General features: G+C 61.1%; 46 protein-coding genes and 1 tRNA gene (2 of these 47 only partly in view). 26 read left to right on the top strand and 21 right to left on the bottom strand.

Annotated features, from left to right (window positions below):
* A protein-coding gene (locus AB1E34_RS08510; protein ID WP_372571907.1) for a GNAT family N-acetyltransferase crosses the window boundary here: on the bottom strand, window positions 1-431 show its 5' portion. The gene continues 214 nt to the left of window position 1, outside the view; 431 of the gene's 645 nt are visible here — the first part of the coding sequence; it begins with the start codon at window positions 429-431; the stop codon falls past the left edge of the window.
* Window positions 432-629: 198 nt separating this feature from the next.
* Between AB1E34_RS08510 and AB1E34_RS08505 the strand changes: the two genes are divergently transcribed.
* Window positions 630-2,159 (top strand): alkaline phosphatase family protein, encoded by a 1,530-nt coding sequence (locus AB1E34_RS08505; RefSeq protein WP_372571906.1) that lies wholly within the window; start codon window positions 630-632, stop codon window positions 2,157-2,159.
* A 15-nt stretch (window positions 2,160-2,174) separates the two neighbouring features.
* Here AB1E34_RS08505 and AB1E34_RS08500 read toward each other — a convergent pair whose 3' ends face one another.
* On the bottom strand, window positions 2,175-2,945 hold the full coding sequence (locus AB1E34_RS08500; RefSeq protein WP_372571905.1) for a DeoR/GlpR family DNA-binding transcription regulator: 771 nt from the start codon (window positions 2,943-2,945) through the stop codon (window positions 2,175-2,177).
* A gap of 221 nt (window positions 2,946-3,166) precedes the next feature.
* On the opposite strand from AB1E34_RS08500, the gene AB1E34_RS08495 reads away from it, so the two are divergent.
* On the top strand, window positions 3,167-3,955 hold the full coding sequence (locus AB1E34_RS08495; RefSeq protein WP_372571904.1) for a glycoside hydrolase family 25 protein: 789 nt from the start codon (window positions 3,167-3,169) through the stop codon (window positions 3,953-3,955).
* On the opposite strand, the gene glpK is transcribed toward AB1E34_RS08495, so the two are convergent.
* Complete coding sequence (gene glpK / locus AB1E34_RS08490) at window positions 3,952-5,451, bottom strand: glycerol kinase GlpK (RefSeq protein ID WP_372571903.1); 1,500 nt, start codon at window positions 5,449-5,451, stop codon at window positions 3,952-3,954. The genes AB1E34_RS08495 and glpK overlap by 4 nt on opposite strands.
* Before the next feature lie 68 nt (window positions 5,452-5,519).
* Here glpK and AB1E34_RS08485 point away from each other — a divergent pair, with 68 nt between their 5' ends.
* Complete coding sequence (locus tag AB1E34_RS08485; protein ID WP_372571902.1) at window positions 5,520-5,750, top strand: hypothetical protein; 231 nt, start codon at window positions 5,520-5,522, stop codon at window positions 5,748-5,750.
* A gap of 636 nt (window positions 5,751-6,386) precedes the next feature.
* Here AB1E34_RS08485 and AB1E34_RS08480 read toward each other — a convergent pair.
* A complete protein-coding gene (locus AB1E34_RS08480; RefSeq protein WP_372571901.1) occupies window positions 6,387-8,681 on the bottom strand; it encodes a Tex family protein in 2,295 nt (764 codons plus the stop codon).
* A 333-nt stretch (window positions 8,682-9,014) separates the two neighbouring features.
* Here AB1E34_RS08480 and AB1E34_RS08475 point away from each other — a divergent pair, with 333 nt between their 5' ends.
* On the top strand, window positions 9,015-10,133 hold the full coding sequence (locus tag AB1E34_RS08475) for a tetratricopeptide repeat protein (protein WP_372571900.1): 1,119 nt from the start codon (window positions 9,015-9,017) through the stop codon (window positions 10,131-10,133).
* A gap of 245 nt (window positions 10,134-10,378) precedes the next feature.
* Window positions 10,379-12,601 carry an NADP-dependent isocitrate dehydrogenase gene (locus AB1E34_RS08470; protein ID WP_372571899.1) on the top strand — a complete coding sequence of 741 codons (2,223 nt, stop codon included), beginning with the start codon at window positions 10,379-10,381 and terminating at the stop codon, window positions 12,599-12,601.
* Between the two features lie 172 nt (window positions 12,602-12,773).
* On the opposite strand, the gene AB1E34_RS08465 is transcribed toward AB1E34_RS08470, so the two are convergent.
* The 3 genes from AB1E34_RS08465 to AB1E34_RS08455 form a co-directional block, all read right to left on the bottom strand.
* The gene (locus AB1E34_RS08465; RefSeq protein WP_372571898.1) at window positions 12,774-13,355 is read right to left on the bottom strand and encodes a TetR/AcrR family transcriptional regulator; all 582 of its coding nucleotides are present in this window, start codon (window positions 13,353-13,355) and stop codon (window positions 12,774-12,776) included.
* A gap of 133 nt (window positions 13,356-13,488) precedes the next feature.
* Window positions 13,489-14,157, bottom strand: coding sequence for a cupin domain-containing protein (locus tag AB1E34_RS08460; protein WP_372571897.1), 669 nt, complete (start codon window positions 14,155-14,157; stop codon window positions 13,489-13,491).
* A 30-nt stretch (window positions 14,158-14,187) separates the two neighbouring features.
* Entirely contained in the window at window positions 14,188-14,808 is a 621-nt protein-coding gene (locus AB1E34_RS08455) for a glutathione S-transferase (RefSeq protein WP_372571896.1), read from the bottom strand.
* Between the two features lie 199 nt (window positions 14,809-15,007).
* Between AB1E34_RS08455 and AB1E34_RS08450 the strand changes: the two genes are divergently transcribed.
* Window positions 15,008-15,511 carry a hypothetical protein gene (locus tag AB1E34_RS08450; protein WP_372571895.1) on the top strand — a complete coding sequence of 168 codons (504 nt, stop codon included), beginning with the start codon at window positions 15,008-15,010 and terminating at the stop codon, window positions 15,509-15,511.
* Window positions 15,512-15,519: 8 nt separating this feature from the next.
* On the opposite strand, the gene AB1E34_RS08445 is transcribed toward AB1E34_RS08450, so the two are convergent.
* The 3 genes from AB1E34_RS08445 to AB1E34_RS08435 all read right to left on the bottom strand — a co-directional run bounded on the left by AB1E34_RS08445 (window position 15,520) and on the right by AB1E34_RS08435 (window position 17,862).
* The gene (locus AB1E34_RS08445; protein ID WP_372571894.1) at window positions 15,520-16,287 is read right to left on the bottom strand and encodes a class II glutamine amidotransferase; all 768 of its coding nucleotides are present in this window, start codon (window positions 16,285-16,287) and stop codon (window positions 15,520-15,522) included.
* A 73-nt stretch (window positions 16,288-16,360) separates the two neighbouring features.
* Window positions 16,361-16,864 (bottom strand): GNAT family N-acetyltransferase, encoded by a 504-nt coding sequence (locus AB1E34_RS08440; RefSeq protein WP_372571893.1) that lies wholly within the window; start codon window positions 16,862-16,864, stop codon window positions 16,361-16,363.
* Between the two features lie 77 nt (window positions 16,865-16,941).
* Complete coding sequence (locus tag AB1E34_RS08435) at window positions 16,942-17,862, bottom strand: hydrogen peroxide-inducible genes activator (RefSeq protein WP_372571892.1); 921 nt, start codon at window positions 17,860-17,862, stop codon at window positions 16,942-16,944.
* An 81-nt stretch (window positions 17,863-17,943) separates the two neighbouring features.
* Here AB1E34_RS08435 and AB1E34_RS08430 point away from each other — a divergent pair, with 81 nt between their 5' ends.
* The 10 genes from AB1E34_RS08430 (at window position 17,944) to AB1E34_RS08385 (ending at window position 29,539) form a co-directional block, all read left to right on the top strand.
* The gene (locus AB1E34_RS08430) at window positions 17,944-18,906 is read left to right on the top strand and encodes a sodium-dependent bicarbonate transport family permease (RefSeq protein WP_372571891.1); all 963 of its coding nucleotides are present in this window, start codon (window positions 17,944-17,946) and stop codon (window positions 18,904-18,906) included.
* A gap of 236 nt (window positions 18,907-19,142) precedes the next feature.
* Window positions 19,143-20,504, top strand: coding sequence for a V-type ATP synthase subunit B (locus tag AB1E34_RS08425; RefSeq protein WP_372571890.1), 1,362 nt, complete (start codon window positions 19,143-19,145; stop codon window positions 20,502-20,504).
* A complete protein-coding gene (locus AB1E34_RS08420; RefSeq protein WP_372571889.1) occupies window positions 20,482-21,078 on the top strand; it encodes a V-type ATP synthase subunit D in 597 nt (198 codons plus the stop codon). The genes AB1E34_RS08425 and AB1E34_RS08420 overlap by 23 nt, the downstream gene beginning before the upstream one ends.
* Complete coding sequence (locus tag AB1E34_RS08415) at window positions 21,075-22,868, top strand: V-type ATP synthase subunit I (protein WP_372571888.1); 1,794 nt, start codon at window positions 21,075-21,077, stop codon at window positions 22,866-22,868. The genes AB1E34_RS08420 and AB1E34_RS08415 overlap by 4 nt, the downstream gene beginning before the upstream one ends.
* Window positions 22,865-23,308 carry an ATP synthase subunit C gene (locus AB1E34_RS08410; RefSeq protein WP_306196068.1) on the top strand — a complete coding sequence of 148 codons (444 nt, stop codon included), beginning with the start codon at window positions 22,865-22,867 and terminating at the stop codon, window positions 23,306-23,308. Before AB1E34_RS08415 ends, AB1E34_RS08410 begins: the two co-directional genes overlap by 4 nt.
* A complete protein-coding gene (locus AB1E34_RS08405) occupies window positions 23,308-23,985 on the top strand; it encodes a hypothetical protein (RefSeq protein ID WP_372571887.1) in 678 nt (225 codons plus the stop codon). Before AB1E34_RS08410 ends, AB1E34_RS08405 begins: the two co-directional genes overlap by 1 nt.
* A gap of 2 nt (window positions 23,986-23,987) precedes the next feature.
* Complete coding sequence (locus AB1E34_RS08400) at window positions 23,988-24,680, top strand: hypothetical protein (protein ID WP_372571886.1); 693 nt, start codon at window positions 23,988-23,990, stop codon at window positions 24,678-24,680.
* Complete coding sequence (locus tag AB1E34_RS08395) at window positions 24,677-26,530, top strand: V-type ATP synthase subunit A (RefSeq protein WP_372571885.1); 1,854 nt, start codon at window positions 24,677-24,679, stop codon at window positions 26,528-26,530. Before AB1E34_RS08400 ends, AB1E34_RS08395 begins: the two co-directional genes overlap by 4 nt.
* A gap of 108 nt (window positions 26,531-26,638) precedes the next feature.
* Complete coding sequence (locus tag AB1E34_RS08390) at window positions 26,639-27,844, top strand: acetate/propionate family kinase (protein WP_372571884.1); 1,206 nt, start codon at window positions 26,639-26,641, stop codon at window positions 27,842-27,844.
* Window positions 27,845-28,054: 210 nt separating this feature from the next.
* On the top strand, window positions 28,055-29,539 hold the full coding sequence (locus tag AB1E34_RS08385) for an inorganic phosphate transporter (RefSeq protein WP_372571883.1): 1,485 nt from the start codon (window positions 28,055-28,057) through the stop codon (window positions 29,537-29,539).
* A 272-nt stretch (window positions 29,540-29,811) separates the two neighbouring features.
* Here AB1E34_RS08385 and AB1E34_RS08380 read toward each other — a convergent pair.
* The 8 genes from AB1E34_RS08380 to AB1E34_RS08345 form a co-directional block, all read right to left on the bottom strand.
* Window positions 29,812-29,887: transfer RNA gene (locus tag AB1E34_RS08380), tRNA-Thr, on the bottom strand.
* A gap of 158 nt (window positions 29,888-30,045) precedes the next feature.
* Window positions 30,046-31,266 (bottom strand): NADH:ubiquinone reductase (Na(+)-transporting) subunit F, encoded by a 1,221-nt coding sequence (gene nqrF, locus AB1E34_RS08375; RefSeq protein ID WP_372571882.1) that lies wholly within the window; start codon window positions 31,264-31,266, stop codon window positions 30,046-30,048.
* Window positions 31,267-31,278: 12 nt separating this feature from the next.
* Window positions 31,279-31,887 (bottom strand): NADH:ubiquinone reductase (Na(+)-transporting) subunit E, encoded by a 609-nt coding sequence (gene nqrE / locus AB1E34_RS08370; protein WP_249707107.1) that lies wholly within the window; start codon window positions 31,885-31,887, stop codon window positions 31,279-31,281.
* On the bottom strand, window positions 31,887-32,540 hold the full coding sequence (locus AB1E34_RS08365; RefSeq protein ID WP_372571881.1) for an NADH:ubiquinone reductase (Na(+)-transporting) subunit D: 654 nt from the start codon (window positions 32,538-32,540) through the stop codon (window positions 31,887-31,889). The genes nqrE and AB1E34_RS08365 overlap by 1 nt, the downstream gene beginning before the upstream one ends.
* The gene (locus AB1E34_RS08360) at window positions 32,540-33,352 is read right to left on the bottom strand and encodes a Na(+)-translocating NADH-quinone reductase subunit C (RefSeq protein WP_372571880.1); all 813 of its coding nucleotides are present in this window, start codon (window positions 33,350-33,352) and stop codon (window positions 32,540-32,542) included. The genes AB1E34_RS08365 and AB1E34_RS08360 overlap by 1 nt, the downstream gene beginning before the upstream one ends.
* A complete protein-coding gene (locus tag AB1E34_RS08355) occupies window positions 33,345-34,553 on the bottom strand; it encodes an NADH:ubiquinone reductase (Na(+)-transporting) subunit B (RefSeq protein WP_372571879.1) in 1,209 nt (402 codons plus the stop codon). The genes AB1E34_RS08360 and AB1E34_RS08355 overlap by 8 nt, the downstream gene beginning before the upstream one ends.
* Window positions 34,554-34,558: 5 nt before the next feature.
* On the bottom strand, window positions 34,559-35,902 hold the full coding sequence (locus tag AB1E34_RS08350) for a Na(+)-translocating NADH-quinone reductase subunit A (protein WP_372571878.1): 1,344 nt from the start codon (window positions 35,900-35,902) through the stop codon (window positions 34,559-34,561).
* A 206-nt stretch (window positions 35,903-36,108) separates the two neighbouring features.
* A complete protein-coding gene (locus tag AB1E34_RS08345; protein ID WP_372571877.1) occupies window positions 36,109-37,488 on the bottom strand; it encodes a hypothetical protein in 1,380 nt (459 codons plus the stop codon).
* A gap of 247 nt (window positions 37,489-37,735) precedes the next feature.
* Between AB1E34_RS08345 and AB1E34_RS08340 the strand changes: the two genes are divergently transcribed.
* The 3 genes from AB1E34_RS08340 (at window position 37,736) to AB1E34_RS08330 (ending at window position 46,016) form a co-directional block, all read left to right on the top strand.
* The gene (locus AB1E34_RS08340) at window positions 37,736-39,403 is read left to right on the top strand and encodes a ShlB/FhaC/HecB family hemolysin secretion/activation protein (protein WP_372571876.1); all 1,668 of its coding nucleotides are present in this window, start codon (window positions 37,736-37,738) and stop codon (window positions 39,401-39,403) included.
* The gene (locus AB1E34_RS08335) at window positions 39,348-44,090 is read left to right on the top strand and encodes a two-partner secretion domain-containing protein (RefSeq protein WP_372571875.1); all 4,743 of its coding nucleotides are present in this window, start codon (window positions 39,348-39,350) and stop codon (window positions 44,088-44,090) included. The genes AB1E34_RS08340 and AB1E34_RS08335 overlap by 56 nt, the downstream gene beginning before the upstream one ends.
* Before the next feature lie 93 nt (window positions 44,091-44,183).
* Window positions 44,184-46,016 (top strand): caspase family protein, encoded by a 1,833-nt coding sequence (locus AB1E34_RS08330; RefSeq protein WP_372571874.1) that lies wholly within the window; start codon window positions 44,184-44,186, stop codon window positions 46,014-46,016.
* Window positions 46,017-46,040: 24 nt separating this feature from the next.
* On the opposite strand, the gene AB1E34_RS08325 is transcribed toward AB1E34_RS08330, so the two are convergent.
* The 3 genes from AB1E34_RS08325 to AB1E34_RS08315 are packed head-to-tail and all read right to left on the bottom strand — an operon-like array spanning window position 46,041 to window position 49,226.
* Entirely contained in the window at window positions 46,041-47,198 is a 1,158-nt protein-coding gene (locus AB1E34_RS08325) for a Gfo/Idh/MocA family protein (protein WP_372571873.1), read from the bottom strand.
* Between the two features lie 11 nt (window positions 47,199-47,209).
* Window positions 47,210-48,103, bottom strand: coding sequence for a sugar phosphate isomerase/epimerase family protein (locus tag AB1E34_RS08320; protein ID WP_372571872.1), 894 nt, complete (start codon window positions 48,101-48,103; stop codon window positions 47,210-47,212).
* A gap of 19 nt (window positions 48,104-48,122) precedes the next feature.
* On the bottom strand, window positions 48,123-49,226 hold the full coding sequence (locus AB1E34_RS08315) for a Gfo/Idh/MocA family protein (protein ID WP_372571871.1): 1,104 nt from the start codon (window positions 49,224-49,226) through the stop codon (window positions 48,123-48,125).
* A 126-nt stretch (window positions 49,227-49,352) separates the two neighbouring features.
* On the opposite strand from AB1E34_RS08315, the gene iolD reads away from it, so the two are divergent.
* From iolD to tssM, 7 genes are all read left to right on the top strand, one after another.
* Window positions 49,353-51,218 carry a 3D-(3,5/4)-trihydroxycyclohexane-1,2-dione acylhydrolase (decyclizing) gene (gene iolD / locus AB1E34_RS08310; RefSeq protein ID WP_372571870.1) on the top strand — a complete coding sequence of 622 codons (1,866 nt, stop codon included), beginning with the start codon at window positions 49,353-49,355 and terminating at the stop codon, window positions 51,216-51,218.
* The gene (iolC, locus tag AB1E34_RS08305) at window positions 51,218-52,204 is read left to right on the top strand and encodes a 5-dehydro-2-deoxygluconokinase (protein ID WP_372571869.1); all 987 of its coding nucleotides are present in this window, start codon (window positions 51,218-51,220) and stop codon (window positions 52,202-52,204) included. Before iolD ends, iolC begins: the two co-directional genes overlap by 1 nt.
* 12 nt (window positions 52,205-52,216) lie before the next feature.
* The gene (locus tag AB1E34_RS08300; RefSeq protein WP_372571868.1) at window positions 52,217-53,053 is read left to right on the top strand and encodes a 5-deoxy-glucuronate isomerase; all 837 of its coding nucleotides are present in this window, start codon (window positions 52,217-52,219) and stop codon (window positions 53,051-53,053) included.
* Window positions 53,050-53,886, top strand: coding sequence for a class II fructose-bisphosphate aldolase (locus AB1E34_RS08295; RefSeq protein ID WP_372571867.1), 837 nt, complete (start codon window positions 53,050-53,052; stop codon window positions 53,884-53,886). The genes AB1E34_RS08300 and AB1E34_RS08295 overlap by 4 nt, the downstream gene beginning before the upstream one ends.
* Before the next feature lie 77 nt (window positions 53,887-53,963).
* The gene (locus AB1E34_RS08290; protein ID WP_372571866.1) at window positions 53,964-54,971 is read left to right on the top strand and encodes a GSU2403 family nucleotidyltransferase fold protein; all 1,008 of its coding nucleotides are present in this window, start codon (window positions 53,964-53,966) and stop codon (window positions 54,969-54,971) included.
* Window positions 54,972-55,076: 105 nt separating this feature from the next.
* On the top strand, window positions 55,077-56,612 hold the full coding sequence (gene icmH, locus AB1E34_RS08285; RefSeq protein WP_372571865.1) for a type IVB secretion system protein IcmH/DotU: 1,536 nt from the start codon (window positions 55,077-55,079) through the stop codon (window positions 56,610-56,612).
* Window positions 56,612-57,671, top strand: partial view of a type VI secretion system membrane subunit TssM gene (gene tssM, locus AB1E34_RS08280; RefSeq protein WP_372571864.1) — the beginning only. It continues 2,510 nt past the right edge of the window; the window shows 1,060 of its 3,570 coding nt (coding positions 1-1,060); it begins with the start codon at window positions 56,612-56,614; the stop codon falls past the right edge of the window. The genes icmH and tssM overlap by 1 nt, the downstream gene beginning before the upstream one ends.

The raw sequence follows: 57,671 nt of genomic DNA, 5'->3' as shown, positions 1-57,671 counted from the left end.
CCCAGCACCTGATGACTGGTATGGTTGTCCTCACGATAGTAGGAGGTGATCCGGTTCAAGCCAAGCTGTCGAAAGGCCAAATCCAGCATTAACGCAGCGGCGCGGGTGCCCACACCCTGCCCACGCAGGGAAGGGTCGAGGAATGTTGCGATGACGCCGTCCCGATTCGTAGGCGATATCCCCTCAAGCCCGACGATGCCCACCCCCACATTGGCTTCCGATTCGATGACAAACCAGCAGCGCTCGCACTCTGTCGTTTGCTCGACCGCGCGTTCCCAAGCGTGTTCTGTACCCGTCAGGTTGAGCGGCATGCGGCAGGTTCGATCGAAGGCGGCCAGATCATCGACATTGCGAAACCACCGGGAGATCAATGTCAAATCTGCTTTCTCCAACGGTCTGAGCGCATAATGGCCCTGGGGTCGATCCGACATAATTGGCATCCTTTTAAGCAATAACTCATACAAATACAGCTCAGTCAATCTTAGCACGAGTTTGCGAATACCGAGAGTATCATATTGAGGCCATCCAAAAAGGTGCCGTTTTGCACGCCTTTGGAGGTGCCGGGGCTTGGCATATCGGGTTCCGCCGGGCAAAGCTGCGATCGGTGCGGTGCAAACCCGGAGGCGCGGATGGCAGGCGCAAAAAACGTCCTCTTCATCATCATCGATCAGCTACGGGCGGATTGCCTGAGCGGCGCGCTGGCGGCGCATGTCGAACTGCCCAACCTGCGCGCCTTCATGGAGGACGCAGTCTCGTTCGAGCGGCATTTCTCGGTCACCAATCCCTGCGGCCCCTCGCGCGCCTCGATCCTGACCGGGCAATATGCGATGAACCATCGCTCGATCCGCAATGGCACGCCGCTGCGCCATGACACCCCCAATATCGCGACCGAGATGCGCAAGCTGGGCTATTTGCCGATGCTGTTCGGATATACCGACACCTCGCAGGACCCGCGCGCCTTTGCCCCGGGCGACCCCGCGCTCAGCACTTATGAATTCCCGATGACCGGGTTTCACGAAATGACCGAGATGCGGATGGATATGTCTTATCCCTGGCGGTCCCACCTGATCGCGCAGGGCTATGCGTTCGACCGGTATTATGACGTCTACAAGCCGGTTTCGCCCAGCGGGGCCGAGCCGCGACCCACAGATCCGGCGCTCTACCGGGCCGAAGATAGCGACACCGCGTTCCTGACTGACAGTTTCCTGGGCAAGATGCGCGGCTATTGCGGCGAAAGTTGGTTTGCACATCTGACCTATATCCGCCCGCACCCGCCTCTTGTCGCCCCGGCCCCATATAATAGCATGTATGACCCTACGCGCCTGCCGCTGCCGCAGCGTTTGGATCACCGTACCGATGAAGAGGCCATTCATCCTTTCATCGCCCCCACGCTTGAGACGGGGAGCATTGCCGGCATGGTTGAGGGGTTTGGAGATCTTGAGCCAAGCGATGAGGCGGTGCAGAGCCTGCGCGCGATCTATCTGGGGCTGGCCAGTGAGGTGGATACCCATATTGGCCGGGTTATCGAATTCCTCAAGAGCTCGGGCCAGTATGAGAACACGCTGGTGGTGGTCACCGCAGATCATGGCGAGATGCTGGGCGACCGCCATTGCTGGGGCAAATCGACGATCTATGACGCCGCCTATCACACGCCGCTGATCCTGCGCTGCCCCGGCAACGCGGAAAATGCCGGACGAAAAGTGACCCTGCCGACCGAGTCGATCGATGTGACGCCCACCATCCTAGACTGGATGGGAGCGACGGTACCCAATTCCATGGATGGCCGGTCGCTGCTGCCGCTGGTGCTTGGCGAAACCCCGGAGAGCTGGCGCCGCCATACCTATTCCGAGCTTGATTTCTCCAACCCGCTTGAGCCGAGCGTGGCGGAACGGGCACTTGGCACCGGGCCCGGTGATTCCAGCCTGTGTATCCTGCGCGAGGACCGCTTTACACTGGTCGAGTTTGCCGCCGACCTGCCGCCCGTCCTGTTCGATCATCAGGGTGACGGGGAGATGCGGAACGTGGCCGCAAGACCTGAATACCAAAGCGATCTGGCCCGCCTGACCCGCGCCATGCTGCGCCACCGGATGCGCAATGCGGACCAGACGCTGGCGCTCTATTCGATCACCGAGGATGGCCCGAAACTGCGCCCTCGATAAGACCTGCTCGGGAGGCTACTGGGCGGTGGTCACATCGATGTTCCAACTGCGCAGCGCCGCAGAGAGGCGGCCGCGCGGAGCCTGATCCGAAACAACCTGATGCACCGCCTCAGGCTCGGGGCCGCAATGAGGCGCGGTCGCCCCGAATTTGTGGCGGTCGATCCCCATCAGGACCTGCTGCGCGCTTGCCGCGATCTCGGTGGCCAGATGCGCCTCGGCAGCGCTGAGATAAAGGAACCCGCGCTCTGCCGACAGCGCGTCGGAACTGAGCACTGCCACATCATAGGCAAAGCGCCGGGCCTGGCGTTCGGCCACATGACCAAATGTGCCGCGCTCATTGCTCTGCAACTCTCCGCCCAGCATATGCACCCGGTTGCCGTTGATGTTGACCAGCGTCTGCGCCACCCCAATCGAGTTGGTCACCACGGTCAGGTCGGCGTGATGATGCCGCAGTTCTTCGGCGACAAATGCGGTGGTGGAGCCGACATCGAGAAACAGCGTCATGCCATCGGTCACGATTCCGGCGATCGTTGTGGCGATCAGGCGCTTTTCCTCGGCGTGTTTGTTGATGCGCCGAAAGAAGCTGGGGTCGCTGCGGGTGCCAATCAGATAGGCCCCGCCATGCACCCGCACCAGCGCGCCCGAGGTGGCAAGGGATTTGATCGTACGACGTACTGTCTCTTCCGAGACGTTCATAACCTTGGCCAGTTCAGTGCCCCGTGCCGACCCGCCCGCGCGCCGCAAGGCGGATAAAAGCTCCATCTCGCGATGTGAAAAACTGCTCATGTCACTGGCCATGGCACGCTCCGTCTCTGGCCGGGCGCGTCATCGGACGCGCCTGGGGGCTGTAGATCCGGGGACAGTGATACACATATCGAGCCCGATTATAACCCGCACCGTTTCGGCTTGTTCCAGCCGAGAGCATGCGCGCAAGACGCCTCGGCAGAATTAGCAATTGCCTCAGTGCGATTTGCCCGCTTTGCTGCGGTCGTGGCAACGAGGCGGAGGTGGTCGTGAAACGGGTTCTGGGTCTTTTGGCACTATCGCTGCTCTGCGCCTGCGGGCAACCGAAACCGGTTGAGCGCGCAGATTCGGTACGGGTATCGACGCGGGCAGGCGGCCCGCTGCGCTTTGCCGACCATGACCCGCATGATTGGTCGGGCCGCGCACCCTGGCGCTACGGCGTGCATGGCATCGATGTCTCGCGTTGGCAGGGTGGGATCGACTGGACGGCAGCGAAAGCGTCGGGCATTTCCTTTGTCTTTATCAAGGCCACCGAGGGCGGCGATCTGGTTGATCCGTCCTTCGAGGATCACCGGCGCGGCGTGCGCAGGGCAGGGGTTCCTTATGGCGCCTACCACTATTTCTATTTCTGCCGTCCCGCTGTCGAACAGGCCCGCTGGTTCATCAAGAACGTTCCCCGTGACAGGCGCGCTCTGCCGCATGTGCTGGATATGGAGTGGAACCCGCATTCGCCCACCTGCCGTAAACGGCCCGAGGGGCGGGAAGTGCGGGCCGAGGCCAAGCGCTTCCTCGACATTCTCGAACGCCACTATGGTCGCCGGCCGATCGTTTATACCACGGTGGATTTTTATCGCGATACCGGGATCGGCGCGCTGAGCGGCACCGAGTTCTGGCTGCGTTCAGTGGCGGGCCACCCGAGCGAGACTTATCCCGGCGCAGATTGGACGATCTGGCAATATACCGGGACCGGCAAGGTGCCGGGCGTGCCCGGCCCGGTGGATATCAACGCGTTCCGGGGTTCGCCCGAAGACTGGGCACGCTGGGCAAATTAGACCTGCATCGTGGCCGTGACTGCGCGTTTCCAGCGGGCGTAGCGGGCCTCGCGGACGCCGTCATCCATGGACGGGCTGAACCGGCGCTCAATGGACCAGTTGCTGGCAAACTCCGCCTGTCCGGGCAGGACGCCCGCGCGACTGCCGGCCAGCCAGGCGGCTCCCAGAGCAGTGGTTTCTAGGACCTGCGGGCGGTCCACTTCGGCGTTGATGATATCGGACAGGAACTGCATGGCGGGGTCGGATGCGGACATGCCGCCATCTACCCGCAGCACGTTCTGGCCCGCCGATCCAGACCAGTCGGCCATCATGGCCTCAAGCAGGTCGCGGGTCTGGAAGCCGACGCTTTCCAACGCGGCGCGCGACAACTCCGCCGGGCCGCTATTGCGGGTCAACCCGTAAACCGCGCCGCGGCATTCGGCATTCCAGTAGGGCGCCCCCAATCCTGTAAAGGCGGGCACAATGATGACATCCTGATGCGGGTCGGCCTTGCGGGCGAGCACCTGCGTTTCCGGCGCTGATCCGATCACGCCCAGCCCATCGCGTAGCCATTGCACCACTGCGCCTGCAATGAAGATCGACCCCTCAAGCGCGTAGGTCGGCGTGCCGTCCAGCTGATAGGCGATAGTGGTCAGCAGCCGGTTGGTCGAAAAAACCGGCGCGGCCCCAGTATTGAGCAGGGCAAAGCATCCCGTACCATAGGTGGATTTCAACATGCCGGGTTCAAAACAGGCCTGCCCGATTGTTGCTGCCTGCTGATCACCCGCAACGCCCAGGATCGGGATCGCGCGCCCGCCCAGAAGATCGGGTTCGGTCTGCCCAAATTCGGCGGCGCAATCCAGCACCTCGGGCAGCATGCCGCGCGGGATATCCAGAAGCGCCAGCATGTCGTCATCCCAGTCGCCTTTGGTGATGTTGTAGAGCATCGTGCGGGCGGCGTTGGTTGCATCGGTCACGTGCCGCTTGCCGCCGGTCATGCGCCAGATCAGATAGGTGTCGATGGTGCCAAAGAGCAGATCCCCGGCCGCGGCCTGCGCCCGCGCGCCGTCTACGTTTTCCAGGATCCAGCGCAGCTTGGTGGCCGAGAAATAGGGATCGAGCAGCAACCCGGTCCGGGCTGTCACATCCGTTTCATGTCCCGCGGCGCGCAGGCTCTCACAATAGGCGGAAGTGCGGCGGTCCTGCCAGACGATGGCATTATAGATGGCGCGGCCGGTGGTTTTGTCCCAGACCACGGTGGTTTCGCGCTGATTGGTGATGCCGATGGCAGCGATCTGCGCAGGTGACGCCCCCGACTGGTCCAGCGCCTGGCGGCACATGTCGATGGTGGTGGTCCAGATTTCCTCGGGATCGTGCTCCACCCAGCCCGATTCCGGGAAATGCTGCTGAAACTCCTGCTGGGCCGAAGTTTGAACCCTGAGCGCCTGATCGAACAGGATCACCCGTGTCGATGTGGTGCCTTGGTCAATCGCCAGAACCAGAGCTTCGTCCGCCATATGAACCTACCTTCCGAGATGCGCTCCGCGTGGACCGACAATGGTGTCGGCGCACCGCAGAGCGGGGTATGTGTGGTTTCCCGCATCTAGCAAGTTTTGAACCGCGGGCGAAGAAAAAACGAGCAGAAACGAAGGGAAGCGACGGCGACCTTTATTCGATGCAGTTGCCGCAAAAGAGCGGCTTAAAATTTGGTGGAATGGGTACTCCTTTCAATTCAAGCGGAGAGGAAATTCGGGCAGATTCAATTCTTGCCTTTTTAAGTAATGCGCCACCGGGAGCATTGTTTTCAGGCAAATAAAATATCCGCGAATGGGAGCTGTTACTTCTGACCGTTTATTATAAGTTGTGCTGCACAACTTATAATGGCAGGATTGTCGAGATTTATTGCAAGATTGCTCACTGGGCGGGAGGAGCATCGAATCAATCGGTCAGAGAATCGGGTTCAACCGGTGTTTTAGCGGGGGAAAACTCTGAAACTTGGCGCTGAATGTCCGTGAAACGCGCCCGAAGCGACCAAAATGTGTCTTTTATGCATCACAGAATAGAAAAAAGAGAGGGTGGCGGAAAAATGCGCAATCGGCGTACTTTTGCCAGATCACGTCAGCCCAAAGTATTGAATTGACACAAAATTGCCGACAAAATGTCTTCACGGAAAATTCATTTGACGTAATGCGATATAAATCACTGCCGCGGGCCGCAAAAACTAGATGCTGACAGGGATGTATTAATATCCTAGTTTATATCTACCGGTTATGGCGCGTGTGAGTGGCGAGCTTATGATACACCGGTTTCGCAGGGGGGGGTCCCCAAGGTATTTTTTCGGGCGGATACGACGTATCCTTCCATAGCGGGTTATTTGTTTCGGACTCCCCTTTGCACCTCATCCAAAATTAGTGATGAAACATACCTTTTTCAGGTTCGGTTCGCTTTGCCATCAGGATTTGCGCATCGCGTTCAGAAGCGCGGCCCCAAGCGCGCCTTGTTGATCTGGCTGTGCCTTGCCTTTGTGCTGGCTCTGCTCCTTTGGCGCTTCTCCTCGCGGTTTGCGCGCGTCCGGGGTCGGGGGTTTGTCGCCGCCATCCTTGCGCATGCTCAGGCCGATCCGTTTGCGTGGCACATCGACCTCGACGACCCGAACGCGGACCACCTGACCGGCCTTGACAACCTCATGGGGGTCCTTGACGAACCGGTCGGCCAGTTGGCTGACATGCACCAGACCGTCCTGATGCACGCCCACATCGACGAAAGCACCAAAGGCGGCGACGTTGGTGACGGTGCCTTCCAGCATCATGCCGGGCTTCAGGTCGGTGATCTGGTCCACCCCGTCGGCGAAGCTGGCGGTGACAAAGCTGGGGCGGGGGTCGCGCCCGGGTTTTTCCAGTTCGCTCAGGATGTCGCGCACGGTCGGCAGGCCAAAGCTGTCATCGACGAAATCCTCGGCGCGCAGTCCGCGCAGAGCGGTGTCATCGCCCATGATCTGGCGCAGATCGCGCCCGCAGGCCTGCACGATGCGCCGCGCCACGCCGTAAGCCTCAGGGTGCACGGAGGACGCGTCCAGCGGCTCCTTGCCGTCGCGGATGCGCAGAAAGCCCGCGCACTGTTCAAAGGCGCGGGGGCCAAGCCGGGCGACCTTCAGCAGGTCCTTGCGGGAGCCAAAGGCCCCATTTGCGTCGCGATGGGCCACGACCGCCTCGGCCAGACCGGGGCCAAGCCCCGAAACATGGGTCAACAGGGGCGCGGAGGCCATGTTCAGATCGACGCCCACCGCGTTCACCACATCCTCAATCACAGCCTCCAGCGCGCGGGTCAGGCGAGCCTGGTCGACATCGTGCTGGTACTGGCCGACGCCGATGGATTTCGGTTCGATCTTGACCAGTTCCGCCAGCGGATCCTGCAGGCGGCGCGCGATCGAGACCGCGCCGCGCAGACTGACATCGAGATCGGGAAATTCGCGCGCCGCAAGTTCCGAAGCGGAATAGACCGAGGCTCCGGCCTCGGAGACCACCACTTTGGTGGGTTTCTTCACGCCCTGTGGCAGCAGCTTGAGTGTATCTCCGACCAGCCGCTCAGTCTCGCGGCTGGCGGTGCCATTGCCGATGGCGATCAACTCGATTCCGTGGGTGGTGATCAGCTTCAACAGCGCGGCTTGCGCACCGCGCAGGTCGTTTTTGGGCTGGAACGGATAAAGCGTGTCGGTCGCCACTAGCTTGCCGGTCGCATCCACCACCGCCGCCTTGACGCCGGTACGGATGCCAGGGTCGAGCCCCAGCGTCGCCTTGGCCCCTGCGGGCGCGGCAAAGAGCAGGTCCTTGAGGTTACGGGCAAAGACCGCAATGGCCTCGTCCTGCGCGCGGGCGCGCAGATCAGCCATCAATTCGACCATCATCGACAGGCTCAGTTTCACCCGCCAGGTCCAGCCGGCGATCTTGCGCAGCCAGACATCGCCCGGCCCGTCACCCCTGGTGTGCAGATGCGCGGCCACGATGGCCTCGGCCCGCGCCGCGTCGGTTTCCGGCTCGGGCCCGATATCCAGTGTCACCACGCCTTCCTTTGAGGCACGCAGCATCGCCAACGCGCGGTGCGACGGCACGGTGGCCCATTTCTCGGTATGGTCGAAATAGTCGCGGAACTTGGCGCCTGCTTGTTCCTGACCTTCGACCAGTTTCGAGGTGATCAGCGCCTCGCGATGCAGGAATCGGCGCAGATCGCCTAGCAGGTCGGCATTCTCGGCCAGTCCCTCGGCCAGAATGTCGCGCGCACCGTTCAGTGCGTCTTTGGTGGTGGGCACGGCGTCGCCCAGATAGTCTGCGGCCAGCCCCTCGGGGTTTGCGGAACGGTCAGCAAGGATAGCCTGCGCCAGCGGTTCCAACCCGTTTTCGCGCGCGATCATCGCCTTGGTGCGTCGCTTGGGCTTGTAGGGCAGATAGATGTCTTCCAACTGCGCCTTGGTCTCGGCCCCGGCGATGGATTTTGCCAGATCGTCGCTCAGCTTGTCCTGATCGCGAATCGAATTCAGGATCGTCTCGCGCCGCGCATCCAACTCGCGCAGATAAGCCAGCCTCTCGGCCAGAACCCGAAGCTGCGTATCGTCCAGCCCGCCCGTGGCTTCTTTGCGGTAGCGCGCCACGAAGGGCACGGTGGCACCCTCGTCCAGCAGTTTGACAGCGGCCTGCACCTGTTCGGGGCGGGCATTGATTTCCGAGGCGATGATGCGGCTGGACCGGTCCAAGACTGTCTCCTTCAGCGACGGGCGGGAGGCCTTCTTAGACGCGAGGGCGGGCGAGGCCAAGGGGCTGCCTTCGTCCAGCTAAACACAATCAGTGCAAACCTTTCGCCGGAAGCTCCGGCGTTTGAGGCGCAAGCCGCATGCAAGAGCACCCGAGTCGAAAGAAGAACGGGGCGGATTCGATCTTATTGCGCGATCCAGGCCGGACACGAATCTTGCGCTCTCGCTTGCAGTCGGCTGAACAGATTGTTTCCTTGCCGCCCGGACGCCGCTTCTCTACCTGAAGGAGAACGGATGACTGCCGAAAGGAGCAGAATGCGCATACGCTTCGTTACCATGATCGTTATTGCGGCGACGGTTTATCTGGCCAACTCGGATATGACCCGATTGGCGGCCGCATTCGCCAGCCCCAAGACGATATGCCAAAGCAATGCGGTTCCGTTGGAGGATGTAGTAGAGGCCTGCACGACGCTGATCGAAGTCGAGGATATCTCGCCCGAAGACGAGCACTTCTTTCTGTCGGAACGCGGCAAGGCGTATCAGCGGTGGGGGCAGAACACTCGCGCCATTGCGGATTTCAATCAGGCACTCGCGCTGCAGCCGGACAACATGCAGAACCTGATTTGGCGGGCTTATGCCAGATACGACACTGGCGACTGGAAGACCGCGCAGCAGGACTTCACTCGAGCGCTCAAGCTCAAGCCAGAGAGTACCGATGTCCTTGGGAGCAGGGCAAAGCTGCTTAAGAAGCGTGGGCAGAACGAAGCGGCATTGCAGGATTACAAGCAGATCATGCGTCTTGATCCCGACAGTGGGCAGGCAGCAACAGATTTGGCCGCTCTGCTGTTGATGATGCAGGACTATGATCAGCTCTCCGATTTGCTGAATCAGGCGCGCCACCGATGGCCAGATCAAAGCTGGATACACGCATATGATGTGATGCTTCACATCATGCATACCGGTGAGCTTGAGAGCGCACGAAAAGCGGTTATTGAACTGACCAGGCTTGCCCCCGAAACCTACTCGGAGCCCATGATACTGGCCATCATTCATCTTAAGATTGGGGATAAAAAGCTGGGGATCGACTATGCCCGCAAACACGTAGGGCAGGTCTACGAGACCGTTCTTGATCAGATGAGCTATTATGATCGCGCAAAGTGGAAGGTTATGAACCTCGTCGCCGAAGCCCCCGATTTGGAGGTCCGTCATCGTGGCTGGTTCTATGGAACTATTGCCGAGACCGATTTGGCGAGGGCAGCGTATCAACGCTATCTGGCGGATGGGGGAGAGTGGGATCGCCGCTTGCTGTTGAACGAGATGGCTGAAGCCGGGATTTCGGTTTCCCAGGGCGCAAGACAGGGGGCGAGCGAACAGATCAATCAGGCCGTTGGCGCGTATGTTGACTATCTGTCAAACAAGGGTCCGTTCAAATCCTACCAGCCAGGAACGCAATAGGCCGGAAAACTTCGTTTCCGCACGCTTCGTTGCCCCATGACGAGGGCGATGGCGGCACTTCCGTAAACTGAGACAAAATGTGGGCCTCGCGCCGATTGATCCGGCGCGCGCGGTGCTTTAAGGGGAACCTGTCACATCAGAGTCGCCTGGACCGATCTTGCAGGATCGCTTCTTATTTTGCTGCATTCGCACAGCGCACACTCTTGGATCGCACGCCCCTGAACGGCAAAAAAAGGTAAGGGAATATGGCTGAAAAAACGAACCCCGATATATTGTATACCATCGTAGACGAAGCGCCCGAGCTGGCTTCGGCCTCGTTTCTGCCCATCATTCGCAAATTCGCCGCGGCGGCGGGGGTGAGCGTCGGGACCAAAGATATCTCGCTTGCTGGCCGGATCATCGCCACCTTCCCGGAAAACCTGTCCGAGGCGCAGCGCCAGTCCGATGATCTGGCGGAATTGGGTGAGTTGGTGAAGACACCAGAAGCCAATGTCATCAAACTGCCCAACATCTCGGCTTCGGTGCCCCAGCTTGTCGCTGCCATCGAAGAGTTGCAGGCGCAGGGCTACAGTATTCCGAACTACCCGGAAGAGCCTGCCACAGATGAGGAAAAGGCGGTCCGCGCCCGTTACGACGCGATCAAGGGCTCGGCTGTGAACCCGGTCCTGCGTGAGGGTAACTCCGATCGTCGCGCGGCCCGCGCGGTCAAGAACTTCGCCCAGAAGAACCCGCATTCGATGGGGGCGTGGGTGTCAGACAGCAAGACACATGTGTCGTCGATGTCAGGCAATGATTTCTTTTCCAACGAGAAATCAGCCACCATCACCGGCGCGCAGGCCGGCAATGCCAAGATCGAATTTGTCGGCAAGGACGGCGCGGTCACCGTGCTGAAAGACGCCTGGCCGCTCGAAGAAGGGACCGTGGCGGACGCAACCTTCATGTCTGCGAAGGCGCTGTCGGCTTTCCTGGCCGATCAGATCGAGGCGACCAAGGCCGATGGCATCATGTTCTCATTGCATATGAAGGCCACGATGATGAAGGTCTCTGACCCGATCATCTTTGGCCACGCGGTCAAGGCCTGGCTGGCGCCAATTTTCGACAAATATGCCGCCGATCTGGAGGCAGCAGGGGTGAATCCGAATTCCGGCATGGGCGACGTGCTGGCCCGCATCGCCGAACTGCCGAATGCAGCGGCCATTCAGGCCGATATTGACGCGCTGACTGCGGACCGTCCCGCCATGTATATGGTCGACAGCGACAAGGGTATCACCAACCTGCATGTGCCTTCGGATGTGATCATCGATGCGTCGATGCCCGCCCTGATCCGTGCTGGTGGCAAGGGCTGGGATGCGACAGGTGCCAAGGGTGACGTGAACTGCGTGATCCCGGACAATTGCTATGCGCCGGTCTATGACGAGAGCGTCAAGTTCTTCAAAGCCAATGGCGCACTGGACCCCTCCACCGCAGGGGCAGTCGCCAATGTTGGCCTGATGGCGCAGAAAGCCGAGGAATACGGCTCGCACCCGACCACCTTCCAGGCCCCCGCCGATGGCACGATCCGTATCGTTCTGGCCAATGGCGAGACGCTGCATTCTCATGAGGTTGAAGCGGGCGACATATGGCGCTCCTGCACGGTTAAGAAGGCCCCGATCGAGAACTGGATTCAGCTGGCCATGGACCGCCAGCGTCTGACCGGGTCCGAGGCGATCTTCTGGCTTGATGCCAACCGCGCCCATGATGCACAGCTGATCGCTTACGTGAAGCCCGCGCTGGAAGCGGCTGGAGTAACGGATAAATTCCAGATCATGGCCCCGCGCGAGGCGACCCGGCAATCGCTGGAGACGATTACCGCAGGCAAGGACAGCATCGCCATCACCGGTAACGTGCTGCGCGACTATCTGACCGACCTGTTCCCGATCCTGGAATTGGGCACCTCGGCCAAGATGCTGTCCATCGTCAAGCTGATGCAGGGTGGCGGCTTGTTTGAAACCGGTGCCGGTGGCTCGGCCCCCAAACACGTGCAGCAACTGGTCGAGGAAAGCCATTTGCGCTGGGATTCGATGGGCGAGTTCTGTGCCTTGGGCGAATCGCTGAACTTCCTTGCCGATGCGCAGGGCAATGCCAAGGCGGGTGTGCTGGGGGCAGCAGCCGAGGTCGCGACGCAAGGGATTCTGGACGACAACCGCTCGCCAAGCCGCAAGGTTGGAGAACCCGACAACCGCGACAGCCACTACTGGTTCGCCCGCTACTGGGCCGAGGCGCTGGCCGCGCAATCGGACGATGCCGATCTGGCGGCTGAATTCGCTCCAGTCGCGGCGGAACTGGCCGGGAAAGAGGCCGCGATCCTGTCAGAGCTGGCTGCGGCGCAAGGACCGGCAGCCGATCTGGGCGGATACTACAAGACCGACCCGGCCAAGACCGCGGCCGTGATGCGCCCAAGCGCCGCGCTGAACGCAATTATCGGCTGAGGTCGATCACAAATGACTGCGCCCGCAGCTCGCGGGCGCAGAACCACGGTTCTCAGCGGCGTTTCGCCGCCCTTTTTTTGGCGTGTCTGCCAGCCAAATTCATCAGGTTTTCCGGGTTCTTCATTGCTGAAATCGAAACTATGAAACCAGCGAAAGACCAGTAATCGACGTTTTATGCTTTTGCCTCAATCAGCCTCTCACGAAGGGCTTGTGTTGCTGCATCGAAGCTGGCGGGGTCACCGCTGATGCGGGCGGCGATCTGGGCGCCTTCGACCAGCGCATAGGCAGCGGCCGCCTCGTGGGCAGGGGCGGTGATGCCTATGACGGAACCCTCGGTTTGCGCGCGCGTGAACGTTTCTTCAAGCCAGCCGCTAACCTGCTGCCGGAACTGCGTAATTTCGCGATGGGTGTCCTCGGATAAACTGTCCTGGCTCGCCGCGTAGGCAACGCAGAGGCACAGTGCCGTGCCGTCTTGCAGCGCATCGCGGTAAAAGGTGATGAAAGCAGCCAATTGCTGGTCCGCCCCCGGCAGATCCTGGGCATAGCCTTCCAGCGCGGCCATGACCCGTTTGGCATAGCGTGCCATGATCGCCGTCAGCAGATCGGCTTTCGCGGGGAAGTGATAGTGGATGCTGGCTTTGCGGATGCCCACCAGTCGGCTCAGATCGGAGTAGCTGAACCCGTCCGCTCCCTTGTGACGGACTTGCTGCTCGGCCGCATCCATCAGTTTTGTCTTGGTTTCGCTTGCCGTCATTCCGCGCGCCTCTTCAATCACCGCCCTGCGCAGTGATACGCTGTTGCACGGTGGTCTGCCAGATCGCGTTGCAGGGCAGACACCGAATGCGCAGGCGTGGCGCACTCACGGGCCGAAGCCCGTGAGCTAAGGGTCAAACCGCCGGGGGCTTGGCAAACGGCAGATGACCGGTCTTGATCCAAACCCTGGCCCCTTCGGGACCCGCGATTGCTGCCAACTTCTGACCTTCGGGAAGGCGCAGCCATGCGCCCTGAAGCAGCGCGTCGCCACCTTCGGTGAGGGAGCCGCTCAAGACCAACAGTTCGATGCCACCCGCATCCTCAATGGTTAGGGCCGCGCCCGCATCTACCACGTGATAGGTCACTTTTTCACGGGCATCGCGATGTAGTTCAGCCGTTGCGATGCCGTCTTTCGGGCTTCCCAGCTCTGCCGACATATCCTTGCGGAACTGGGTGCGGTCATCCATATCGAACTGCCAGAGCTTGACGAAGATGGTGCAGCCCTGATCCGAGCCGGGCGTGTGGCTGGTGGTGGGCGGGTTGCGCACATAGGTGCCTACCGGGAAATCGCCATGCTCGTCCTGAAACACCCCGTCGAGCACGATGAACTCTTCACCGCCAGTATGGGTATGGGCCGAGAATTTGCTGCCGGGCGCATAGCGGACGATAGTGGTGGCGCGGGCCACCTCATCGCCGATCCGGTCCAGCATGCGGCGGTCGACGCCGGGCATCGGCGAGGCCTGCCAGGGCTCTTCCGAGGAATGTACAACCACCCGCTGCGAGAAATCCGCGTTCAGTTCCATAGGCTTGGCTCCTTTGTTCAGACGGCCGGGTCAGGCGGCGATACTGGGACGCGAGGCGACCCTTGCGCGCCAGGCCTTGAGGTTGCCAAGCTCGGAGGGAATGTCGAGTTTGGCGAAGTCAGCAAAAGCCAGCCCGGCAAAAGCGGTGATATCGGCCATCGAGAACCTGTCCCCCGCAAGATAATCGTTTTCGCTCAGAACGCCATCGAGATAGCGCATCGTCGCCAGCGCGGTGTCCTTGCGGCGGCTGCCCCATTCGGCGTTCTGATAGGTTTCCAGAGCGGGCCCGAGACCGGGGGTGGCGTGATGGAAGTAATCACCCACCGCATCCAGCAGACCGCTTTCGGCGCGCCGGTTCATCATGTGGACCACCGCGCGATCCTTGGCCGTCTCACCACACAGCGCCGCGCCATCAAAGGCCGCGTCGATGTATTCGGTGATCGCGGTACAGTGCGATACGCAGGTGCCATCCTCAAGCTCCAGCAGCGGCACCGCAGCATCGGGGTTCTTTTGCCGGAACGCGTCCGAGCGATGCTCGCCATTCATGACATCAATCGGGATGAACTCGACCTTGTCGGTCGCGCTTTTTTCGGCCAGCGCGATGCGGACACGGGCTGGGTTGGGAAAGCCTTCGACATCGTAGATTTTCATGACAGCACTCCAGTTTCAAATACACTAACCTACTAGTAGGTAGATTAAATTGAAATGTAAATCCCATATCCAACACGGTTGTGTGAGTTTTCTGTCTTTACCCTTCAAATCAGGGTTTTGCACGCTTTGTTAGGATCAACCGCACCAGACTGAGCGGCGTCATCGGGCGGCAGGGATGCCTGGAAAAATGGAGAAACGCATGTCCACGACCGACATTGACACACCCGCCCTGGGGGCCTTCCCACGTCTGAATATCGCCACGCTGGGGCATATGTTTATCGCCGGCTTCTTTGCCACGATCGCATTCGACCTTTGGGGTCAGATGATCAGCCCCGCGCTTGGCTTCGCCAATCTATCACCGCACGGGCTGGCGCGCAGTTTGCTCAGCACAATTGGTCTGCCCAGCGGTGATTTTGCCGGGTATTTCGTGCATTTTTATCTCGTCGGCCTGATTGGCTATCCGATTGGCTGGCTGTTCATCTTTGCACCTGTCTGGTCTCGGATCATGGGACAAAGAGGCTGGTTCCTGCCATCGGCACTCTATGGGTTCGGCCTGTGGGTCTTTGCCATCGGCGGCGTTGCCGCGATTGCCGGTCTGCCGTTTTTTCTGGGTTTCACCGGTATCGCCTGGGTCGCGCTGGTGGGGCATGTGCTCTATGGGATCGTGCTTGTCGCGGTTCTGCGACTGATCGCGCGGTCCTGAACTCGGCGTCAGCCGGGCAGGGGGCGATCAGTCAGCACCCCCTCGCGCAGACTGTAGAGGCAGTTGGCCTCAAGCATGGTCCAGTTGCCGGTTTCCGGGTCGAGCGGCTCGGAGGCCAGCACCTGACCGCCATGATCCAGCCCGGTACCCAGATGCAGCGTCGGGATGTCATCACTGCCGGAGTAACGGAAGGCGTAGATGGTCTGGCCGTCGGACAATGCGGTGGTGATGCGGTTGCCCTCGGCGACATCGCCTTGCACCGTCTCGATCTGGGCAATTGTGCGGCTGATTGCGGAAAGGGGATCCACCTCCAACCCGTTCGTCAGCAACAGCAGGAAAAACAACTCGGAATCCGTCCGTCCGCGCCGGGCGGCGTAATAGGCGTCACCTAACATTGCCTCGAACTGACGGCGCAGGCGCGGGAAGTCAGCAATCTCGCCATTATGCATGAAGGACCATTTGCCATAGGTGAACGGATGGCAATTGTTGCGCGAGGTTTCGCCAAAAGTCGAGGCGCGGATATGAGCCAGAAACAGCCGCGACCGGATCATCCGGCACAGGTCCACCAGATTGCCATCCGACCATGCGGGCAGCACATCGCGATAAAGGCCCGGACGCTCCTGATCGCCATACCAGGCCATCCCGAACCCGTCGCCATTCACCGCCAGCTTGGCCTCGGTTGCGTGCTGGCTTTGGTCCAGTAGGGAATGCCGGGGCAGGATGATGATGTTTTCCAGCGGAATCTCCGGCCCGCCATAAGCCACAAATCTGCACATCAGCGCAGTCTCCCTTTCTGATGGTCGCGCCAATTGTATGACAGCCGGAGGACGGCGGGGCAAATATGGTGGTTCAAAACGCAGGCTTGGGGTGGCGATAGACAAGGTCGCGGGGGTCGGGCCGGGCGGCGCTGTCATCGCGCGTTGCACCCAGCCTCTCGGCCAACGCGCAGGAGCGGGTATTCTCGGCGTCGATATAGCTGACCAGCGTTTCAAGGCCCAATGTGCCGAAGGCCCAGTCGCGCATGGCCTGCGCGGCCTCGAAGGCAATGCCCCGCCCTTCGGCGGTGGTGTACAGCATCCAGCCCAGTTCAGGCTCGGGAAAGAGCGGGCCATGGTTGATTGCCACCTGTCCCAGGCATTGCCCGGTCGCGCGGTCCTCAATCATCAGCGCACCGTGCCCCATCAACGCCCATTGCGCCACGTCATGACAAAACAGCCCCCAGGCCCCCGGCGCGTCAAACGGCCCGCCCATATGGGTGGCACGATCCGAGCCCATGAAACGGGCATAGCCGGGCCAGTCCTCAAGCGTGGGAGGGCGCAGGTGCAGTCGTGGCGTGTTGAGCGAAGGGATCATGTCGTGACCTTTGCGCATGGCTTTGGGGTGGGCAAATCTATGGAAAAGCAGGCTGTCGGCAGATACAATAGCGCGCGCTAGCTCAACCCCAATGATTTAACCTCGCTTAACAGCGCGCCGCTGATCAGGTCGAGCCCGGTCGGGTCGCTGTCGCTGGCCCGCTGCAGCAGGGAGATATTTCGGTTCGCCGCCGCTATGGCCAACGGGCGGATCGCGACCTCGGTTTTGCGGTCCTTGTGTTGCATCGCATAAAGCTCCGGCATGATGGCGATGCCCGCGCCAGAGGCCGCCATGAGACGGATGGAATCGAGGCTGGTGCCCTCATATTCATCTGACACGATCCCACCGCAATCCGAGGCCAGCGCATAGACGATCCGCGACAGTCGGTGGTGCCTGTCAAGCGTCAGAAATATCCGCCCGCTGAGACTCTCGGCCCGTACCGGTCCGGTGGCCTGTGAAAGCGGATCGTCCCGCGCCACCGCAACCCAGAGCTTTTCGTTGAACAGCCGGGTCTGGCGGGTGTTGGGATGATCCTCGGGCGTCGAGATGATCAGGTCGAGCCGCCCCGCCGTCAACCCCTGTTCCAGGTGCTGGGTGCTCTCCTCGCGCACGATGACACGCAGATCCGGCTGCGCCCGGTGGATCGCTGTAACAACCCGGGGCAACAAATAAGGCCCGATCGAGGGCAGCACTCCCAGGCGCAAGCGCCCGCCAAACGGCACACCGCCGCTCACCGCGGCGCGCAGGTCTTCGACCTCGCGCAGAATGTTCTGGGCGCGGCGGATCACCTCGGTCCCGGTTGCCGTCGGCTGGACGCTGGCGCGGCTGCGTTCGAACAGGCGCGCGCCCAGCTCGCGTTCGGCCTCGGCGATCTGGGCAGACAGGCTGGGCTGGCTGACATTCAGGGTCTCGGCAGCCAGGCCAAACCGGCCCAGCCGCGCCACGGTGACGATATATTCGAGTTGTCGCAGGGTGGGGCGCATAAGATAGTTTTTCACTATGTAAATTATCAGAAACATATATTGGGATTATGAGAATTCGCAAGGCAGATGGCAGCGACTGACATTGCGGAGTGCGACATGCCATTTGTTTTAGAAACCCTGTCTGGCAACCTACTGGTGCCGACCATCCTGTTTTTTGTGCTGGGGTTGATTGCCGCCTTTGCCCGCAGCGATCTGTCGATTCCGGCTGGCGCGGCGAAATTCATGTCGCTCTATCTGCTGCTCTCGATCGGCTTCAAGGGCGGGGCGAGCCTGGCCGAGCACGGGATCGGCGCGGATGTGCTGGTTGCGATCCTCAGCGGTGTCTCACTGTCCTTTCTGTTGCCGTTTGTGGCCTATGCGCTGCTGCGTTCCATTACGCGCCTTGATGCGCTCAACGCGGCGGCGGTGGCGGGGCATTACGGCTCGATCTCGATCGTCACCTTTGTGACCGCCACCAGCCTGCTGGAGCTGACCGGAGTTGCGTATGACGGGTTCATGGTGGCTGTGGCGGCTGCGATGGAGGTTCCAGCGATCCTGTCGGCTCTGTGGCTTGCCCATCGCGCCGGGCAGGGGGGCGCAAAAACGACGGGGCTTTGGCGCGACCTGCTGGCCAATGGCTCAATCGTTCTGCTGACCGGGGCGTTTGTGATCGGGGCCGTCACCGGCGGCAAGGGCATGCAGATGATTGCGCCCTTCATCGTAACGCCCTTCACCGGCATTCTGTGCCTCTTCTTGCTGGATATGGGCCTGGCGGCGGGGCGCAGCCTGATCGCCAACCGCAATATGCTGTCACCCGGTCTGTTCCTGTTCGGAGTGGCGATGCCGGTGATCGGGGCGCTTTTTGCCTTTGCAATGGGCCAGATGGCGGGACTGGCGGATGGAAGCCTGTTTCTGCTGATGGTACTGTCGGCCTCGGCATCTTATATCGCCGTGCCCGCCGCCATGCAGATCGCCCTGCCCAAGGCGGAGGCCGGAATCTATCTAACTCTGTCACTGGGCGTGACCTTTCCCTTCAACATCACCATCGGGCTGCCGTTGTTTCTGTGGCTGGCGGTGTAAGACAAGGCAGTTGGACCGGATTTGGAGGCGCGGCGCGCAAGCATACCACTGACGCCGCGCCAGATATGCGTCCCGCACCTCGGCGCATCGTACGACCTTGCCCCGCAACACTTTGCGTCTCTTGAGGTGCTTGCGTTGCGGCGTAAAGCTTTCATTATGAGACAAAATTCAGGCGAAACGGGCGTCCGCGATTCGTGTTACGGTAGCGCCAAGCTGATCTATTCAGGAGGCCGCAGGTGGTTCGCGATCTGATCAAATATTCCCGTGTTCTGGAGATCGTCGGCGATACCCTCAAAGTGCATGTGCCAGAAAACGCAGCCTCGGGTGCGGTGGTGCGGTTCAACGATCTGGCGGTGGTCGAAGGGGTCGATGGCGCGCGTTCATTGGCGCAGGTGATCAATATCGACCGCGAAGAGGTCACGCTGCAGGTGTTCTCCGGCACCAAGGGCATCTCGACCGGGGCCAGCGCCACCTTCCTGGGGCACCCGATGCAGACACCCTATTCCGGCAATATCCTGGGCCGGGTCTTTGACGGGGCGGGCGAGCCGATCGATGGTGGCCCCGACCTGTCATCAGAGCCGCGTTATACGATTGGCGGCCCCTCGGTGAACCCGGCAGAGCGGATCGTGCCAAAAAACATGATCCGCACCGATGTGCCGATGATCGACGTGTTCAACTGTCTGGTAGAAAGTCAGAAAATCCCCATTTTCTCTGTTTCCGGAGAGCCTTACAACCCATTCCTCGCCCGGATCGGCATTCAGGCCGATGCTGATATCGTAGTCTTCGGTGGCATGGGGCTGATCTTTGACGACTACTACACCTTCCGTCAATCGTTCGAGGATGCGGGGGTCTTCTCGCGAACCGTGATGTTCGTCAACCAGGCCTCGGACCCTTTGGTCGAGCGCCTGCTGGTGCCCGATATGGCACTGGCCGTGGCTGAGAAATTCGCGGTCGAAGAAGGCAAGCGCGTGCTGGTCCTGCTGACCGACATGACGGCTTATGCGGATGCGATGAAAGAGGTCGGCATCAGCCAGGAGCGCGTGCCCTCGAACCGGGGTTATATGGGCGACCTCTATAGCGAACTGGCAAGGCGGTATGAGAAAGCCTGCGATTATGCCAAGGGCGGCTCTGTCACGATTCTGGCTGTGACAACGATGCCCGGCGATGACGTTACCCACCCGGTTCCGGACAATACCGGCTATATCACCGAAGGGCAGTTCTATCTGCATTCCGGGGTGATCGACCCGTTCGGCAGCCTGTCGCGGCTCAAGCAGAATGTGATCGGCAAGGTCACCCGCGAGGATCACAGCCAGATCATGAACACCATGATCCGCTTCTATTCCGAGGCCCGTGATGCCGCGCAGAAACAGGCTATGGCGTTCGAGTTATCGGATTACGACCAACAGGTGCTGAAATTCGGCGACCTCTTCCGCACCCGCTTCATGGATATCAATGTCTCGATCCCGCTGGAAGAGGCGCTGGATCTGTGCTGGCAGACGCTGGCCGAGTGCTTCCGCCCCGAACAGCTTTTGATGAAGCAGAACCTGATCGACACTTATTTCCCTAAGGGTGCAGATGGCGCGGTTGCAGCTGAATAAATCTTCGCTCGCGCATCAGACCGCGCAGCTGAAGACCTTTGAGAAGTTCCTGCCTTCGCTGGACCTGAAGCGGCAGCAATTGATGGGCGAGCGCGCCAAAGCGGTGGCGCTGGTAAGTGAAATGGAGCGCAAGGTCGAGGAGTTGGCCCAGCAGGTGGGCCGGGACGTGCCGATGCTGGGCAATTCCGGTATCGACTTGAAGGGTCTCGTGCGGCTGATCCGCTATGAGTTGGGCGAAGAAAACGTGGTCGGCACCAAGCTGCCGGTGCTCGACCGGATCGAGGTCGAAATCCGCCCCTATTCGCCGATGGTATTGCCCCATTGGGTCGATAACGTGACAAAGCTGCTGCATGACATGCTTGAGGCGCGGCTGCGGGTGCAGGTGGCGCGCCAGCGGGTCGAGCTTCTGTCGCGCGCGGTCGATGTCATCACCCAGCGCGTGAACCTGTTTGACAAAGTGCTGATCCCCAATGCCCGCGCCAATATCAAGAAAATCCGTATCTATCTGAATGACGAGGAGATGGCCTCGGTCGTACGCTCCAAGATTGCCAAGCGCAAAAGGGCCATGGCATGAGCATCGCGCGGCTGAAAAAGATCTCGGTCATCGGGCGCGCAGCGGATAAGGACGCGACGCTGACACGGCTGCAGGAGCTGGGCGCGATGCATATTCTGCCGCTCTCACCGCCCGAGACTCAGGTCGAGAAAAAGGTCAGCCGTGAGGCCGAGGATGCCTATAAGGCGCTGCGTTTTCTGGCGGTGGTGCCGAGTCAGCGGCGGCAGGTGCGCGCTGACCCCGATTTCGATGTTGAACGCTTCGTGGCCGAGGTGCTGGTGCTCAAGGACAAGCTGCGCGCTGCGCAAGACCGGCGCGACTTTCTGGCCGACCGGATCGACACGATGCAGCCTTGGGGCGATTTCACCTTCCCCCCGACCAAGGCGCTGGCGGGGCTGCGCCTATGGTTCTATGAACTCCCGCTGAAGAACCGCGACAGCCTAGCGGAGGTCGATCTGCCTTGGCAACTCGTGGGGCGCGATCATCGGGTGCTCTATGTCGCCGTGGTCAGTGCCGATGAGCCGCGCGCAGACCTGATGCCGGTGCCGCGCACCCATCTTGGGGCCAAGCCGATCACCGTTCTGGCGGACGAGTTGGAAGATGCCGAGATCGAGATCGAAACCCTGCTGGGCGAGCGCCTGGCGCTGACCCGCTTCCTGACCCTGCTGCGCTCGAGCCTGTCCAAGGCCGAAACCGCCGCCGAGCTTGCCTTTGCCGAGACTCAGACACTTGACGACCCCGACCTCTTCGCCATTCAGGGTTGGGTGCCAGAAGACCAGATCGCCGCGCTTGAGGATATCTGCGCCGAGGAAGGGCTGGCCGTCCTGATCGGCGCGCCGCAACCGGGCGAGGTGCCGCCGACCCTGATCGAACAGCCCGATGCCGAGGCGGCAGGTGTCGATCTGGCGCTGTTTTATCAAGTGCCCAACTACTACGCCTGGGACCCCAGTCGCGTGTTGATTGCATCTTTCTCGGTGTTCTTTGCGATGATCATTGCCGATGCGGGATACGGGTTTCTGATCCTGTTGGGCGTACTGGGTTTCTGGCGGCGTTTGGGAACCTCTGCCCATACCCGTGCCTGGCGTGCCATGTTGCTGATCCTCGCGTGCGCCACGATTGCCTATGGCGTGATCGTGGGCAGCTACTTCGGGGTCGGTCCGCCCGCATTCGGCATCCTCGCCCGGCTGAAACTCATGGATATCAACGACTTCACCACCATGATGCGGCTTTCGATCATCGTCGGCGTGGCCCATGTCGCTTTCGCCAACCTGATGGCATTCCTGCATAAGGCCACGCGCAGCCGTTACGCCAATCTGGGCTGGATCTGCGTTGTGATAGGCGGGCTTGCTGTCTGGCTCAGCGGTCAGACCGGGCAGGTCTATCAGGGCGGTTTGGGGGCCATGGCACTGGGTCTGCTTGCCATCCTGCTTTTCTCCAGCGACCGCCCGGTTACATCCGGCATTGACTGGCTTTGGCGGCTCTTTGGCGGGGTGCAGAGCCTCGCCGGGCTGATGGGCATGTTTGGCGATGTGTTGTCTTATATGCGGCTTTTCGCGCTGGGGTTGGCCTCGGCCTCGCTGGCGGTCACCTTCAATGGGCTGGCCAGCAAAGGGTTCGACTCCGCCTCAGGGCTGGGCCTGCTGGGCGGTCTGCTGATCCTGCTCATCGGGCACGGGTTGAATTTCGCCCTCGCAATCATGAGCGGCGTGGTCCACGGCCTGCGGCTCAACTTCATCGAGTTTTACAAATGGGGTCTGCCCGAGGAAGGCACAGTCTTCCGCGCGTTTTCCCGCAAGGAGGTACAGGAATGACCGATTTCGTCATCGCATTGGGCTGGGTTGGCATTTTTGCTCCCATGGCGCTTGGGACAATCGCCAGCGCGATCGGTTGTTCGATTGCAGGGCAGGCCAGCATCGGCGCGATGCTGGAAACCGAAAGCGGCTATGGTCGATTTGTGGGCATCTCGGCCTTTCCGTCGACATTCGCGATCTACGGGATCGTGATCATGTTCACCCTGAACCGCGCTGTCACCGCTGAAAACGCTGGCGGGCTTTTCGGGGTAGGGGTGTTGTCGGGTTTGGCGCTGCTCTATTGCGGCATGTGGCAGGGGCGGGCCTGTGCCGCGGCGATCAACGCCTCCAAGGAGAAGCCCGAGATCTTCGGCCTGTCGCTCGCACCTGCGGCGATCATTGAAGGTTTCGGTGTCTTTGCCTTTGTCTTTGCCTTGGTGATCAGCGCGGGGATCGCGTGATGGGAGCAGAACAAGAGACCGCGCAGGGCATCGACGCGCTGATCGACCGGCTGCGCAGCGAGGGCGTGCAGGCCGGCTCGGACGAGGCCGCCCGCTTGACGCAAGAAGCACAAGCCAAGGCGGCGCGGATTGTCGAGGCGGCGCAGGCGGAAGCTAGCAAGCTGCAGAGCAACGCACGCGACGCTGCCGACCGCTATACCAAGGCGGGCGAAGAGGCATTGAACACCGCCATGCGCGACGCAGTTCTGACGATGAAATCCACGCTGATGGCTCAGTTCCAGCAGGATGTGCAAAGGATGGTGTCGGAAACCATGACCGATCCCGAGATGCTGAGACAGATGGTGTTGGAACTGGTCGGTCGCGCCCGCAGCGAGACCGGCATTGGCGAGGACGCGCAGGTGATCCTGCCCGCGGAGGTGATCGGCCCCGACGCGATCCGCGCCAATGCCGATGATATCCAGTCCGGCCAGCTCACCAAATTTGTCCTTGGTCTGACGCAGGAGATGTTGGAGGACGGTGTAACGCTGTTTGCGTCAAATGATCTACATGCGGGGATTCGGGCGCAGGCGGGCAGGGATGGGATCAAGCTTGATCTGTCGGACGAGGCCATTGCCGATGTGCTGATGCGGCACCTGCAACCGCGCTTCCGCGCCGTTCTGGAAGGTGTGATCCGCTGATCATGCCCGGTCCCGACGCCTATATCGCGCTGGTCTCCAGCCTGCCCAGTTCCGAGCGGCTTTTTGTGGCCAAGCAGCCGCCGCTCTCGGAATTGCGCCTGCGCAAACGGTTGACGGCGTTGGACGAAGACGATGCCAAAACGCTGCGGCGGATCGAAAACGTTCTGAATTGGGCCAGCTATGACGCGCGGGCGGAAATCAGTGACGTGGTGAAACGGGCGCGCTCCCTGTTGCACGACCTACCGCACCCCACCCTGCGCGCCGTTGTCGCTGATCGGATGGACCTGCGCACCGCCATTGCCGCCCTGCGCATGAGACGCGATGGGATGTCTGCGCCCACCGGCCGATGGGGCTTTGGCAAATGGACCGGGCATATCGCAGCGAACTGGTCTGACCCCACCTTTCGACTGGACGCGCCGCTGCCCTGGCTGCGCGAGGCGGGCACGCTGCTGGAGGCCGGAGATGCGCTGGGGCTGGAACGCCACCTGCTTGAGGTCGCGTTCCGTCAGTTGCAACGCCATGGCGGTATGCACCATTTCGATTTCGAGGCGGTGGTGATCTATGTATTGAAATGGAACCTCTTCGACCGTTGGGCTGCTTCGGATGCGCAGGCCGCCGCGCGGCGCTTTGCGCAGCTTTCCGATGACGCGCTACAGGATTTCCCCGATTTGATGCTGGAAGGAGGGACCGGATGAGTGCCGACCCCAAAACTCAGGTCCCTACCGCCCGCGTTGCGGCGGTGCAGGAGGGCCTGGTCGAGATCGAAACGCTGGAACAGCCCGACGGATCGCCCGGCCGATTGGTCAAGAATGAGGTGGTTTATATCCTGCCCTCCAAACCCGCCGCTGGCGGGCGGCAGGAGAGGCTCAAGGCCGAGATCCTGCGGGTGCGCGGCAAGACCGCCGATGCGCAGGTTTATGAAAGCACAAGCGGCGTTGCGGTGGGTGACCCCGTGGAACAGAGCGGGCAGTTGTTGTCGGTGGAACTCGGCCCGGGCCTGCTGGGACAGGTCTATGACGGGCTGCAATCGCCACTGGCCAAGGTGGCCGCCGAGTACGGCATCTTTCTGCCGCGCGGGGCAGATGTGGCGCCGCTGGACGAAGGCGCGAAATGGTCTTTCGCGCCAAAGGTCAAGCTGGGTGACAAGGTCTCTGCCGGAGACGTCGTGGGCACTGTGCCCGAGGGGCGGTTCACCCACAAGATCATGGTGCCCTTTAACTGGGCAGGCCGCTATGCGATCAACTGGGTCCAGAAAGGCGCTGCCACCGTGCATGACCCGGTGGCCCGCCTGACCGGCGAGGATGGCTCGGAACATATCCTGACGCTCACGCAACGCTGGCCGGTCCGCCGCCCGGTGCCTGCGCAACTGCTGAAATCCGCCGCCTCGCGTCGCACCTTTCCCGATGCGCCCATCCTGACCTCGCAGCGGTTGATCGACACGTTCTTTCCCATCGCGCGCGGTGGCACCGCTTGTATTCCCGGCCCCTTCGGAGCAGGCAAGACCGTGCTGCAGAACCTGATCGCGCGTAACGCGCAGGTTGATATCGTGATCGTGGTGGCCTGTGGCGAACGGGCGGGCGAGGTGGTCGAGACCATCACCGAATATCCCGAAATGACCGACCCGAAATCAGGCGGCAGCCTGATGGATCGCACCATCATCATCTGCAACACCTCGTCAATGCCTGTCGCGGCACGCGAGGCGTCGATCTTCACCGGCATCACTTTGGGCGAGTATTACCGTCAGATGGGCCTCGACGTACTGTTGATCGCCGACAGCACCTCCCGCTGGGCGCAAGCCATGCGCGAAACCAGTGGGCGGCTGGAGGAAATCCCCGGCGAAGAAGGCTTCCCCGCCTATCTGGAAAGCTCGATCAAGGGGCTTTACGAACGCGCGGGCGTTATCAAGACCAATGACGGCGACAGCGGCAGCCTGACCATGATCGGCACCGTATCGCCCGCAGGCGGCAATTTCGACGAGCCGGTGACGCAATCGACCCTGTCTACGGTGAAGTGTTTTCTCGGCCTGTCCTCCGAGCGTGCTTACAAAAGGTTCTACCCGGCGGTAGATCCGCTGCTGTCGTGGTCGCGCTATCTCGATCAGATGAGCGACTGGTATGGCCGCAATATCGACCCGACCTGGACCACACGAGTCAAGGAAATGCAGGCGCTGCTGGAACGGGGTGAGCAGATCGATCAGATGATGCAGGTCACCGGCGAGGAGGGCATCACCATCGACGACTATGTGACCTATCAGAAAGCGCTGTTTGTCGACATGATCTATTTGCAGCAGGATGCATTCGATGACGTAGATTGCTCGGTCTCGATGGACCGTCAGCGGCTTGTCTTCAAGCTGATGTATGGCGTGGTGCAAGATGAGATGGGGCTGGAACACAAGGCGGATATACGCGCCTGGTTCACCGAACTGACCGGCCTCTTCAAGAACTTCCACTATGCCGCTGAGGGCACGCCCGACTATGACGGCCTGCTGGAAAAAATCCGTGCCAAGATCGCCACCCAGTCCATTGCAGCCCGGGCACCTGCGTGAGTGGCTCACTAGGCAGGTTGACGCCGCGTCCCGCGTGACAGAGGCAAGATACCCATTGGATTGTGAAAAACACGGGGCGATGAACCCGCAGCAACACGGAGAGAGCAGATGAACCAAAGCACGGGTTCCGGGGACAGCTTGGCGGAGTTCATCCTGTCTCTCAACGCCGGGTCGTCGTCGCTGAAATTCTCGCTCTACCAGGCGGCAAAAGAACCGGACGAGATCGCCGTAGGACAGGTTGAAAGCCTGGGTCCCAATGCACGCTTCAAGGCGCGGATCGGATCGCAACAGGCCGAGGCCGACCTAGGCTCGGCCGATCATCATGTGGCGCTGCGGGCCATTCTGGAACATTGCGAAACCATCCTGCAAGGGCGGGCACCTGCCTGTATCGGACACCGCATCGCCCATGGCGGGGTCGATTACGAGGGACCTCAGTTGCTGACACCGCAAGTGATGGAAAAACTGACCTTGCTCGAACCGCTGGCGCCGCTGCACCAGCCTCATAACCTTGCGGCGGTGCGGGCCTCGATGGAAGCATTTCCCGACGCGCTGCAAATCGGCTGTTTCGATACCGCCTTCCATCGCAGTCACCCGTGGGTCAACGACACGTTTGGCCTGCCGCTGAAATATTACGACCGGGGCGTCCGCCGCTACGGGTTCCACGGGCTGTCTTATGAGTACATCACCGGCACGCTGGCCCGGATCGATCCCGAACTGGCCTCGGGCCGCGTGGTGATCGCACATCTGGGCAATGGCGCGTCCATGTGCGGTGTCCTGAACGGTCGTTCGATTGCCTCTACCATGGGGTTTTCCGCCCTTGATGGCTTGCCGATGGGCACGCGCTGCGGCCAGCTTGATCCCGGTGTCGTGCTCTATCTGATGGATCAGGAGGGGCTTTCAGCCAGCGAACTAACGAAGCTGCTCTATAATGAAAGCGGGCTTAAGGGCCTGTCGGACGAGACCAATGACATGCGGACGCTGGAGGCCTCGCAACGCCCCGAGGCGGAAATGGCCATCGAATACTACACCTTCCGCGCCCGCCGCGAGCTGGGTGCGCTGGCTGCCTCGCTACATGGCATTGACGGCGTCGTCTTTTGCGGCGGGATCGGCGAGAATTCGGCCGCGATCCGGGCGCGCATCTGTAATGGGATGGACTGGATGGGGATCACCCTTGATGGGCGCGCCAACATGGCCAACGAGATGAGCATCGGCCTGGGCAGAACCAAGGTGCTGGTCATCCCCACCGACGAAGAACGCATCATCGCCCGCGCCGCCTCGCAAGCGCTGAAAGAGCGTGCGGTTGCCGAAGGTTGACTGCTCAAGCTGGAAAAGGCTGATCCGTACGATCAGTATTCTTGAGCCCGAAGTGCAGCGTGCAGCTGTGCGCCACAGGATCGGTGAACGAAAACGAGTCACTGTAGGTGTTTCGCAGTCAGCAAATAAAACTTTCCGGCCCTCATTGACCGGTTGCAATTGGCGTTCTGACAGCGCTAAGCGTCTTTCCCAACTGTGAGGACGACTTCTATGACAGAGCAACAAGGCGATCCACGCCATCTGGAAACACTTGATCGGGATCTTGCTCGGTTCTCCAGACTGGAGACCGCAACCAGCTATGTGTCACGCCCGATGGTGGGCGTCGGGGTTTCGCTGGTCTTTGTTCTGTTGGCAGGCATCGCTGCGATGTCTCTCTTCGGTCAGGGAAGCAACTCCGTCATCGTGATCATCGCGGCCTGTCTTGGGGCCTATATGGCGCTGAACATCGGCGCCAATGATGTGGCCAACAACATGGGTCCGGCGGTCGGGGCGAATGCGCTTTCGATGGGCGGGGCCATAGCCATAGCGGTCATATTTGAAAGCGCGGGCGCGCTGATCGCGGGCGGAGATGTCGTATCGACCGTCGCCAAGGGCATTATTGCGCCCGAAAACATGGGCACTGCCTCGGTCTTTATCTGGGCCATGATGGCCGCACTTTTGTCGGCAGCACTGTGGGTCAACCTGGCAACATGGGTTGGGGCACCCGTTTCCACGACCCATTCGGTGGTCGGAGGCGTCATGGGCGCGGGGATCGCAGCGGCCGGTTTCGCCGCTGTCAGTTGGTCAACCATGGGCAAGATTGCGGCAAGCTGGGTCATCTCGCCTGTTCTGGGCGGGGCTATCGCCGCCATGTTCCTTTGGCTGATCAAGTCGCGGATTATTTACCGCGAAGACAAGATCGCGGCGGCGCGCAAATGGGTCCCCATCCTTGTCGGTATCATGGCGGGGGCGTTCGCGTCCTATCTTGCCCTCAAAGGCCTGAAAAAGATCATTAAGATCGACCTGCAGGCAGCTTTGATGATCGGCTCGGCCATCGGTGCCCTGGTCTGGATCGTGATGATCCCAATAATCCGCAAGCAGTCACAGGGGCTGGAGAACCGGAACAAGTCGCTCAAGGTGCTGTTTGGCATTCCGTTGGTGGTGTCAGCGGCTCTGCTGAGTTTCGCCCACGGGGCAAATGACGTGGCCAACGCCGTTGGCCCGCTTGCCGCAATTGTACAGGCTTCTCAATCGGGCAGCTTTACGGACGCAATCAGCATACCGCTCTGGGTGATGATCATAGGCGCGTTCGGGATATCCTTTGGACTGCTGCTGTTCGGGCCGAAACTTATCCGCATGGTCGGCGGCCAGATCACAAAGCTCAACCCGATGAGGGCTTATTGTGTGGCTCTGTCGGCTGCGATCACGGTGATCGTGGCCAGTTGGCTTGGCCTGCCGGTCAGTTCAACCCACATTGCTGTCGGGGGCGTATTTGGCGTCGGCTTCTTCCGGGAATGGGATACCGAGCGGCGTATCCGAAATGCGCGCCTCAAAATGCCGGATCGCACAAATTATCCGCCGGAAGAGCGCAGGCGTCGCAAACTGGTGCGCAGGTCCCATTTCATGACCATCATTGCGGCCTGGGTTGTTACCGTTCCCGCCGCCGCGTTCCTGTCAGGGATCATTTTCTATCTGATCAGCGCGGTCCTGTCGTAAGACAGAAGACCCTGCTTTGAGTCTGGGCCTCACAATTGGCGTACCCGTCAGGCGACCTGATCTGATGCGGCACATCATAAGTGCCCTGCTTGCGCTACGGCTTGCCAGCCGTGGCGGATGGTTTAGAGCTCAGCATCTTTTCGATCTGTGCCAGACGGTCCTCTGATTCCGGGATGACCTCGAATGCCTTGAAACGAATGCACGACCGTCACCTTGCGGGCTCACCGAAAGCACTGATTTTATATCTCATTTTTCAGGTATATTGAGAAGGGTGGTGCCGGTGATAGGACTCGAACCTACGACCCCATCATTACGAATGACGTGCTCTACCAGCTGAGCTACACCGGCGATCTGGTATGCGAGAGGGCAGGGCCCGAAACGCTTAGTGAGGGGCTGATTACAGCCGACTTGCCGGAATGACAAGCCAAATTGATCGCTGTTTTTGCATTCGCTCCATGTGGTAGGCAGACAAAAAAACCGGCCCGCGAGGGGGGCCGGTTTCTGGTCTATCCGCCGAAATCGTCCAGCATGATGTCTTCGCGGTCCACACCCAGTTCCAGCAGCATGTTGATGACCGACTGGTTCATGATTGGCGGGCCGCACATGTAGTATTCGCAATCTTCGGGCGCGGGGTGGCTTTTTAGGTATTCCTCGAACAGGACATTGTGGATGAAGCCAGTGTAGCCATCCCAATCATCGCCCGGTTGCGGGTCACTCAGCGCCACGTGCCACTCGAAGTTCGGGTTGTCCTTGGCCAGCCCATCGAAATCTTCGACAAAGAACATCTCACGTTTCGAGCGCGCGCCGTACCAGAAGCTGATCTTGCGCTTCGATCCCAACCGCTTGAGCTGGTCGAAGATATGGCTGCGCATGGGCGCCATCCCAGCGCCGCCGCCGATGAAGACCATTTCTTTCTCGGTGTCGCGGGCGAAGAACTCACCAAACGGACCCGAGATGGTGACCTTGTCACCCGGTTTCAGGTTGAAGATATAGGATGACATCTGGCCCGCCGGAATGCCCTCGGACCCCGGAGGGGGCGAGGCCACGCGCACGTTCAGCATGATCATGCCGCGTTCTTCGGGGTAGTTGGCCATGGAATAGGCGCGTTCGATCGGCTCCGCCACGGTGGACTTGTACTGCCACAGATTGAACTTGTCCCAATCCTCGCGATACTCCTCCTCGACGTCGAAATCGGTATAGGCCAGCTGGTGTGCAGGCGCCTCGATCTGAATGTAGCCGCCAGCACGGAAGTTCACGTCCTCGCCCTCGGGCAGGTCCAGGGTCAGCGCCTTGATGAAAGTGGCCACGTTCTCGTTCGAGCGAACCGTGCATTCCCATTTCTTGACGCCAAAGACCTCCTCAGGGACCTCAATATCCATGTCCTGCTTGACCGCCACCTGACAGGACAGGCGGTCGCCGCAGGAGGCCTCGCGTTTGGTGATATGGCTTTCCTCGGTCGGCAGGATCGAGCCTCCGCCGGAGTGGATTTTCACCCGACACTGCGCACAGGTGCCGCCGCCGCCGCAGGCTGAGGGGACGAAGAGTTTCTGTTCGGCCAGCGTCTGCAGCAGCTTGCCGCCAGCCGGGACCGAGATGGTTTTCTCGCCATTGATGGTGATGTTCACGTTGCCGGTCGAGACCAGCCGCGAGCGAGCCACCATGATGAGCGTGACCAGTGCCAGAACGATCAGGGTGAAGAGGACGATGCCAAGCGTGAAGGTTTCCATGTGCCCGCCTCCTTACAGCTTCACGCCCGAGAAGGACATGAAGGCCATCGCCATCAGACCCGCGGTGATGAAGGTGATACCCAGACCCTGAAGCCCATCGGGAATATCCGAATATTTCAGCTTTTCCCGTACGCCTGCCATGGCGGTGATCGCCAGCGCCCAGCCAAAGCCGGAGGACAGGCCATAGGTCGCCGCCTCGGCAAAGTTGTAGTCACGTTCCACCATGAACAGCGAGCCACCCAGGATGGCGCAGTTCACAGTGATCAGCGGCAGGAAAATCCCCAGCGCGTTGTAGAGCGGCGGGAAATACTTATCGAGGATCATTTCCAGAATCTGCACCATCGCCGCGATCACGCCGATATAAGAGATCAGCCCGAGAAAGGTCAGGTCCACATCCGGGAAGCCTGCCCATGCCAGCGCTCCGGGTTTCAGCAGATAGGTCAGCAGCAGGTTGTTGGTGGGCACAGTAATGGCCTGCACGACCATCACCGAGATGCCCAGCCCGATCGCGGTCGAAATCTTCTTGGACACGGCGATGAAGGTACACATGCCGAGAAAGAAGCTAAGCGCGAGGTTTTCAACAAAGATGGCCTTTACGGCCAGAGAGATAAGACCCTCCATCAGTGCGCCTCCGCCGTCTGGATATTGTATTCACGGTCTTCGACCTGGTTCGGCTTCCATGTCCGGAAGGCCCAGATGATCAGGCCAATGATGAAGAATGCCGATGGTGGCAGCAGCAACATGCCGTTGGGCACATACCAGCCGCCATTGTTCACGGTGGGCAGCACGGTGACGCCGAACAGCGACCCGGCGCCGAAGAGCTCGCGGATGAAACCCACCAGTAACAGGATCAGGCCATAGCCAGCGCCATTGCCCGCGCCATCCAGGAACGACGCGACTGGGGGGTTTTTCATGGCAAATGCCTCGGCCCGGCCCATCACGATGCAGTTGGTGATGATCAGGCCAACAAAGACCGAGAGTGTTTTCGAGATTTCGAACGCGTAGGCCTTGAGAATCTGGTCCACCAGGATCACCAGCGAGGCGATGATCACCATCTGCACGATGATCCGGATCGACCCGGGGATCTGGTTGCGCAGGCACGAGATGAAGAAGGACGAGAACGAGGTCACGAAGATCACCGCCATCGCCATCACCAGCGAGACTTGCAGCGACGAGGTCACCGCCAGCGCCGAACAGATACCCAGCACCTGCAAGGTGATCGGGTTGTTGTCGACCAGCGGATCGACCAGAAGTTCCTTGCGTGTCTGTGACATCAGATCTCTCCTGCTTGCAGTCGTGCCAGGAAGGGGCCGTAACCCTCTTCACCCACCCAGAAACGCACCAGGTTATCCACGCCCACCGAGGTCAGCGTAGCCCCGGCAAGGGCGTCCACATAAAATTCCGGTCCGGCAGCGGGCTGCGATTTGGCGACGGTGATCTGCACCTCGCCATTCCCATCGCGCAGCTTCTTGCCGCTCCACAGCGCCTTCCAGCGCGGGTTGTCTACCTCGGCACCAAGGCCGGGAGTTTCGCCGTGCTGGTAAAATTGCAGGCCGAAAATGTCGTTGCCGTTGTTCTCCAGCGCGATGAAGCCATAAAGCGTGGACCACAACCCATAGCCCTGAATTGGCAGGATCACCTTGTCGAGCGATCCGTCCTCGGCTTTCAACAGGTAGATCACCCGGTATTTGGCCTTACGACCAATGCCAGCGGGATCGTTATCGAGCGCTACGCTCAGCTCGGGGTCCGAAGCGGCGGCGATATCGTCGAAGGTGGCGGCGTCGAACTGGTCGGTGAACTCGCCGGTGGCGAGGTCCAATACCTTGGGCTCGAACGCGGCGAAGGCTTCGGCGACATTCATGCCGGGTTCATAGACACCTGCGACCTGAAGCACGTTCAGCTGCTTGTCGCGCAGCTTGTTGGCCTCCTGCACCGGGCGCAACGACACGGCCGCCGCTGACACCACCATTGAAGCAAAAAGGCAGAGCGCCACGGCGACAAAAATGGTCTTGGGAACCGAGTCGGCGGGCATGGCCAGGAAACGCCCGATCAGGCCCTTGGGTTCGGGATTCGGTGCATCAGACATGACGACGCGCCCTCCGCTTGATGTTGGCCTGTACGACGAAATAATCGATCAGCGGAGCAAAGACGTTGCCGAACAGGATTGCCAGCATCATGCCTTCCGGGAAAGCCGGATTGACCACACGGATCAACACAACCATGACACCGATCAGCGCGCCGTACCAATAGCGGCCGATATTGGTGTGGCTGGCCGAAACCGGCTCGGTCACCATGAAGGCGAGGCCAAAGGCGTAGCCGCCCAGCACAATATGCCAGTACCAGGGCATGGCGAACATCGGGTTGGTCTCCGACCCGATCAGGTTAAAGAGCAGCGACATGCCAATGGTGCCGGCCAGACAGCCCACGATCAGTCGCCAGTTGGCGATCTTGGTGATCAGCAGGAAGGCCAGACCGATCATGCAGGCCAAGGTCGAGGTTTCGCCCAGCGAGCCCTGGATGAAGCCCAGGAACGCATCCATCCAGGTGATGCCCTGCGCGGCGAGCTCCTGATACCCGCTGGACGCCGAGATCGACAGCGTTGTCGCTCCCGAAAACCCGTCAACCGGTGTCCAGACCGTATCGCCCGACATGTTGGCGGGGTAGGCGAAGTAGAGGAACGCACGCCCCGTAAGCGCCGGGTTGAGGAAGTTCTTGCCAGTGCCGCCAAACACCTCTTTGCCGATCACTACACCAAACGAGATGCCCAGAGCCACCTGCCAGAGCGGCGCAGTGGCGGGCATGATCAGCGTATAAAGCATGGATGTGACGAGGAAACCCTCGTTCACCTCATGACCGCGCACCGTGGCAAAGACCACTTCCCAGATGCCACCGATGACCAAAGTGGTCAGGTAGATCGGCAAGAAATAGAGAAAGCCGTGCGCCATATTGGCGAAGATGCTGTCGGGATTCAGCGAGATACCGAACATCTGTAGCAATGCGATCCGCCAGCCGGTCGCGGAATCGGGGCCCAGCGTGGCAATGGCCTGATTGGCCTGATAGCCGTTGTTGTAGAACGCCATCAGGATACATGGGATCGTTGCGATCACGACATAGGTCATGATCCGCTTCATATCCACGTAAGACCGGGCATGTGGCGCGGCCTTGGTCACCGTTTTTGGCGTGTAGATAAAGCTTTCCACCATCTCGTAGATCGGGAAGAGCTTTTCGTACTTACCGCCTTTAGTGAAATTCGGCTCGATCCGATCAAAGAAGCTGCGCAAACCCATTCGGCTCAGCCCTCCTTTTCAATCTTGGTCAGGCAGTCCCGCAGGGCCATCCCGTATTCATATTTCGCCGGGCAGGCGAACCCCACAAGGCCGAGGTCCTCTTCGTCCAGCTCCAGCGCGCCGAGCGCCTGCGCGCTATCGGTATCCATGACCAGCATGGCCCGCAGCAACTGAGTCGGCAGATAGTCCTGCGGCATCAGTTCCTCGAAGGTGCCGGTGGGCACCATGGCCCGGCGACCGCCGTTGAGGTTGCTGGTCAGGCCGTAGACCTTTTTGGCAAAGGCCGAGCCCAGCACCGGCTGCACCGCGTATTTCGATGGCATCGGGCGAATCCAGCCCATGGGGATCTGATCGTGATCCTCGCGGATCAGGGTGATCTGACGGGCGAAGCGACCCAGATAAGCCTCAGGTCCGTCGGCCTGACGCCCGCTCAGGATCGAGCCTGAAACGACACGGACCGGATCGGTGCCATCGATCTCATCCCGGGTCAGTTCGTCGGTCGAGGCTCCCATCACGGTGCGCACCAGACGCGGGCGCGCAGCCATGGGGCCGCAGATCGCCACAACGATACTGGGGTCCAGATGCCCGGTCTGTACTAGCCGACCGATGGCAATCACGTCCTGATAGCCGATGGTCCAAACACTGTCCGCCGCACCCACAGGGTTGAGGAAGTGGACATGCGTTCCCGCCAGACCCGATGGATGCGGGCCAGAGAAACCTGCTGCCTCAACACCCGGCAGATCGCCGCCGGGGATGGCATCGCCCGTCTTGTAGCACAGATAGGTGGTGCCCTCGGTCAGCAGCGAGACTGCTCTCACGCCAGCCTCAAACGCCTGCCCGGCATCCGCGATGATCAGGGCGGCGTCACCGGCCAGCGGCTCGCTGTCCATGGCGGTGATGAAAATCGCCTGCGGCGCGGTGCCGGGAACGGGCATTTTCGAATAGGGTCGGGTGCGAAACGCGGTCCATAGACCCGCGGCGCAAAGTTTTTCGGTCAGCCCCTCGGCAGTGTCGGCATTGCCGGTCGTGCTGAAATCAATGCCGGTGTCGTTGGCGTCGCCCACCTCGATCACCACGCTTTGCAGCACCCGGCGTGCGCCGCGATTGATCGCCGTGACCTTGCCAGTCACCGGGGCGACCATCATCGCCTGCGCCGCATCCTTGTGACAGAACAGCGGGGCACCGCGTTGCACCTCATCGCCTTCCTGCACCAGCATCTTGGGTTTCAGACCGATCGTGTCGGCACCCAGAATGGCGACGCTCCGGTAGTCCGGCCCGGGGTGGATGGTCTGTTCAGGCGCCCCGTCCACCGGCAGGTTCAGCCCTTTTTTCAAATCGAATGTCCGCATTGGCTCGCTACGTTGTTGCACGCTCGACTCCGCAAGTGGTGCTTCCCTAACGGATGCCCGCCACAAAGCAAATACCCTTGCGTGGTGATCCTGTCGTGAAAGCCGCGGCGCGGATTGTCGTGGCTCTTATTGCGCTTGTGTATTCATGGCAATCCGTTCAGGCGATAAGGCTGTGATTTTCTTCGGATTTTGATCCAATTGCTACTTTATCCACCGTCCAGCGCGGTCCGGGCCAGAGATTCAGCCCGTCTCAGGTCGCGTTGTCGAAATGCCGCATCCAGGGCAGCCAGATCCGATTGCGCTACTTTCTTGTCACCGTTTCGCGCCTGCCGGGCCAGCGCCACACGGGCGGGGCGAACAGCGTCGGTATATAGATGCGCGGCCTGCAGGCCGGTCTGCAGGGTCTTGGTCGCCGCATCCACCTGTGCAATCGCTGCAGGAAAATCGAGACGGCGGGTCAGGGTGTCGGCCTCGCGCAGCAATTTCGTGACCTGCTTGATTTCCGGTTGCGCACATTTGTCCTGCTGGACCTGCCGCAACTGATCGCGCTGCCGGAAGAGCTGTTTGAAGGAACTGGCATAGCGGCCATTATCCAGCACGGCCTGGGTCAGATCGATACAGGCCGCCCGCGACTGGTTGAGCAGGTGCAGCGCCTTTTTCTCGTCGGGCAGCGCCTTGCGGGCATCCTTGGTCATCTCGATTATACGCCGCAATTCGCGCTGGATCGGACCGCCGGTCTTGAGCCCCTGCAGCGCCTTGATATGGGCCAGAATCTGGACATGCGCGCGGGTGAATTCTGTCGCCTCTTCGGTCGGGCGCAGCTTGTCCATCAGGTCAAGCCCGCGTGTGCCGATCTGTAATTCGGTGCGGGCCTTGCGCATCATCAGAGCTGCCCCGACCCAATTGGAGCTTTTAGCGAAATTGTCGGCGTCATTCATCATCTCGCGCACTGTCTCGATCACCGGTCTTGCATTGCCACCCCCCGGAGCCTGAGATTCCAACCGCGCGATTTCGGCGTCGATCTCGTGGCGAACCTTGTTGCAATTGGCGGCGCGCCCGGCCTCTTGCATCATTGCCGCGTGGCGGGCCTCCTGCGCCTCGCAGGCGATGGTTGCCTGATCAAACGCGCCGCGCGCCTCGGCGGCCTGGCGACGTTTGTCGTCACTTTCGAGCCGTTTCAGATAATCCTCGACCGCAGCGGCACCATGCCCCCGTGCCTGAGCCCGGGTCTCGGCCAGACGCTTGGCAAACCCCTTGGCCTCACTCAGGTATTCGGTCACATCGTCGATTTCCCGGTCCAGCTTGCGCCCCAGCGCCTCCTGCTCCGACAGGGTTGCGACCGCCTCGGTCTCGGCACCCTTCGCAGCGGCCTTGCGGGCTGCCCCAACGGCAGTGGCAATCGGGCCGGTCAGATCTTTCAGCAACTGCGAGGCCTTGGGGGGCAGGGCGCGGACCCGATTCAGCAGGCCCTCGGCCTCGGCCAGCAGCGACTCAAACTCGGCAGGCGCGCGATCCCTGCCACCGGACCCGGCTGAAGAGGTGATTCCAAAACGTTCAAGAAAGCTCTGTTGGGACTGTGTCAGCATTTGGTCGGGCCTTGGGAGCATATCGCCGGGCGGGTTCTGAGTCAGTGTGGCGTTCAAATGGGCGCCCGCCAACTCATTTTTTGCGCGATGCACAGAAACCAACCCGCCGAAATTGTTATTTTGTAGCCTCTTGCGAAACGATGTGAATTTGAGTTGATTAGGGCAAGTCATTTGTTAAGGCAGCGCTATGACGTATTTGAACTTCGGTACATACCGGAAGGGTCTGACCCTTGTGGCACTCCTCGCAATGACGAGTCTGATGCCCGGCGGGCCGGTGCTGGCCCAATCGGCGTCAAACCTCGCACCTTCTACTTTTCAACCCGAATCCTTGCGACCTTCAAGCGGTCCGGTGACTGTGGCGCGCGACCCGGGTGCCTCGGCGCCGCCGGGGTCCGAGAACCTGTTCGTGACCGTCGGCAATGTCGATCTGCAAGGCGCTTTGCCACAGATGGCCCAGGCCAACGCCGCGTTTCGCCAGTCGCTGATCGGAAAACAGGTCGCCGTTGCGCGCATCTTCAGCGCTGTGCGGCGGCTTGAGACGGAATATGCCGAGGCGGGGTTTGTGCTGGCGCGGGTGGTGCTGCCACAGCAGACCCTGCGTGATGGCGGCACGCTACGCATTGTCGTGGTCGATGGCTTTATCGAAAGCATCGACTCCAACCGGGTGCCGGAACCGGTGCGCAATCGCATCGTGAGCCTCACCAATCCGCTGATTGGCAAGCGCGGCATCCGGCTGCGTGATATCGAGCGTGCGTTGCTGCTCGCGGGCGACACCTATGGTGTACGGCTATCCTCGACGCTCAAGGCCGGGCAGGCGGATGGCGGCACGATCCTGGTTCTGGACGGCGAATACAAACGTCTCACCGGGTCATATGGCTTTGACAACCTGCTTGAGAATGACCTGGGAACCGTCAACTTTAATGCCGGTCTTGAGTTGAACAGTGCGCTCGGTCTGGGCGAGACTTTCTACGGCAGGATCGGTGGCGCGGTGCAGGATTACTTCTCGAGCGATCCGCGCTATCGCATCTTTGCTGCTGGCGCTGTGGTTCCGATCGGGACAAATGGCATGACCTTCAACATCGAAGGCACTGCAAGCCGGGCCAATCCCGACAGGGATTTCGCGCCCACCACCAGCGAATTCGACCGCCTGTCGTTCCGGCTGTATTATCCCTGGATCAGGTCGAGACAGTTCAACCTGACGTCGCAACTTATTTTCGACCGCGTCAGTGATGAGCAAAAGCTGGTCAGCGATGCTGGTGATCTGCCAATCTATAATGATGATCTCAGCGTGTTGCGAGCGACGCTTGACGGTGGCTGGACATTCGAAAATGGCGCGGCGCTGCAGGCTGGCGCGGTTTTCTCGAAGGGGCTGGACGCATTTGGGGCCAGTTCCGAATCCGACGACACGCCCTTGTCAGTCCAAGGGGCCAGCGCTGAGTTCAACAAGCTGGTGATCAGCGCGCGCTATGACATGGCGTTCAACACCAATTGGATTCTGGGCCTAAGCGGACGCGCGCAAACCAGCTTTGGCGACCCCCTGGTCACCTCGGAACAGATGAGCGTCGCCGGGACCGGTGAGATGTCGACCTTTGATGCAGGAACGCTTCAAGGGGATGACGGCTATATACTGCGCGCCGAGATCGGCCGCCAGAATCGGACCACCGTCGGGGGATTCCCGATTCTGGTCAAACCATACCTGTTTGGCGCCTATAGCCATCTTGGGCTGGAAGAGCCTACTGTTGTGGAACAAAGTACGACAAAAGCATCGGCATATGGCGTGGGGGTCGAGGTTTTGATGTTGGAGGAGTCCTCCTTCAGCTCCGGCACCCTGCGACTTGAGTTCGGTAGGGGAGAACGCGATGACAATGGCCCGGAAGGCAACCGCTTCGGTATTGTTGCAAGCCGCAGGTTCTAGGCGGCTGGCGGCACGGCTCTGGCTCAGTGCGGCCCCGGCGGCGCTGCTGATCGCGACGGCACCGCTGTCCGCGCAGGAACTACCCACTGGCGGGACGGTGGCTGCGGGCAACGCAGCGATCGCAACACCTGCGCCTGGTCAGATGACCATCAATCAGAGCAGCAATTCGGCCGTCGTCAACTGGAACACATTCTCGGTCGGGCAGGGCGGGCGTGTTGACATCACCCAGCCCTCGGCGCAATCGGCGATTCTGAACCGGGTGACCGGGAGCGCCACCAGCAATATTCACGGCCAGATCAATGCCAACGGTCAGGTCTTTGTGGTCAATCCCAACGGAATTTTCATCGGGCCCAATGGCCAGATCAACACCCGTGGTTTCGTGGCTTCGACGCTCGACATTCGCAACGACGATTTCATGGCGGGCCGTTACCGGTTCGAGGGGAATGGCGCCTCAGCCGGGGTTGAAAATGCAGGCCTGATCCAGTCGGTGCCGGGCGGCTATGCGGCGCTGATCGGTGGCAAGGTCAAAAACTCCGGCGTCATTCGTGTGCCACTGGGCAAGGTCGGTCTTGGCGCAGGTGAGCAGGTGACACTGGATTTCACCGGCGACGGGTTCTTGCAGGTGGCGGTGCCGTCAAATGGCGACGACACGATGGAAGCGCTGGTCGAGAATTCCGGCGCGATCGAGGCCAATGGCGGGCAGGTGCAACTGTTGGCAGCCAGCGCGCGCGACGCGGCACGGCAGGTGGTCAACATGTCCGGCGTGATCGAGGCGCGCTCGGTCAGCGGACGCAATGGCGCTGTGGTACTGGGCGGCAGCGGTGGCGGCGTCCGGGTGAGTGGACGCATCGACACCTCGGCTGAGGTGATGTTGGTAGAGACATCTCCGAGGCCGGTCGCGCGACCGGTCCAGGGCGGTGACATCACCATCACTGGCGAGGCGATCACCCTGGCCGGTGCCGAGCTGGACGCCAGCGGCGCGGGCGCCGGTGATGGCGGCCTGATCCGTGTGGGCGGCGATTTCGCCGGAAATGGCAACCTGCAGCGCGCGGCGACAACCTTTGTTGATGCGACGACGCTTATTTCAGCCGATGGCGGCGAAACCGGGTCCGGCGGCCGGATTGCGATCTGGTCAGATATCCTGACAGAATTCGACGGAACGATTTCTGCAAGGGGCGGTGATCTGAGCGGCGATGGCGGCTTTGTCGAGGTCTCGGGTCTGGAGACGCTCCGATACCGCGGCCTGACCGATGCCCGTGCGCCGAGCGGAGAGACGGGCAAGCTGTTGCTCGATCCGGTCGACATCGTTGTGGATGCCGCCGACGCGGCGATCATAAGCGGCAATCTTGAGTCCACCAATATTACGCTCGACACCAGCGCGTCGGGTCCCGACGACGGCAATATCACCATCAACAGCGATATCACCTGGAATTCGTTTAACGAGTTTGAGTTGCTCGCAGACAATGACATCGCGCTGAACGCTCAGATCAGCGGACCCAGCGGTACCCTTGCATTGGATGCGGGCGGCACGATCACCACCAGCGCCGCTGGTGTGATCAACGTAGACACGTTCCTTCTGGAGGCGGGTGACTGGTTCCAGGAATCCCTAACCCTGCCTGGTTTCACCGTCACTGATTTCCAGATCAACCCGACTGACGGCAGCTTTCTGCGCGTTCTCGACGGGAATGGCAGCGAAGCCGACCCATATATCCTGACCGATATCTACGGTGTGCAAGGGATGGACAGCGACAGCCTGCATGCCTCGCATTTCCGGCTGGCCAACGATATCGACGCATCGGGGACGGTCAACTGGGGCGCTGGAGAAAGCGGCTTCACCCCGATTTTCAGCTTCGATGGCTCGCTTGATGGTGACCAGCATGGAATCGACGGTCTGGTGGTCATTGACGCCCCGCAGGGCGGGTTGTTCGAGAATTTGAACGAAACGGCACGGGTCTTTGATCTCGGTGTGACCAACGCCGAGATCAGCGGCGGCGAAGCCGGTGTTCTGGCGACCAACAATGACGGCTCGATCGAGAATGTTATCATTACCGGAACGGTCGACAGCTTCGACGGTCCGGCGGGTGGCATAGTGGCCTTCAATGGCGGTTCCATCACCGATAGCACTGCAGATGTTTCGGTAGATGCGAGCGGCGGCGAAGGCACCGAAGGCGGGATCGCGGCAGGCGGAATAGCAGGTGTCAATGGCGGGACAATTACCCGATCGAACGCCGCTGGGGATGTGCTGGGTAGCGATTTCAACCTTGGTTTCACGGTCAATGCAGGTGGTGTTGCGGGCCGCAATTTCGGCACGATTCAAAGCTCATACGCGACGGCGGACGTGTCGGCGGTGCAGTTCGCAGACGGCGGCACCGGACGGGCCGGCGGGCTAGTCGGGCTGAACGACGGGCAGATCATCGACAGCTATTCCACGGCGGCTGTCACGGTGAGCAATTTTGACACCAATATTGCCGGTGGGCTTGTGGGTACCACCGGGAATAGCGGTACGGACACCGCCTCGTTCTGGGACACAGAGACCTCGGGGCAGACGACCAGTGCTGGCGGCACCGGGCTGACCACCGCAGAGTTCCAGGACACGCAAGGGTTCTTTGACCGGACCAGCGCCGATTGGGACTACCTGAATGACTGGGCACCCGGCACCCAGGGGCAGCATCCGCTGAACCTGACCACCAGCCCGGTCGTGTTCGTACAACCAGACGATCTGGCGTCGGTGCAGTACGGTGAAACGGAAACCGCGAGCACGACCGGAACCATCTCGGGCGGCGCCGGAGCCTATGTCTTTGGTGCCGAAGGAGATGTCTTAGACACGTCCGGGCTGCTCTCGGATCTGAGCTTTGGACAGGTGAGCGTGGGTGACACCACCTTTGTGCCAACTGACACGAGCATCAACAGCGATTTCGGTCAACCCTTTCAGGTCATCTCGCTGACCGGGAATACAACCATCACTCCGGCACCGCTGACCATCACCGCCAGTAATCAGGACCGGGTTTATGGCGACGATTTTGCGTTCCCGGTGACACAGTTTCCGCAAGACGATGACGGTTCGCAAGCCGCGTTTGAGAGCCCGGGATTCACGGTGACCGGAGAGCTGTTTTTCGAAGATTCGGTCAATGACGTGACGCTCAGCAGTCCCGGGGCGGCACAATTCGCAGCTGTGACCGACAGCCCCTATGACATCACTGCCAGCGATGCGGTCGGCTTCGGGCTGACGAATTACGACATCACCTACGAAACTGGTGCGCTGACTGTCGATCCAGCTCCGCTGACCGTGACCGCAAACGACCAGTCGCGGGTCTATGGCGATGGGTTTACCTTCGCAGGCACCGAGTTCTCGGTGGACGGTCTGGTAAACGATGCCGATTCGGTGAATGGCGTCACTCTGACCAGTGACGGTGCCGAGACCTTTGCAGCCGCATCCGATACGCCCTATGCAATCGCCGCCAGCGATGCGACGGGGGAGGGTGTCAGCAACTACGACATCACTTATGTGGACGGCAACCTGGATGTGTCGCGGGCCTCGCTGCTGATCGTTCCGGATGATGCGTCCCGCGTCTACGGCGATGGTTTTGCCTTTGCCGGGACCGAGTTCACCACCATCGGAGAGGTTCGCGATGGCGACATCACCGGAGTCGATCTTTCAAGCGAGGGTGCCGCGCAATTCGCACCGGTTCTGACGACTGGTGACGGAGATGAGGGGTCGCCATTCTATCAGATCCTTGCAGATAACGCTTCGGGTCCGGGCCAGAACAATTACGACATCAGCTATGACATCGGCTTTCTGGATATTGACCCGGCACAGCTGACGATCACAGCAACCGACCAGATAAAGCCGGATGGCGAGGCATTCGAGTTTACGGGTACCGAATTTACCGTCTCTGGTCTGGTCAATCCCGCTGATTCTGTCGATACGGCCGCATTGTCCAGCGAGGGCGCCGCTGCGGATGCCAGTTTCGAAGGATCACCCTATGTCATCAACATCTCTGATGCCTCGGGCAGCGCAGGTCTAACGACCAACTACGCCATCACATATGAAACAGGCAGTTTCTTTGTCGTGCAACCGGACGGCGTGAACCCGCCGCCGACGCCGCCAACAAACCCACCGCCACAGGGTCGATACAGCAACGCCGGCGAGATCGGAACCGAAGGCGGTGAAGGCGGTGATGGCGGCAGCGGAGGCGGCACTGCGGTGACCCCTGCACTGGCCGCAGAAGAAACACTGCAGGCGGTCGAGGGGGCCTCTAGCGAGTTCGAGGCACAGGCCTCTGGCTGCGTCAGCGAAGACGTGGCTGACTATTTGGCCTGCGTTGCCAGTGCGATGGACGATTATGCGCAGGATCTCGACGCTATCGCCGCAGGGCTTCCGCCGGGGCTTGAGAGTATCGGCGACATCATCAACGGCGCCAGCGCAGGGGTGCGCGCGGCCGGTGAAAAGGCGCAGGCGCGGTTGGCGCTGGCCACCACCGAAGCCGAACGTCAGCAGATTCGCCGCGAGGCCATTCAGGAGGCGCGCGTGGCGATCCGCAGTGCGCAAACCGAGATTCGCAAGGCGATCAGCCTGATCCGCGCCCAAGATCCCGAGCTTGTGAGTTTGCAAAGAGAGCAAGTTGAGACGATAGTAGCCGCCGTGGGCAGCGCCGAGATCGGTCTGTCCCGCGTGTTGGAACTCTGACGACTGGGAAAATAAAGAGTGCGTTTGATCCGTTTGGTCATGGCTTTAGGGCTGTTTTTGTTGTGCGCTACGCAAGCGCTTGCGGAAAAGCGCGTGGCGCTCGTCATCGGAAACTCGGATTACGAATCGGTCGGCGGGCTGGACAACCCGGTCAATGACGCCTCGGATCTTGCAATCGCGCTTGAGGGGCTGGGATTTCGGGTATTTCTGGGCACCGACCTGACTCGGGATGAAATGCTGACGCTGGCCGAATCCTATGGGGTGACCGCGGCAGATTCCGACGTGTCGCTGTTCTTTTATGCGGGGCATGGGTTTCAGGTCAGCGGGCAGAACTACCTTGTGCCAGTCGATGCGCAGATGACATCGGGGGCCGATATTCCCGAACAGACCGTCGCGATGGGCGACATCGTCAGCCGGATGGAACGGTCCGACGGGCTGAAGCTGATCATCCTGGATGCCTGCCGCGACAATCCGTTCGAGGAAACCACCGGTGAGGGTGGTCTGGCGCGAATCGGCAGCGCGGCGGACTTCATGTTCGCCTATGCCACCCAGCCCGACAACGTGGCCTATGACGGCACCGGGCGGAACAGTTTCTTCACCGAGGCGCTGCTCAGCCATATCTACACGCCCGGACAGGATATCTCGGACCTGCTGATCTCGGTCCGCAAGGATGTGATTGCGGCCACCGGCGGGCGGCAGATCCCTTGGGACAATTCCTCGCTCACCCGTCAATTCCGTTTCGATAACAGCCCGGTCACCGCGTCCGAGGAAACCCTGCTGTGGCAGGTCGCCGCCAGTGCGCAGGACCCGCAGTTGATGCAGCTTTATATGGATCGTTATCCGCAGGGCTCTCATACCAGCGACGTATTGGCGTTTCTGGACAATTCCGAAACCTTGACCCGCAAGCTGAACATCGAAGATCGCGATGCCGAGGCCGAGCGGCTTTGGAAACTGGCGCAGCGCAGCCGGATGCGGCCCTTGCTGGAATTCTATCTGGAACAATATCCCGAAGGAGCCCATGCCGAGCAGGCGCGTCGTTTGGTGCAATCCATTCCGCGCCGCGAGGATACGACGCCAGGTGGTATGTGCGAGCGTCTGGCCACTCATCCGCGCGACAGCACGGCCAGCCTGACCGGGGTGCCGTTTTCGCGGCTCAAACAGAATGCCATGACGGCGATCCAGGCCTGTGGCGCGGCGGCGGCCCAATCGCCCGATCTGCCACATTATGTGGCTCTGCTGGCGCGCGCGACGATCGCTGCGGGCGATGTGGACCGCGCCGTGACGCTCTATCAGCGCGCCGCCGAGCGGGGAGATTTGCGGGCGATGGTCAGCCTGGCACAGCTTTATGAAAGCGGCATGGGCGTCCCGCAGGACGTGGCGCGCGCCGTTTCCCTGAACGAGGCGGCTGCCGAGGGCGGATCGCTGGACGCGATGATCAATCTCGCCGTGACCCTGTTCGAAGGCACGAGCGTCCCCAAGGATGATGCCCGCGCCATTGACCTGCTGCAGCGTGCCGCGCGCGAAGGGTCGGCCAAGGCCACGTTCAATCTGGGCGTGCTGGCGCAGGATGGGCTGGTCGGCTCACCCGAAGATGCGCTGACCTATTTCCGGAAAGCCGCGCGGGATGGCGAGCATCAGGGCTATCTGGCCGCTGCAATTCTGCTCGACGAGGGCAGGGGCCTGCCGCGCGATCCAGCGGCTGCGGCCGAGATGCTGTTGCGTGGCGCAGCCGAAGATGACGGGGCAGCCATCGCGCAGATGACCGACGGCGCTGCAAACTGGTCGCGCGATACCCTGATGGAGGTGCAGAAACGCCTGCAACAGGCTGGGTACTACAATAGCACCATCGACGGCCTGTCCGGTCCAGGGTTCGAGAATGCGCTGGAACTCTGGCGCAATGGCGGCTTTGTTCCAGAGGTGCTGTAAGGGGGCGACCCGCCCCCTCAGGTATCAGCGATACATTGGCGGGCGGGCATCGACCCAGGCGCCGTCCTTGCTACCCGACTCAGCCACCGCAAACACCGCCGCCATCGACCGCAACCCGTCCGATGCACGCGGATAGTGATCTGCTGCCGGGTCCATGGCGCGGCCTTCCTTTCGGGCGCGGATCGCTTCGGCCAGATCGCTGTAAATATTGGCGAAGGCCAGCGGCATTCCTTCGGCATGGCCGATGGTGACGCGGGTGGTGCGATCGGCCTCGGGTGACAGGTTGGCCTCGCCCCGCTCGATGGTCTGCAACCGTCCGTTCAGCGGCATGTAATAAAGCTGGTTGGGATGTTCCTGCGACCAGCGCAGCCCGCCGGTCTCGCCAAAGACCTGCAGCGTCAGCCCATGCTGGCGACCAATGGCCACCGATGAGGTCCAGAGCCGCCCGACCGCGCCCCCGCCCATGCGGAAATTGACCATCGCATCATCTTCCAACTCACGCGAGGCGATGCAGGACACGGTATCGGCGGAGAGCTTATGCACCTCCTGTCCGGTCACAAAACTGGCCATATGCAGCGCATGAATGCCGCAATCGGCGAATTGCGCAGAAACACCGGCCTGCGCCGGGTCATAGCGCCAGCGCACGCGCGGATTGTCGGCATCTTCGGCGTCGGCGTGGTGGCCGTGGGCGAACTCGGCCTTGACCAGCCGCACCTTACCCAAGTCTCCGCGCGCGATCATCGCCTTCATGTGGCGCACCAACGAATAGCCGGAGTAGCCGTAATTCACCGCGCAGATCGTGCCGGTACGCTCTGCGGTGCGCACGATATCCTCGCCTTCCTCAACCGTCATGGTCATCGGTTTTTCGCAGAGCACGTTGAACCCGGCTTCCAGAAAGGCCTTGGTGATCTCGTAATGGGTCGAGTTGGGCGTCGCCACGGTCACCAGATCGATCCGGTCGTCGCGGTCTTTCTCACCTTCGAGCATCTCTCTCCAGTCGCCATAGGCGCGGTCGGTAGCCAAACCAAGGCGCTGGCCATAGGCGCGGCCTTCATCGGGCCGGTGATCTAGTGCGCCAGCAGCGAAGTCGAACGCCCCGTCCAGCCCCGCGCCAAGGCGGTGGGCCGGGCCGATCTGGCTGCCTTCACCGCCGCCGATCATGCCCCATCGCAGTTTTGCCATCTGCGTGATCCTCAGTTGAAGCCAATGGATTCAAGATGCTCGCGATTGGCGCGCGCATCGTCGGTCGGGCGGATATCCATGGTCGGATCGCAATCCTGCTCGACCGTGCACCAGCCGGTGAAGCCCGCATCCAGAAGCACCTGACGCACGGCGGCGAAATCCACGTCGCCTTCTCCCAGATTGCAAAAGATACCCTGGCCGCACGCATCGTAGAAACCGGTGCGTTTGTCGATCACATCCGCTTTAACTTCCGGGTGGATATCTTTGAAATGCATGTAAGAAATACGATCCACATTGCGCTTCATGAAGGCCACGGGGTCAAAGCCCGCATAAGAATGATGGCCGGTGTCGAAGCAGATCTTCAGGATCTTCTCGTCCACCTCGTTCAGCAGCCGTTCCAGTTCCGGCTCGAAATCCATGAACCCGCCTGCATGGGCATGAATGCCCACGGTCAAACCGTATTCTTCGGCTCCAATCCGCGCTGTTTCCGCGATCCGGTCGCGATAGGCAACCCATTCGGCCGCGTCCATCTGCTCGGCCTCATGCGCCCGACCGGCGGTCGGCGCGCGGCGTTCCGAAATCGAATCGATCAGCACCAAATGCTGTGCGCCATGGGCCACCAACGCCTTGCAGGTGCGGTAAGTGCCATCCAGCACATCCTCCCACTGCGCCGGATCGTGGTAGGGGCGGAAGACAACGCCGCCGATCAGCTCCAGATCATGTTCGGCCAGCGCATCGGCCAGTTGCGCCGGGTCTTCGGGCATGAAGCCAACGGGCCCCAATTCGATGCCCTTGTATCCGGCTTCGGCACATTCCTTCAGGACGGTGCGCCAGTGGGGATTGCGCGGATCATCCGCAAATTCGACGCCCCAGGAACAGGGTGCATTGCCAATTCTTATGCTCATATTGGTGCCTTTCGGATGCTCAGAGCGTTGCAACGTCTTGCCAGGACCGCGTCTCTGACGAGGCCCAGGTCGCTTCGATGACATGGTTCACCGCCAGACCGTCCCGGAAGGTGGGAAAGACCGGTTGGCCGGTGTCGATCGCCTTCAGGAAATCATGCGCCTCGATGATGATCTGGTCCTGGTAGCCGGTACCGTGACCCGGCCCCTGACAAAAGGGCAGGTAATCGGGATGCGCGGGACCGGTCAGGATCTTGCGGAAACCGCGCTCGGCCTCGGGCCCTTCGGCGCGGTAGAGCCAGATCGCGTTCTGATCCTCCTGATCGAAGCGGATCGAGCCTTTGGTGCCAAAGATTTCATAGGCATAGCCCATCTTGCGACCCGTGGCGACGCGGCTGATATAGAGATGTCCCATCACCCCGTTTTCGAACCGGCACATGATCTGCGCGTGATCGTCATTGGTCACGGTCCCGCCGGGGCGCTCGGAATGCACCGTTTCGATATCCGCCATGACCGAGCGGACCGGGCCGATCAGCGCCAGCGCCGCATTCAGGATATGCGGGGCAAGATCGCCCATATTGCCGTTGGCGCGGCCTTCGGCCCGCCATGTGGCAGGGGCTAGCGGGTCGGCATAGAAATCCTCGGTATGTTCGGCACGAAACCAAGTGACATCGCCGATCTCGCCATCCGCAATCAGTTTGCGTGCGAACTGGCTGGCCGGGGTACGGATGTAGTTATAGGCCACCATATTGGCCTGTCCGCTAGCCTCGGCAGCGTCCACCATCGCCTGCGCTTCGGCCACCGACGTGCCCATTGGCTTTTCGCACATCACCGGCTTACCAACGGCAAAGGCGGCCTCGGCAATCTCGCGATGCAGGGCCTGAGGCGTGGCGATGATGATTGCATCGACCTGCGGGTCCTCGACCAGAATGCGCCAGTCATGCGTGGCCCGTGCAAATCCGAACGCGCGGCGATAGCGTTCGGCAGAGTCGGGGCTGCTGGCGCAGATCATCTCAAGCCGGGGTCGCAGACGCGTCTCAAACACCGTCCCAACGGCGGCCATGGCAACCGAATGCGCCTTGCCCATATAGCCGCCGCCAACGATGCCGATCCCAATTTCTGCCATGATCGTTCTCACCTTTGCGCAAATACAGTTTGCAACCGGTTGCAAAATTAGTATCCTCGGAATCGATCCTGCGCAAGTGGCTTTCGATCCACTTGCTGCGCCCGCATCGATTGAGGGAACCAACAGATGAGCGACGATACGATCCGCCTGACGACCGCTCAGGCCATTATCCGCTGGCTGACCAACCAGTTCATCGAAATCGACGGGCAGGAATACCGTTTATGCGGCGGCGGCTTTGGCATCTTCGGCCATGGTAATGTGACCTGTCTGGGCGAGGCGCTGCATGGGGTTCAGGACGAACTGCCGCTCTATCGCGGCCAAAACGAACAGAGCATGGGGTTTGCCGCTGCGGGCTATGCCAAACAATGGCTGCGCCAGCGCTTCATGTTCTGCACTGCCTCTGCCGGGCCGGGCACAACCAACCTGCTGACCTCTGCCGCGCTCGCTCACGCCAATCGGCTGCCGATGCTGATGCTGTGTGGCGACACGTTCCTGACCCGGCTGCCCGACCCGGTGCTGCAACAGCTGGAGCATTTCGGGAACCCGGCGCTGGGTGTGAATGACGCCTTCAAGGCTGTTAGCCGCTATTGGGACAGGATCACCCATCCCGCGCAGGTGATCCAGTCGCTGCCCGCAGCGATTGCCACCATGATGGACCCTGCCGATTGTGGCCCCGCTTTTCTGGGCCTGCCCCAGGATGTGCAGGGCTGGACTTATGACTATCCGACGGTGTTCTTCGAGAAGAAAGTCCACCATATCCGCCGTCAGGCCCCGGATGAGGCGGAAGTTGCCGCCGCGGTCCAACTGCTGAAAACCGCCGAACGCCCGATGATCATCGCGGGCGGCGGGGTGCAGTATTCCAGGGCGGTGGCAGAGCTGACATCCTTTGCCGAAGCACACCAAATCCCGGTCGTTGAGACCATCGCGGGCCGCGCCAACATGCTGGACGGCCATCCGCTGAATATTGGCCCAATCGGCGTGACCGGATCAGACAGCGCCAATGCAGTGGCCGAAGCAGCCGACGTCATTCTGGCGGTTGGCACGCGGCTGCAGGATTTCACAACCGGCTCATGGACGGCCTTTGCCAAGGATGCCCGTTTCATCTCGGTCAACGCGGCGCGCCACGATGCGGGCAAGCATATGTCGCTGCCTGTGGTGGGCGACGCCAAACGGTCGCTGGACGCGCTGGCCGATGCCATGGCGGGCTACAAAGCGGCGCAAAGCTGGACCGGTTTCGCTCAAGGCGAGCGCAAGACGTGGGACGCCTATGTGGCCGAGAATGTGGCCCACGGAAATCGCCCGAACTCCTACGCGCAAGCCATTGGCGTGGTTAACGAATTGTGCGACTCCCGCGACCGGGTGGTCGCCGCTGCTGGCGGGTTGCCTGCCGAGGTCACCGCCAATTGGCGCACGCTGGATATCGGCACGGTGGATGTAGAGTTCGGCTTCTCCTGCATGGGCTATGAGATTTCCGGTGCCTGGGGCGCGCGGATCGCACAATCGGAAACCGAACCGGATCAGGATACGATCGTCTTCATCGGCGACGGATCTTACATGATGATGAATTCCGACATCTATTCCTCGGTCCTCAGCCGCAAGAAGCTGATTATTCTGGTGCTCGACAATGGCGGGTTCGCGGTGATCAACAAGCTACAGAACAACACCGGTAATGAAAGCTTCAACAATCTGATCGCCGATTGCCCGACGGTCCCGGAGCCCTTCGGCGTCGATTTCGAGGCACATGCGGCCGCAATGGGGGCCATAGCGGAAACTGTCGAAAACCCTGCCGAACTGGGCGAGGCGTTCAAACGCGCCAAGGCCAGCGACAAGACCCATGTGATCTGCATGAAGGTCGACGCCTATGACGGATGGACTGCGCAGGGCCATGCCTGGTGGGAGGTCGGCACGCCCCATGTTACCGACAGCGACAAGGTGCGCGAAGCCCACGTGGATTGGGAAAGCAGCCGGTCCAAACAGCGTCGGGGCGTATGATGAGCAATCTGCTGGAGGGCATCAAGGGCAACCGCTTTGCTGTATTTGGACGCGCGGGCATGGACATGTTCGCCGATCCCGTCGGCACCAAGAGCGAGCACGCAGAGAGTTTTCGCGCCGATCTGGGCGGCTCATCGGCCAATATCTGCGCCGGGTTGGTCAAGTTGGGGTCGCAGGCAGCGCTGGTGACGTCCGTCTCCGATGATGCGGTGGGGCGGTTCTGTGTGAACCGGTTGCAGCACTACGGCGTCGATGCGCGCTATGTCCGCCCGGTGGGCGGAGAGGCGCGGACCTCGCTGGCAGTCTATGAAAGCTGTATAGACGACTTCCAGAACGTCATCTATCGCAACGGAGCGGCGGATTTTCAGGTGACCGAGGCGGATATGGACGCGGTGGAGTACAGCGCCTTCAGCGCGCTGATCACGGCTGGTACAGTCTTTGCCGCCGAACCCTCGCGCGGGGCCACCTTTCGGGCGTTTGAGAACGCCCGCGCCGCCGGGCTGCCGGTGATCTTTGACATCGACTACCGCCCCTATAGCTGGCCTTCACCTGACGTGGCCGCCGAGGTTCTGTCACGCGCGGGCGAGGAAAGCGACCTGATTGTCGGCAATGACGAAGAGTTCGGCTTCATGGCCGGCGGCATCGAAAAGGGTCTCGACAAAGCCCGAGAGCTGGCGGCAAAGCCGGGCCGGATCGTCATCTACAAAATGGGTGAAGAAGGTGCCGTAACATTTTCTGATGACGAAGAAATCCGAACTGGCATTTATCCCGTCACCGCTGTCAAGCCCAACGGGGCGGGCGATAGTTTCATGGCCGGGCTACTGTCGTCCGTCGCGGCAGGGTATTCCTTGCGCGACGCGGTACTGCGCGGCTCTGCCTGCGCCTCGATCGTGGTGTCGCAACCCGGCTGCGCCCCTGCCATGCCCACCACCGCTCAGCTAGAGGATTTCCTCGCATCCCATCCCGGCCCCTCATTGGCCGCCTAGGAGGATCAAGACATGCATATCGCTCCCTTTGACAACCAGAATAAACCTATCGTCGATGTCGATGATGGGCTGGTACCGCTCAACTACTTCAACATCGTCAAGCTCAAGAAGGGTGAGGCGTTCGAATACCAGGTGCCGGGATACGAGACCTGCATCGTGCCTGCCACCGGCAGCGTTGATGTCGAGATCGAGGGGGTGTCTTTCGCGGCCCTTGGCAATCGCGGCGAGGATGTCTGGGATGGCGAGCCGGAAGGGGTCTATGTGCCGTCAGGCGCCAAGGCGCGGATCGTGTGCGTCTCGGACGAGACCGAAACCTTCATCGCAGGCGCGAAATACGACAAGGTGCTGGAACCTTTCGATGTGCGCGAACCCGACCTCGTGCAATATGGCAGCGACGACACCAAGACCCATCGCAAGATCAAGCATATCCTGGGCCAGAAACAGGCCGACAAGGTCGGGCGTCTGCTGGTTTCTGAGCTGTTCACCGTGGGGCAGGGCGGCTGGTCGGGTTTCCCCTCGCACAAGCACGACACCAACCGCCTGCCCGATGAGACACGCCATGATGAGACATACAATTTCCGATTCAAACCGAACTGGGGCTCGGGTCTGCAAATGCTGCAGCGCGAGGAAGGCAAGGCGGGTGACGCCTATCACATTGTCGACGGCTCCACGATCTGCATCGACAAGGGCTATCATCCCTGTGCGGTGTTGCCGGGTTACGAGATGTATTATTTCACCATTCTCGGCGGTCTGACCCAGCGCTCGCTGGTGCAGTTCTTTCAGCCCACCCATGCCTATCAGGTCGAAACCATTCCAGGCATCAAGGACATGGTGGCAAAGTTCAAATGACGCTTGCGACGCTTGCAGATGTGCTGCAACCCGCGTTGCGGCAGGGCTATGCAGTCGGCGGGTTGGTCACGCTCGGTTGGGAGGACATGCGCGCTTATGTGGCTGCGGCCGAGGCTGAAGGTGTGCCGGTGATCCTGCAGGCCGGTCCAAGCTGCCGCGCCCATACGCCGCTTCCTGTGCTGGGCAAGATGTTCCGGCATCTGGCCGAAGGCGCGTCGGTGCCCGTGGTGGCCCATCTCGATCATGGCTACACGCTGGAAGAATGCCGCGAAGCGCTCGACAACGGGTTCACCTCGCTGATGTTCGACGCCTCGCGCAAGCCCTTGGCGCAGAATATCGACGAAACTGCTAAAATTGCGGAAATGGCCCATGCGGCGGGTATTTCCTGTGAAGGCGAGATTGGGTTCGTCGGCTATTCCGGCGGTGAATCCTCGGCAGGAACCGACCCCGACGAGGCCGCGCAGTTTGCGCGCGAGACCGGGGTGGACGCCATGGCGATCTCGGTCGGGAATGTGCACCTGCAACAGGAAAGCTCCGCCGGGCTGGACGAGGAGCGCATCCGTGCCATCGAAGCGGCGACGGATGTACCGCTGGTCATCCATGGCGGCTCGGGCGTGCCCGAAGCGCAGCGCCGATCGCTGGCGCGAAACTCGAATATCTGCAAGTTCAACATCGGCACCGAGCTGCGGATGGCTTTCGGTGCAGCCCTGCGCGACGCGGTAAACCGCGACCCGGATCGTTTCGACCGGGTGCAGATTCTGTCTGAGACCCACGACCCGCTGGTGGACACGACCCGGACTGTCCTGCGGGCCTTTAGCGGTGCGCAGCAATAGGCGCTTTTTCCTTTCACCGGATGATCCTATCTGCTACCTACACAAAAATAATTACTGTGTAGGTAAGCGAGGTGGCGGTGGCCGACTCTTATCCTCTGGCGGTGCAGACCACCTATCGCGATCTGCTTGACCGGCATTTGCGACGGCCCCGGCCTGACGTGCAGGGCAGCATCCTGCGGGTGTCAAACAAGGGCGGGGCCTATTGGGTCGCACGACAGCGGGTCGGGCAGGGGGTTGTCGAGCACCGCATCGGCCCGGATACCGCAGAAATACGTGCACAGGCCGAACGGCTGAAGCTCGAAAACGACAAGGCGCAGGATTGGAACCGCGATGCGGGCGCGCTGGTGGCGCAATTGCGGGCGGCGCAGATGCCGGTGCCAACGGCGGGGACCGGCAAGCTGATCAACGCGCTGGATCGGGCCGGTTTTTTTGCACAAGGCGGCGTGTTGGCGGGTACCCACGCGTTTGGGCTTTATGCGCTGGAACTTGGTGTGCGGCTGGAGGATGCGCTGGCCTTGACCGAGGATGTGGATATCGCCGCCACAAAAGCGGTGCGGGTATTGGCGGATGAGACCGCTAGCCTGACCCGGGCGCTGGACGTGATCGGCCTACGCCCCGTCGCTGGTCCGATGGAGCCGCACCCGGTGCGCTGGGAAACCGGTGATGGCGTGGTGCTGGATATCCTGACGCCCAAGCGGCGCGGCGGCGAAGCGGTGGTGCATCACGACGGTCTGGGCGTCTGGGCGCAGGCGCTGCCTTATCTCGATTACCTGCTGGCTGATCCCATAACTGCGGTGCTGCTCTATCGCGAAGGGGTTCTGGTGCGCATTCCCGCTCCGGAACGCTATGCAGTGCACAAGCTGATCGTCGCCTCGGCGCGCACAGGCACCCATCGCGCCAAGTCTGACAAGGACCTGTATCAGGCCGCCGCGCTGATCCGGGTTCTGGCCGAGGCCCGGCCCTATGAACTGGCCACAGCCTATGATGTGGCGAGGGCCAACGGACCCAAATGGCGCACTGCAATCGGGGCCTCGTTGCGCCGCCGAACCGACATAGCGGCGATTTTGGACGATCTGCACGGCTGAGTTGTGCGAAAAGGTACATTAAAAGACCCTGAAACGAATTGATACCACCGGCCCGCTGCGCCACAGTGTTTGCGCAGGCCAAAGAAGAACGCAGGTAGTAGCCCCATGTCTGACAAGGACCCGTTTGCCGAACCGGATGATACGGACAAGACGGTGATCCGCCCGAATCCCGGCGGACGGCGCTCTGCGCCTCAGCAGCAGCCGCCCGCGCCGGGCTATCCCGATCCCAACATGGCCCCGCCGCAACAGCCCTATCCGCCACAGGGTCAACCCGGCTATCCGCCGCAACATCCGGGATACCCGCCGCAACAACCGGCCTATGGCGTGCCGCCCGCGCAGCCCTATCCGCCACAGCAGCCCGCGCAACAAGCGCCCGGCACTGAGGCATATGGTGTGCCACCCGCACCGCAACCGCACGCCCCGCAAAGCCAGCCCGCGCCCGAGACCGAAGCCGTGGTGATGACCGGCATGAACCGGCTCAGCGCCTGTGCGACACCGCTTTTCTCGCTGGTCAGCCGCATCCGTAATCGAGCCCAGCACATGGACCCGGACAAGCTGCGCGACAGCGTGGTGTCCGAAATCCGCGCCTTTGAAAACACCGCTCTGCAGGCAGGCATCCCGGCCCAGACGGTCAAGATCGCCCGCTATGCGCTCTGTGCCACGCTGGACGACGTGGTCTTGAACACGCCCTGGGGCGAGCAATCGGTCTGGGCCACGCAATCTCTGGTGGGCACCTTCCACCGTGAAACCGTTGGCGGCGACCGGTTCTATGACCTGCTCGCCCGGTTGGAGAAAGACCCCGCCAACAACATCGAACTGCTGGAATTTGTCTATATGTGCCTGTCACTCGGGTTCGAGGGGCGATTGCGGGTCGAACAGGGCGGCAGCGACAAGCATATGCAGATCCGACAGGGCTTGGCCCGGATCATCCGGGCACAACGCGGCCCGATGGAGCGTGACCTCTCGCCCCATTGGGAAGGCGTCGACAAGCCCTATCGCGCGCTCAGCATGTGGCGGCCGGTCTGGATCGCCGTTGCGGTTACGGTGCTGCTGCTGATCATGGAATTCTCCGGATTGTCTTATGCGCTGTCGAACCGGACCGAGAACCTCGTTGGCCAGCTTTCGGTGATTGATGCCGGTCCGGTCGCCGAATTGCAGCGCCGCGCACCTCCGCCTCCACCGCAACCGGTGCAAGAACAGCCGCAGGTCGAAAAGGTGGTGGAATTCCTGCAGCCCGAGATCGACGAGGGGCTGGTCGAGGTGTTCCAGAAAGGCAATACGCTGATCATCCGCATCAAGGGGTCGGGCATGTTCGGCTCTGGCTCCGACACGTTGCAGGACAAGTATGAGGATCCGGTGCGCCGCGTCGCCGTTGCGCTGAACGATGAGCCCGGCAAGGTGATCGTTGCAGGCCATTCCGACAATGTCCCTATCCGCACCTCACGCTTTCCGTCCAATCTGGCCCTGTCGCTGGCGCGGGCGAAATCAGTGATGAACCAGATGGCGGATTCGCTCAGCGATCCCGCCCGGCTCAGCGCTGAGGGCCGTGCCGATAACGACCCCATCGCCGATAACGCGACCCGAGAAGGCCGCGCCGCCAACCGGCGCATCGAAGTCCTGCTGGTGCAGGAGGAGACCTGATGTTCATCCGCAGATACCTGTTCCCCCTGTTCCGCTCGATCTATTTCGTTCTGTTCTTCACCGCGGCCGTTCTGGCCGGGGCGCTCTATTATTTCGGCCCAATGATCGGCAGCGAAGAGTGGCGTCCGCTGGATTCGCTCTGGTCGCGTCTGATCTGGGGAGGGGCAATCTTCGGCTTCTTCTTCGTGATCGCGATGATCATCTTCTTCATCCGCCGCCGGCGTGACAAGAAGCTGGAAGAAGAGATCACCGATGCGGTGGCCGACGAACCCGACATGCTGGGCAGCGAGCTGGACGAGCTGCGCGGCAAGCTGAAACAGGCAATGGCCGCTTTGCGCAAATCCAAGAACGGGCGCAAGCACCTCAACGAACTGCCCTGGTATGTGATGATAGGGCCGCCCGGTGCGGGTAAGACCACCGCCATCGTCAATTCCGGCCTGCAATTCCCGCTGGCCGGAGAGATGGGTAAGACCGCCATCGGCGGTGTCGGCGGCACGCGTAACTGTGACTGGTGGTTCACCGAAAACGCGGTGCTGATCGATACGGCGGGCCGCTATACCACACAGGAAAGCGACGCCGAAACCGATAACGCGGCCTGGATCGGGTTTCTGGGTCTGCTCAAGAAATACCGCAAGCGCCAACCGATCAATGGTGCGATGATCGCCATTTCCCTGTCTGATTTGTCGCTTCAGGATGAGATCACCCAGAAAGAAAACGCCAAGGCGATCCGTCGCCGTCTGGAAGAGCTGCGCGAAAAGCTGGGCGTACGGTTCCCGATCTATGTGCTTTTCACCAAGGCCGATCTGATCGCCGGATTTGCCGAGTTTCACGACAATCTGGGCAAGGAAGACCGCGAACAGGTCTGGGGCTTTACCCTGCCGCTGGACAAGACACGCGGCGACGCCAGCCCCGTAGCCGCATTTGACGAGGAATTTGCCGGCATTCTGGCGCGGCTGAACTCTCAGGCGCTGGAGCGGATGCAGACCGAGACCGACCCACAGCGTCGCGCGCTGATCGCGGGCTTCCCGGTGCAGGTGGCCAGCGTGCGCAAGACCGCGC

This window comes from Ruegeria jejuensis (assembly GCF_041537905.1).
Taxonomy (GTDB): domain Bacteria; phylum Pseudomonadota; class Alphaproteobacteria; order Rhodobacterales; family Rhodobacteraceae; genus Ruegeria_C.
This window is presented reverse-complemented; position numbering and strand designations above follow the sequence as displayed.

Excerpts from the sequence above, each read along its gene's own strand:
- AB1E34_RS08505 (WP_372571906.1), top strand. The coding sequence starts at position 630 with ATGGCAGGCGCAAAAAACGTCCTCTTCATCATCATCGATCAGCTACGG.
- AB1E34_RS08500 (WP_372571905.1), bottom strand. The coding sequence starts at position 2,945 with ATGAGCAGTTTTTCACATCGCGAGATGGAGCTTTTATCCGCCTTGCGG.
- glpK (WP_372571903.1), bottom strand. The coding sequence starts at position 5,451 with ATGGCGGACGAAGCTCTGGTTCTGGCGATTGACCAAGGCACCACATCG.
- AB1E34_RS08485 (WP_372571902.1), top strand. The coding sequence starts at position 5,520 with ATGTGTGGTTTCCCGCATCTAGCAAGTTTTGAACCGCGGGCGAAGAAA.
- AB1E34_RS08475 (WP_372571900.1), top strand. The coding sequence starts at position 9,015 with ATGATCGTTATTGCGGCGACGGTTTATCTGGCCAACTCGGATATGACC.
- AB1E34_RS08470 (WP_372571899.1), top strand. The coding sequence starts at position 10,379 with ATGGCTGAAAAAACGAACCCCGATATATTGTATACCATCGTAGACGAA.
- AB1E34_RS08465 (WP_372571898.1), bottom strand. The coding sequence starts at position 13,355 with ATGACGGCAAGCGAAACCAAGACAAAACTGATGGATGCGGCCGAGCAG.
- AB1E34_RS08460 (WP_372571897.1), bottom strand. The coding sequence starts at position 14,157 with ATGGAACTGAACGCGGATTTCTCGCAGCGGGTGGTTGTACATTCCTCG.
- AB1E34_RS08455 (WP_372571896.1), bottom strand. The coding sequence starts at position 14,808 with ATGAAAATCTACGATGTCGAAGGCTTTCCCAACCCAGCCCGTGTCCGC.
- AB1E34_RS08450 (WP_372571895.1), top strand. The coding sequence starts at position 15,008 with ATGTCCACGACCGACATTGACACACCCGCCCTGGGGGCCTTCCCACGT.
- AB1E34_RS08445 (WP_372571894.1), bottom strand. The coding sequence starts at position 16,287 with ATGTGCAGATTTGTGGCTTATGGCGGGCCGGAGATTCCGCTGGAAAAC.
- AB1E34_RS08440 (WP_372571893.1), bottom strand. The coding sequence starts at position 16,864 with ATGATCCCTTCGCTCAACACGCCACGACTGCACCTGCGCCCTCCCACG.
- AB1E34_RS08430 (WP_372571891.1), top strand. The coding sequence starts at position 17,944 with ATGCCATTTGTTTTAGAAACCCTGTCTGGCAACCTACTGGTGCCGACC.
- AB1E34_RS08420 (WP_372571889.1), top strand. The coding sequence starts at position 20,482 with ATGGCGCGGTTGCAGCTGAATAAATCTTCGCTCGCGCATCAGACCGCG.
- AB1E34_RS08415 (WP_372571888.1), top strand. The coding sequence starts at position 21,075 with ATGAGCATCGCGCGGCTGAAAAAGATCTCGGTCATCGGGCGCGCAGCG.
- AB1E34_RS08410 (WP_306196068.1), top strand. The coding sequence starts at position 22,865 with ATGACCGATTTCGTCATCGCATTGGGCTGGGTTGGCATTTTTGCTCCC.
- AB1E34_RS08405 (WP_372571887.1), top strand. The coding sequence starts at position 23,308 with ATGGGAGCAGAACAAGAGACCGCGCAGGGCATCGACGCGCTGATCGAC.
- AB1E34_RS08400 (WP_372571886.1), top strand. The coding sequence starts at position 23,988 with ATGCCCGGTCCCGACGCCTATATCGCGCTGGTCTCCAGCCTGCCCAGT.
- AB1E34_RS08395 (WP_372571885.1), top strand. The coding sequence starts at position 24,677 with ATGAGTGCCGACCCCAAAACTCAGGTCCCTACCGCCCGCGTTGCGGCG.
- AB1E34_RS08390 (WP_372571884.1), top strand. The coding sequence starts at position 26,639 with ATGAACCAAAGCACGGGTTCCGGGGACAGCTTGGCGGAGTTCATCCTG.
- AB1E34_RS08385 (WP_372571883.1), top strand. The coding sequence starts at position 28,055 with ATGACAGAGCAACAAGGCGATCCACGCCATCTGGAAACACTTGATCGG.
- nqrF (WP_372571882.1), bottom strand. The coding sequence starts at position 31,266 with ATGGAAACCTTCACGCTTGGCATCGTCCTCTTCACCCTGATCGTTCTG.
- nqrE (WP_249707107.1), bottom strand. The coding sequence starts at position 31,887 with ATGGAGGGTCTTATCTCTCTGGCCGTAAAGGCCATCTTTGTTGAAAAC.
- AB1E34_RS08365 (WP_372571881.1), bottom strand. The coding sequence starts at position 32,540 with ATGTCACAGACACGCAAGGAACTTCTGGTCGATCCGCTGGTCGACAAC.
- AB1E34_RS08360 (WP_372571880.1), bottom strand. The coding sequence starts at position 33,352 with ATGTCTGATGCACCGAATCCCGAACCCAAGGGCCTGATCGGGCGTTTC.
- AB1E34_RS08355 (WP_372571879.1), bottom strand. The coding sequence starts at position 34,553 with ATGGGTTTGCGCAGCTTCTTTGATCGGATCGAGCCGAATTTCACTAAA.
- AB1E34_RS08350 (WP_372571878.1), bottom strand. The coding sequence starts at position 35,902 with ATGCGGACATTCGATTTGAAAAAAGGGCTGAACCTGCCGGTGGACGGG.
- AB1E34_RS08345 (WP_372571877.1), bottom strand. The coding sequence starts at position 37,488 with ATGCTGACACAGTCCCAACAGAGCTTTCTTGAACGTTTTGGAATCACC.
- AB1E34_RS08340 (WP_372571876.1), top strand. The coding sequence starts at position 37,736 with ATGACGAGTCTGATGCCCGGCGGGCCGGTGCTGGCCCAATCGGCGTCA.
- AB1E34_RS08335 (WP_372571875.1), top strand. The coding sequence starts at position 39,348 with ATGACAATGGCCCGGAAGGCAACCGCTTCGGTATTGTTGCAAGCCGCA.
- AB1E34_RS08325 (WP_372571873.1), bottom strand. The coding sequence starts at position 47,198 with ATGGCAAAACTGCGATGGGGCATGATCGGCGGCGGTGAAGGCAGCCAG.
- AB1E34_RS08320 (WP_372571872.1), bottom strand. The coding sequence starts at position 48,103 with ATGAGCATAAGAATTGGCAATGCACCCTGTTCCTGGGGCGTCGAATTT.
- AB1E34_RS08315 (WP_372571871.1), bottom strand. The coding sequence starts at position 49,226 with ATGGCAGAAATTGGGATCGGCATCGTTGGCGGCGGCTATATGGGCAAG.
- iolD (WP_372571870.1), top strand. The coding sequence starts at position 49,353 with ATGAGCGACGATACGATCCGCCTGACGACCGCTCAGGCCATTATCCGC.
- iolC (WP_372571869.1), top strand. The coding sequence starts at position 51,218 with ATGAGCAATCTGCTGGAGGGCATCAAGGGCAACCGCTTTGCTGTATTT.
- AB1E34_RS08300 (WP_372571868.1), top strand. The coding sequence starts at position 52,217 with ATGCATATCGCTCCCTTTGACAACCAGAATAAACCTATCGTCGATGTC.
- AB1E34_RS08295 (WP_372571867.1), top strand. The coding sequence starts at position 53,050 with ATGACGCTTGCGACGCTTGCAGATGTGCTGCAACCCGCGTTGCGGCAG.
- icmH (WP_372571865.1), top strand. The coding sequence starts at position 55,077 with ATGTCTGACAAGGACCCGTTTGCCGAACCGGATGATACGGACAAGACG.